This window comes from Magnetococcales bacterium (assembly GCA_015231755.1).
GTDB lineage: Bacteria > Pseudomonadota > Magnetococcia > Magnetococcales > Magnetaquicoccaceae > Magnetaquiglobus.
Window position 1 is genome coordinate 57672 of sequence record JADGAZ010000008.1, and the last position, 57671, is coordinate 115342.

Genomic DNA, 57671 nt, shown 5'->3' on the forward strand with positions numbered 1-57671 from the left:
AGTCCAAAGAGTCCAGGGAGTCCCCGTCCAAAGAGTCCAGAAGGACATCTTCCACCGGATTGGCCCCCGTGGAACCTCAGTCCGCGCCCCCGGCCAGAACCCTCATGAAAATTCCGGAAAATCCGTCGGGTCCGGCATCGGCGCCGCTTCCGGCCCGGGTTCCGCTGATCAACGATTCCACCTTCACCCTGGCCTCGCTGCACAGCGTGAACCGCATCGAAGAGAGTCTCCCCGCATCCACCCTGACCACGCCCCATCGCCCGGCGCGGTATCTGTTTCTTTCCAACCGTCCCCCGGTGGTGGGTCAGGCCCGCAAGGCCTGGAACGCCGGAGATCCGACCGCGGCCAAACGTCACTATGAAAAACTGTTGAGTCAGGATCCGGTCAACCGCATCGCCCTGGCGGGATTGGCCGCCCTGGCCATCCGGGATCAACAACCGGATCGGGCGCGGGTTTTGTATCAGGAGTTGTCCCGCATCGATCCCGGTTCGCCCCTGGCCTTGGCCGGACTGAGCGTCCTGGACCTGAACGGCACCGACACCCAGGCCCTGGAACAACACCTGAAACGGCTGCCCCCATCCTCTCCCGACATTTGGCCGCTGCATTTTGCCCTGGGCACCAGACTGGCGAACCGACAGGAGTGGCTCAAAGCCCGGGACGCCTTCCGCAACGCCCTGAAACACGACCACACCAACCCGGACATTCACCACAATCTCGCCGTCGCCCTGGAGCGCACCGGAGAGCCTCGCGCCGCTTTGGAACACTATCGGGAGGCCTTGCGCACCTTGAGCGTGCGTGGATGGGCGGGTTTCGATCCCCATGCGATTCAACGCCGCATCGCCATTCTGGCCCCCCGCCCCCCGGACGCTTGAGGGGGAATTCTCCTTCTGAACCATTGGATTCCTGGAAATTTCCTCATCCCATGACGTAAACTGGTGAAAGGCTATCCTGTGACTGCGCCGCCAACCGATTGCCGGTTGTTTCATCGCCGGGTTGACAGCGTGGCAACCCCCAACGATTCGCGGGCATGACCCTTTTGGTTGTCCGCAGTCCTTTTTCCCGCCATTGTGTCAGGAGTCGAGCATGAAAAAACAGACCATCGCCGATCTGGATGTCGCCGGCAAACGGGTCTTCATTCGGGTGGATTTCAACATTCCCTTGGCCGCCGACGGCACCATCGGATCGGATGCCCGCATCCGCAAATCCCTGCCCACCATCCAGAAAGTGATCGACGGCGGAGGACGGGCGATTCTGGCCTCCCATCTGGGCCGTCCCAAAAACGGGGTCGGCCCCTCCCTCAAACCCGTGGCCGAACGGCTCTCCGAACTGCTGGGCAAACCGGTTCCCCTGGCCCCGGACTGCATCGGACCCGAAGTGGAAGCCCTGGTGGCCAACCTGCCGCCGGGAGGGGTGATCCTGCTGGAAAACGTCCGCCTGCGCCCCGGTGAGGAGAAAAACGATCCCCAACTGGCGGATGACTTTGCCCGTCTGGCGGATCTGGTGGTCAACGACGCCTTCGGCACCGCCCATCGTGCCCACGCTTCCAACGTCGGCGTGGCCCAGAGGGTGCCCCCGGCGGTGGCGGGACTGCTGATGGCCGATGAACTGGACTTTTTCCACCGGGCCATGATCGCCCCCCAACGTCCGGTGGTGGCGCTCCTCGGTGGGTCCAAGGTTTCCACCAAGATCCAACTGATCGAATCCCTGCTCACCAAGATGGATACCATTCTGATCGGCGGGGCCATGGCCTTCACCTTTCTCGCCGCCCGGGGAGGGCAGGTGGGCGCCTCCCTGGTGGAACCCGACATGCTCGCCGTGGCCCAACAGGCGGAAGCCAAAGCCCAACAGGCGGGCGTGGAACTCCTGATGCCCGTGGACGCGGTGGTCTCCCAAAACAAAGATGGCAGCTCCGCAACCCGCGTGGTCCCGGCGGACCAGATCCCCGAGGGCTGGATGGGTCTGGATGTGGGACCGGAAACCGTGCGTCTGTTCGCCGAACGGCTCAGCCGCGCCGCCACCGTGGTGTGGAACGGCCCCGTGGGAGTGTTCGAGATTCCGGCCTTCGCCGCAGGCACCCTGGCTTTGGCCCATCACATCGCCAATGGTCAGGCCCTCTCGGTGACCGGGGGCGGGGATACCGAATCCGCCATCGCCAAGGCCGGCGTGGCGGAGCGCATCTCCCACATCTCCACCGGGGGCGGCGCCTTTCTGGAACTGCTGGAAGGCAAGGATCTCCCCGGCGTCTCCGTGCTGGCCGACGCCAAGTGACCACCGCATCCCCAGCCGAGGGACTCTCCGCGATCCTCATGGGTCGCAACGAGGAACGGTTTCTGCCGATGAGTCTGCCACCCCTCACCCGGGTGGCGGACGAAATCATCTTTGTGGATACCGGCTCGTCGGATCGCACCCTGGAGATTGTCCAGCAGTTCGGCTGTCGGGTCTGGCATCTGCCCTGGGACAACGATTTTTCCGCCCCCAAGAATCTGGCTCTCGACCATGCCCGCTTCCGGTGGATCCTCAATGTGGATTGCGACGAGGTGCTGGTGGAAGATGCCGGGTTCCGGGAGCGGATTTTAGGACTATGCCGCGCCTCCAACGCTCCGGCCTGGATCATTCGCATCGACAATCTCATGGCCGATGGCAACACTCTGCCGAGTCAGGCGTTGCGGCTGTTTCGCAACGATCCCCGCATCCGTTTTTCCAACCCGGTTCACGAAGGAATCGCGGATGCGGTCTATCGCCACTGGCCCGGAGTGCCGCCGGAAACCATCGATCTGCATCTGGTGCATCACGGCTACAGCGCCGGACTCAACCCGGAAAAAATCCGTCGCAATGTCGCCATTTTGCGTCAGTGGGTCGCCAGGGAGCCGAACACGGTCTATGGACGCTACAAGCTGGGCATGAATCTGCGTTTCCTGGGATTGGCCAGCGAAGGATTGTATCATCTGGAGTTGGCTGTTGAATTGGCCGATAAGGATGCGGACCGGGACAGTCTGACCTTTCTGGAAGAGTTGATCCCCACCGCCTATCGGGCCAGCCTGGAGGCCGGTCGGCCAGAAAAGGCCGAACACATCAAACGCATCGTCAGCGCTTGGCGCTAAAGTCGATCAGCACGAGGATTGCCATCCCATGACCAGTGGACCCCGGGAAATCATCACCCCCCGCCGCAAGATTCCTTTGAAGATTCCCGAGGGGATGTCCGCCGTGGAGTTTTTCAACAGTGCTGCCAACCTGGAACATCTGGCCAGAGAAAACGGTCTGTTGATCAACGAGGAGGGGTTTCTCCTCTATCGCAAGCTGCTGGGCCACAGCGCCGAGTTCGACACCTCCATCATGCTGGACACCTCCAAACGAATCCTCGATCCTTTGGGACGCCCGGTGCGGCGGGATCAGTTGACCCGGCCTCAAAAGAATGTCTGGAGTCGCATGACCCAGATCATCTTTGAATACATGCTGGAACACTATCCCGATCCGGACGACGCCCTGATCCTGTGCGGAGAAGCCAGCCTGGATGCCACTTGGCCCCTCAACAAGCCAGGAGTGCCGAGCATCCGCATGATCCACAACCATTTCATCGTCTTTCCAACCCACATGATCGCCCAGTCCAAATTGGCGGATCCGGCGGATCCCAATCTCACCGACAGCGGACACAACAGTCTGTTTCTGAGTCATCTGTCCGAGACCTATCGCCATTTTCTGGAGGTCCTGGATCTGCGGATCCTGCGTCCCGTGGAAACCGACTCCTCCCGGCTCGCCCTCACCGGTTATCCCCAGGGTCTGCCGAGCTGGGAAGTGGCCGGGGGATTCTCCCGGCTGGGGGATCCCCGGTTCTGGGAAGAGTATGATCTGATCTTGAAAGGTTTCCTGGATTTTTACCGCACCTTTTTCTCCCAGGTTTCCACCCGTGGGGCCGGAATTCCGGAAGGGGTCTATTTCCCGGATCAGGTCGAAAATATTCTATTGTTCAACAACCGCTTCGCCCAGGTGGCCCGGGATGTGCGCAACCGGGTCAAGGCGGATCCCCGCTTTGCCAACGACATACGCTGGCGTCCGGCCTATAAACAAATCCTCTATCGGGATGACCAGAACCGTCTGATCGTGACCATCAGCCAGAATTCCGTCGGCAACGCCATTACCGAACTGCTGGGCATCGTGGTGCGTCGGGAAGAAGACGAAGAGACCTATGACCGCATCGAACCGGCCCTGGTGGAACGGTTGCTGGCGGTACGGGAACGGTTGGTGGCCGCCGATCTGGGGGAACCGATCCATGCCCCCGGTTGGCCCAACGGACAGTATGCCCCGCCCCAACCACGAACCACCCCGTGACACCCGATTTCAGGAAATGGCAGGAGCCGATCACACCATGTCAATTCAAGTCATCATGCCGGATGGCCCGGTACGCAAAGCCTGGAACTATCTGATCCTGCTGGCCACCGTCTGGTATACCTGGAGCGTGCCGCTGTTTCTGGTCCCCAAGATCGGCATTCCGGACTGGTCGCATCTGATTGATATGATTTTGACCATTCTGTTCTTTTGTGACCTGTTGCTCAATTTTCGCACGGCCGTGATGGTGGATGGGGAACTCCTGACCCGACCCGAAGCGATCCGCAAACACTATCTCAAAGGCTATTTCACCCTGGATCTGCTGGCCTCGATCCCGTGGGATTTTCTGTGCATGGCGCTGGGATACTGGGATGCGGCCACCTGGGCGGTGATCGCCGTCAGACTGCTGCGCATCTTCCGACTGCCCCATCTGTTGCGGGTCCAGGGCATGGACATGCCGGCCACAGTCACGGAACAACTTTTCATTACCAATTTTTGGATTCTCACCATCACGTGCTGGTGTACCAGTATCTGGCTAATGATCGTCGAACAGCCGCCGAACGAAGATCTGACCACATTCATCATCAAGGGATTTTATTGGACCGTGACCACCATGGCCTCGGTGGGCTATGGGGACATCACCCCCACCACCAACGTGGGCCGCATCTTTGCCATGTTCGTGATGCTCTTGGGGGTAGCGATCTATGCGTACATCATCGGCCACATTTCCACTCTGATCGTCAATTCCAACATCCTGCGCAAACAAAACAAGGAAAAAATCGAACAATTGGCCGCCTTCATGCGCCAATATGACCTGCCTGTCGCCTTGCAGAACGATATTTTCAGCTTTTATCGTCACTATCTCATGGAACACAGCGCCGGTGGAGCCGGCATCCTGCGGGATCTGCCGGACAAGTTGAGCAAACGGATCCATCAGCATGTCAACATTCACCTGTTGCGCCGTGGTCCACTGTTCAAAAAGGCCAGCCTGGAACTGCTGGAAGCCCTGGGAGCCCGTCTCACGTCGGAAATGTTTCTCCCCGGAGAGGAGATCATCCACATCGGCGCTTCAGGACACGAAATGTATATCCTGGTCCACGGCGTGGTGGCCGTGACCAATCAGGAAGGGGAGTTGCTCGCCAAACTGCGCACCAAGGACGTGTTCGGAGAGATCGCCCTGCTCCACGATACGGTGCGCATGGCCAACATTCGGGCCATCACCGCCTGCAACACCTTGAAACTGGACAAACAGGATTTCGATCAGGTGATCGCCTCCTTCCCCGAATTCCGCAAAGAACTGCGCAAGATCCAGTTGAACCGCACCACCGGCATGGACAGCCAACCCCCTCACGTTCAAGGAGACGACGGGGGATAACCGGTCAATTCCACATAGCCGAAACCGGAAACCGGGCGTTCCCCATGACGCCCCTGAATCTCCACCGCTCCCTCCCAATAGTGGACCGCGGCTTCGGCAAGCTCCTGATTTTTGATGCGCGGGGTGAGGGTGAGTTCCAGTTGCTGTTCCGGAACCACCACCCGCCATCCGGATGGATAACGGATGCCGGTGGCGGAACTGGTCCAGGATCCGGTGTTTTCCTGTCGCCACGCCTCCCGACGCAAGGGAATGACCCGACCATCCGGAGCCACCAGGGTTCCCTGACTTTGGGGGTCATCGGCACCGTCTTTCAAACGCATGCGATAAAACATCACCTCCCATCCGTCATCCAGTTGCAACGAAAACCAGTCCCAGCCCACCTGATCCGGAGCCAGGGCCGAGGTGCTCCACTCCCGATCCATCCAACTGGCGCCCCGCACCCGCTGGATCCGTTCCCCCAGACGCAACTCTCCCCGGGTTTCCAACCGGGTCAGGGAGTAATAATAAGAAGCCGCTCCGGTTTGATCACTCTTGCGGCTCAATCCTCGCTCCCCCTGAAGCACCACCGGCTTGAGGGCATTAAGCTCCAGTTGCAATTGGATCGCATCCTGGGCCGCTGTCAATTGCAGCCTGGGCTGTGCGGGGGTTCCCCCCACCCGGGCCAGACTCCACCCTTCCAGCCACACCCGTTCGGCATCGGCTCCGGCCAGTCCCAACGCACCCCGGGAAACTTTCTGGAAATGATGAAACCGGTCCCCCGTCACATCGCTCACCGCCAGATGCCCCAAATAAAGCTGAGAAGCGCCCCAGGCGGATTCCCGTTTGGCCGGATTTGGATCCAGACCCACGCGAAACAAGGTGAGTTGATAACCGAATCGGGACTTGCCATCGTCGCTTTCCAGATTGCCGGTCACATACCACCACTCCTGACGAAACTCCGGATGGGGACCATGATCCGCCGGAAATTCAAAAACCCGGGGGATTGTGGCCTGACGGAAGCCCGTGCCGGACGGCTCACCCAGAACCGAGCGGATCTCCAGGCCACCCCCGCGGGAGTGGTGGGTCATCGGTCCCAGCCAGCGCCACATCACCCCTCCGATCAGGGCAACCGCAAGCAACACCACCAGCCCGTAAAAAGTCGCAGGTTTCATGACTCCCTCAACGCCTCCACCGGAGGCGTGCGGGCCATGCGCCGGGCAGCCGGGATTCCGGCCAGCAGAGCCGTGGGGATGGCCAGCAACAATGGTTGCGCCACCAGCCAGAGATCCAGATGGCTTTCCAGGGTCCAGCCAAAGGCCCGCTGGTTGATGACATGGATCAACATCCATCCCTGGGCCAGCCCCAAAGGCACGGCCAGGGTGCCGGCGGCCAGACCCAACAGACCGGTTTGCAGCAGCACCGATCGACGAATTTCCCCCACGGTCAAGCCGATGGCCCGCAACGCCGCCAGCTCACGCACCCGTTCGTGACCAATCGCGGCCAGGGCGGTCAACACCCCGAAAAAGGCGGTGAGCAACGCCAGCAGACGCAAGGCGCGGGTGATGGCGAAGGTGCGGTCGAAAATCTCCAAAGAGGTCTGACGCAACGCCCGGTTGGATTGCAAATGAAGGGATCGTTCCGGCCCCGCCGCCACCCGCAGCGCATTCAGCATGGCATCGGGATCGACTCCCGCTTGCAACTGAATGCCCAACACGCTCATCTGCGCATCGTGCCAGTGGCGACGCCAGGTGTTGAGGCTTAAGGTGATCATGCCGGCATCCGAACGAAAATCACGATGGACCCCTCCGATCACAAAAGCGTGGGGACCGGCGGGAGTGGGCAGGGTGATCCGATCCCCCACCCCCAGGTCGCGACGAAAGGCCAGGGATTCGGTGATCAGGATCGCCTCGTCGTCTTGAAAACGGGGCCAAAGAGCGGCATGGTTCCCCTGGTCCAACAACAGGCTGGAAAAGCGGGTCTCGTCGATATCCAACAGATGCAGCCGCAACACCCCTTCCAGAGTTTCCAGATTAACCCGTCGTCCCAGCCCCACCGAGGCGATACCCGGCAGGGAGGAGAGCCGCCGGATCAACTCCGGATCCAAAGGAATCGAGTCGGCGTTGGAAAGGGTCCCGGCTGCCGAGACATAAATATCCGAAACCGTGGTGCTTTCCAGCCACTGCACCACGGTGCCACGAAAGCCATGAATCAGCATGCCCATGCCCGAAACCATGGCGGTGGCGACCGTCAAGGCCGCAACGGCCGTTCCGGTACGGCTCAAGCCCCGCTGCACCCCTCCGGCGGCCAGGGCGCCATTCAATCCGGCGATCCGCACCAGTGGGCCCCGCACCCGATCCATCAGCCAGGAGGTGAACCAGGGGGCGATCAAGGCGGCGCTGACGGTCAAAATGCCCATGGCAGCCAGTCCCGGCTCCAGCCGGTTCGATGGCACCAACGCCACCACCAGGGCCAAAAGCATGCCCCCCACCCCGATCCACGCCCATCGGGGTGCCGCCACCCGGTGACGCTCCTCCAGATGGGAGCGGCTCATGGCGGCGATCACCGAAGCGTTGGCCGCCTCCCGAGCCGGCAGCCAGGAGGCGAGCAGCGTCGCGCCGATCCCCAACACACCCCCCTTGATCAAGGAAAACGGCTCCGGAGTAAGATCCGTGACCTGCAACCGGAAATACAAATCATCGATGGTGCGGGCCACCAGATGGAGCAGTCCCTCCCCCAGCAACACCCCCAGCGCCACCCCGATCAAGGTGCCGGGAATGCCCAGCATCAGGCCATCCAGAAGGGTCTGGCGGAAAATCTCCGCTTTCGTCACCCCCTGTGCCCGCAGCAGTCCGGTCAGGGGCCGGCGTCGCACCACGGAAAAAACCATGGCGTTGTGAATGATGAACATCCCCACCAGCAGGGCCAGCAGGCTCAAGGCGGTGAGATTGGCGCGAAACGAACGGGTCAACCCCTCCAACACCTCGATCCGGTCGTTGGCGGGCAGCAACAGCACACCGGCGGGCAGGGGCAAAGGGGGATTCTGCCCGGATTTCAGGATCACATCCATGCGGCTGATATGACCCGACAGGCCGAGAATTTCCTGAGCGGTCCCGATATCCACCAGCAAGGTGGCGTTCAGTCCCTGTTTGGCCACGGGATCCTGGGTGGCGATCACCCCCAACAAGGTGATGGTCTTTTTTTGGCCATTGGCCTCGATCTGAAAACGCGCTCCGGGTTTAAGGCCCAGTGTGTCAGCGGTCGCCTCCAGCAACAGGCCCGAGTCGGGTCGGGTCATCAAGGCGGCCAGCAACGCCTGTTGATCCTTCAGGCCCAACGCAGGCCGCAGGCCCCCTTCGGCCAGGGGGTCGACACCGAGCAGGGTCAAAGAGTGAGGATCGGGCCACTCCCCCACCCGGATGGTGCCCTCGATCACCGGGGCGGCGGGGGGAGCATTGGGCAACAGACGCCAGGCCGCGTAATACCCCTCGGGAACCCCCAGGGGATGGCCCACCAGCCGATGGGTGGCCTTGCCAGCCGCCGCTTCCACCGACAGGCGCATGGCCCGCAAGGCTCCCTGGTTGGCCAGATCCACCGCCGTGGCCGTGGCCACCCCCAGGGCCACGCCGATCATGGCCAAAAAAGCCAGACCGGGCTGAGCCAGCAAATGTCGCCACCCGGCCAGCCAGACCAGACGGCTCATGGGGAGGCCTCGACCGCGCAGCGATGAAGAAGAAACAGATTCCACGCCATAGCGTTGATGGGCACCGTCTGAACTAAAGTGAGGGTTGGACTTCCAGGGAAAGAAAGGAGATCGGGTCGGATCTGTTCAAACTTGCAGCATAGCATGGGCCGCAAGGTCAGAAAATGGTTGCTCTGCCCTGACCTGTACATGAATATTAAATAGGCAGAATGACCACGAACAACACATCATGGTTGATAATTATGCCAAATAAATAATCATCTTAAATTCCAACAGCCGAATCATGAAGCGCTCCACACCATGACGAGACCGTTTCCAGACGGTTCTGAAGATTGGTTTTCTCATGTTAATTAACAGAAAAAAACCCAAACAGAAAACCGAGACAAAGCATTCACCGACTCATCAACCGGATTGCGCGGGATCTGGCACACGCTGTGCGAAAACCATTACTGTTGCCAATCTTTTCATCATGTCACTTCTTGTTCGACCAGGAGCGTGTCCATGTTACGTCGTCATTTTCTTAAGCTGTTATCCCTCACCGCCGCATCCGTCTCTTTGGGAACTTTGGCCCTGCCGACTCCGGTCCAAGCCGCCGAAACCATCAAGGTGGGCATTCTGCATTCGCTTTCCGGCACCATGGCCATCTCCGAGACCGCCCTCAAGGAGACCGCCTTGATGACCATCGAAGAGATCAACAGCCAAGGGGGCGTGCTGGGCAAGAAACTGGAACCGGTGATCGTGGATCCCGCCTCCAACTGGCCCCTGTTCGCGGAAAAAGCCCGTCAACTGCTCAGCAAGGACAAGGTGGATGTGGTGTTCGGCTGCTGGACCTCGGTTTCCCGCAAATCGGTGCTGCCGGTGTTCAAGGAATTGAACGGACTGCTCTTCTATCCGGTGCAGTACGAAGGCGAAGAACTGGAAAAGAATGTCTTTTATACCGGTGCGGCCCCCAACCAGCAGGCGATTCCCGCGGTGGAATACCTGATGAGCGAAGATGGCGGCAGCGCCACCCGTTTCGTGTTGCTGGGCACCGATTACGTCTATCCCCGCACCACCAACAAAATCCTGCGGGCCTTTTTGACCTCCAAGGGGGTCGGCGAGGCCGATATCATGGAAGAGTATACCCCCTTCGGCCACGGGGATTACCAGACCATCATCGCCAAGATTAAAAAATTCGCCTCCGAGGGCAAAAAAACCGCGGTCATCTCCACCATCAACGGCGACTCCAACGTGCCCTTCTACAAGGAACTGGGCAACGCGGGCCTCAAGGCCACGGATGTGCCGGTGGTGGCCTTCTCGGTGGGCGAAGAGGAGTTGCGCGGGGTGGACACCAAACCCCTGGTGGGCCATCTGGCCTCCTGGAATTACTTCATGTCTCTGAAAAATCCCGTCAACGATCAGTTCACCAAGATGTACAAGGATTGGGCGGTCAAAAACAAACTGCCCGCCGCTGACAAAGTGGTGACCAACGATCCCATGGAAGCCACCTACATCGGCTTGCATCTGTGGAAACAAGCGGTGGAAAAGGCAAAGAGCACCGAAGTGGACAAAGTGATCCCGGCCATGGCGGGTCAAAGCATGAAGGCTCCCTCGGGCTTCGAGATCAAAATGGATGAAAGAAATCATCACCTGCACAAACCGGTCTTCATCGGCGAAGTGAAGGGAGATGGTCAATTCAATGTGGTGTGGAAAACCCCCGGACCGGTGCGGGCCGCTCCCTGGAGCCCCTACATTCCGGGCAACGAGAAAAAATCCGACGCCCCCAGCCAGTAACGTTTCACCCTCAAGAGGCCGTCAGGGTGCCATCCCCGGCCTCTTGAGTTCATCTCAAGAATACGGTCAACAAGGCGCTCCACGATCCGGATGATCCCTCTTTGAAATTGATCTCCAGGACAAAAACAATGCCCCGCTCGGTTTTCGCCATACGGTTCCTCGGGTTTTTCTGGTTTGGGCTGCTGCTGTGGATTCCACCGCTGCACGCGGAGTGGGATCCTCAACTGGCGCGCATGCTGGCCAGCGGCGATTTCGACTCCCGCATCGGCGCCATCCGCCAACTGGTGGCCAGCGGTGATCCCAAGGTGGAAGGGATACTCAAGGCCATGGCGGAAGACGCCCTGGCTGTGGCCAACGATCGCCTGTTGCGCCACTCCGAAGGGATCACCGTGGATCTGTCCACCGGTACCACCCTCACACCACCTTTGCCCGCCATGGAGATGGTCTCCATCAACAACCGCATTCGCCGGGAGATTCAAGCGGCGCTGGCCTTGCTGCGGCTGTTCGACGCCAAACGGGAGGTGCGCCTGACAGCCGCCGTCGCCTTGCAAAACCGCGCCACTCCCGAGATGGTGGCGGTTTTGGAACGGGCCATGGAAAAAGAACAGGATCCGGAGATTCATGACTATCTCTTCCTGGGACTGGCCCTGTCCCGGCTGAACAGTCCCGACCCCGCCCAACGCCTGACCGCCGTGCGCGCCCTGGGCGACAGCTCCAGCCCCACGGTCAAGGTGACTCTGACCAGACTGCTCCAAAACACCCAGGAACCGGATGACAACGTGCGCAAGGAGGCCAAAACCTCCCTGGATCGGGTCAGTCGACGTCTGGCCGTGGGGGAGGCGGTCGCCAGTCTGTTTTCCGGGATTTCGCTGGGATCGATCCTGCTACTCACCGCCTTGGGGCTGGCCATCACCTACGGGGTGATGGGCATTCTCAACATGGCCCATGGCGAACTGCTGATGATCGGCGCCTATACCACCTTCGCGGTGCAAACCCAGTTTCGCGCCCATCTGCCGGAACTGCTGGACGCCTACCTGCTGGCGGCCATTCCCGCCGCCTTCGTCATCACCGGACTGGTGGGGGTGGTGATGGAACGCACCGTGATCCGCTGGCTCTACGGTCGTCCTTTGGAAACGTTGCTGGCCACCTGGGGCATCTCCTTGATGTTGATCCAGGGGGTGCGGCTTTTGTTCGGCGCCCAGAACGTGGAGGTGGCCAATCCGTCGTGGATGTCCGGCGGGGTGATGCCCATGCCCGGCGTGGTGCTGCCTTGGAACCGGATCGTCATCACCGTGTTGGCCTTGCTGGTATTGGCTTTGACCTGGGGATTGCTCAACCGCACCCGCCTGGGGCTGTTCGTGCGGGCCGTCACCCAGAACCGACCCATGGCCGGCTGCGTGGGCGTACCCACCAGTCGGGTGGATACCCTGGCCTTCGGCCTGGGCGCGGGCATCGCCGGATTGGGAGGGGTGGCCATCTCCCAGATCGCCAACGTGGGACCGGATATGGGACAAGGCTATATCGTGGACTCCTTCCTGGTGGTGGTGCTGGGTGGCGTCGGACAACTGGCCGGAGCGGTGTGGGCGGCTTTGGGATTGGGGATCGCCGCCAAGGCGCTCGAAGGCTGGGTGGGCGCGGTGATCGCCAAGATTCTCATGCTGGTCTTCATCATCGTCTTCATTCAAAAACGCCCCCAGGGACTGTTTGTCCTCAAGGGTCGTCAGGCGGAGCATTAAAATCCCCATGAGCGACTCCCGGCCCGTTTCCCTGCCCATTGTCCTCCCCGATCTTCCGCCGCCGCCCCGACCCGCGTTGCTGACCCGCATGGGCTGGACCGGTCTGGCCCTGTTCGCCCTGCTGGCCGTGGTGGTGATCCCCGCCTTGCATCTGGGTACCGCTCCCTCCCACCCGCTGCATGTGTCGGGGTATGCCGTCACCTTGGGGGGGAAAATCCTGTGTTACGCCATCGTGGCCGTGGCCATGGACCTGATCTGGGGATTCGCGGGCATCCTGTCTTTGGGACATGGGCTGTTTTTCGCCCTGGGAGGGTACGCCTTCGGCATGTACCTGATGCGCGCCATTGGCACGGATGGGGTCTATCAATCCGAACTGCCGGATTTCATGGTCTTTCTCAACTGGAAGGAACTCCCCTGGTACTGGAGCGGCAGCGATCATCTGGGGGTGGCTTTGGCCCTGGTGCTGCTGGTGCCCGGCATTCTGGCTTTCGTGTTCGGTTATTTCGCCTTTCGTTCCCGCATCAAGGGGGTCTATTTCTCCATCATCACCCAGGCACTCACCTATGCCTTCATGCTGCTCTTCTTCCGCAACGAAACCGGATTCGGGGGCAACAACGGCTTTACCGATTTCAAACGCATCCTCGGATTTTCCATCACCACCCCGGAGATGCGGGCCACCCTGTTCGCCCTTTCCGCCGCCATGCTGATCGCCTGTCTGCTGCTGTGCCGCCATCTGGTGACCGGCAAATTCGGACGGGTGCTGACCGCCATCCGCGACGCCGAATCCCGGGTGATGTTCATCGGCTATCAGCCCCTGTGGTACAAACTGTTCGCCTGGACCCTTTCGGCCCTCATGACCGCCGTGGCGGGTGCCTTGTATGTGCCCCAGGTGGGCATCATCAATCCCGGCGAGATGTCCCCGGCCAACTCCATCGAAATCGCCATCTGGGTGGCCGTGGGAGGACGGGGCACCCTGATCGGACCGATCATCGGCGCTTTTGCCGTCAACCTGTCCAAAAGCTGGTTCACCGTCTCGTTTCCCGAATACTGGCTCTTTTTCCTGGGATTGCTGTTCGTGACCGTCACCTTGTGGCTGCCTGGAGGGGTCGTTTCCCTGTGGTCCCGCTTGAACGGAGACAAAACATCATGACGCCTGCCGCCATCACCCCCGCCACCCACCCCAACGACGAGGATTACGGCTCCGCCAATCTGGGTCATCTGCTGGTGCCCGACACCCTGGACATCTCCCACAAGGTGATTCTCTACCTGGAGGGGGTGACGGTCTCCTTCGACGGTTTCCGCGCCTTGAACCAGCTCACCCTCACCATCGACGCCGGGGAGTTGCGTTGCATCATCGGACCCAACGGCGCGGGCAAAACCACCATGATGGATGTGATCACCGGCAAAACCCGACCCGACTCCGGCACGGTCTTTTTCGGCCAGACCCTGGACCTGACCCGCATGAGCGAACCGGAGATCGTCCACGCCGGCATTGGCAGAAAATTCCAGAAACCCACCATTTTCGAGCGTCACACCGTATTCGAGAATCTGGAACTGGCGGTCAAAACCGACAAACGGGTACGCCACAGCCTGCGCGCCCGGCTGGACGGCCTCACCCGCGACCGGATCGACGAGGCGTTGCGCACCATCCGCCTGACCCATCTGGCCCACGTGCAGGCGGGTCTGCTCTCCCACGGACAGAAACAGTGGCTGGAAATCGGCATGCTGCTGGTCCAGGATCCCCGACTGCTGCTGCTGGACGAACCGGTGGCGGGCATGACCGACGCAGAGACCGAACACACCGCGGAACTCTTCACCTCTTTGGCGGGACGCCATTCGCTGGTGGTGGTGGAACACGACATGGCCTTTGTCGCCAAACTGGCCAGTCGGGTCACGGTGCTGCACGAAGGGTCGGTGCTGGCCGAAGGCCGCATGGAAGAGGTGCAGAATCATCCTCGGGTCATCGAAGTCTATCTGGGACGCTGATCATGCTCACCGTGGACCATCTCAACCAGTTTTACGGCGGCAGTCACATCCTGCGGGATCTGACCTTCACGGTGCCGCCGGGTCAGGTGACCGCCCTGCTGGGACGCAACGGGGTGGGCAAAAGCACCCTGATGCGCTGCCTGATGGGTCTGGTGCCGGTACGCGGGGGCACGATCCATTTTCAGGGACAAGAGATCACCATGGCCCCTTCCCATCTGCGGGTGCGGGGAGGCATGGGCTATGTGCCCCAAGGCAGGGAGATCTTTCCCCGTCTGACCGTGGAAGAAAACCTGCTCATGGGGCTGGCCAGCCGACCGGCGGGCACCCCGATTCCCCAGAAGATTTACGAAACCTTTCCGGTGCTGTGGGAGATGCGCCGACGGCGGGGGGGGGATCTTTCGGGGGGACAACAACAGCAACTGGCCATCGGTCGCGCTCTGGCGGCCAAACCACGCCTGTTGATTCTGGACGAACCCACCGAAGGGATTCAACCCTCCATCATCAAGGAGATCGAAAAGGTGATCCGCGCCTTGGCGGACGGCGGGGAGATGGCCATTTTGCTGGTGGAGCAATACTACGATTTCGCCCGTTCCTTGGCGGATCACTATCTGGTGATGGAACGGGGGGAGGTGGTCCTGCGGGGCAAAGGAGACCAGATGGATGCCGATGGCGCGCGACAACGACTCGCGGTGTGAAGATCCTCCCCCCGGCTGGTCGGCGGGTCTGACGCTGACCTTGAGCCGTCGGGACAACGGCACGGTGCTTTCCCGACGGGATCATCACGGACCGCTGCTGGTGCAAAAGGCGCTGTATCCCGAAGGCCGGGAGGTGTGTCATCTGTTGCTGCTGCATCCGCCGGGTGGATTGGTCTCTGGGGACGCCCTGACCCTGGATCTGACCCTGGAAGCCGACAGCCATCTGTTGCTCACCACCCCCGGCGCGGGCAAGTGGTATCGCTGCGAGACAGGATCCGCCTCCCAGACGCTTCGGGCGCGATTGGCCAAAGGAGCGATTCTGGAGTGGCTGCCCCAGGAGAACATCCTGTTCGACGGCTGCGATGCCCGACTGGGCATGGCGGTGACTTTGGAAAGCGGCGCGCTTTTCATGGGCCTGGAGATGCTGTGTCTGGGACGCCGGGCCGGCGGGGAACGGTTCGACCGGGGCCGGGTGACGCTGGACAGCCGCGTCCTCACCCCGGAAGGCACCCTCTGGCGGGAACAGGGGGCGATCATCGGCGGATCCCCCTGGATGATGGCCGATGCCGGTTTGGGAGGGCACGGCGTGACCGGCACCCTGATGGTGGCCGGGGTGGAGATCGACCCCGAATGGCTTGAGGTGTGTCGTCGGATCCCGGTTGCCGATGGCCTGCGCACCGGGGTGACCCGTCTACCCCGGATGCTGCTGGCCCGCGCCCTGGGTCACGACAGCGAAACCTTGCGCCACTGGTTGCGTGCGCTCTGGCAGGCTTTGCGCCCCCTGGTGGCGGGGCGAACCGGGGTTTTGCCGCGAATCTGGAATACGTAAATCGAATTAACGTAAGGAGAGACCATGGACCTGACCCCTCGCGAACGGGACAAACTGCTCATTTTCACAGCGGGTCTGCTGGCGGAACGCCGCAAGAATCGTGGCCTGAAGCTCAACCATCCGGAAGCGGTGGCCTACATCAGCGCGGCGATTCTGGAAGGGGCGCGGGATGGGCGCACCGTGGCGGATTTGATGGGCTACGGCACCACCCTGCTTTCCCGCGCCGAGGTGATGGACGGGGTGGCGGAAATGATCCCGGAAATTCAGGTGGAAGCCACCTTTCCGGATGGCACCAAGCTGGTCACGGTGCATCACCCCATCGTGTGAGTGTTCCTGACTCCACTTGCCATAATCATCTTATCAAAAAGAGGTCCGCCCCATGATTCCTGGAGAACTGGATATCCGCCCCGGCACCATCGAACTGAACACGGACCGGGAAAAACGCACCCTGGTGGTGGCCAACCGGGGGGATCGGCCCATTCAGGTGGGATCGCATTTTCATTTTTTTGAAGTCAACGCCGCATTGGATTTCAACCGGACGGCCAGTCGGGGATTCCGCCTCGACATTCCCGCCGGCACCGCCGTGCGCTTCGAGCCGGGACAGAAACGCACCGTACCTTTGGTGGCCCTGGCGGGAGAACGGCGGGTGTATGGTTTCAACGCTCAGGTGATGGGAGCCTTGTAAAATGGCCACGATTTCCCGACAGGCTTACGCGGAGATGTACGGTCCCACCACCGGCGACCGGATCCGGCTGGCGGATACGGAGCTGTGGATCGAGGTGGAGTCGGATTTCACCATTCCCGGCGAGGAGGTGAAATTCGGCGGCGGCAAGGTGATCCGGGATGGCATGGGGCAATCCCAACGGCTGTCTGACGCGGTGATGGATACGGTGATCACCAATGCCTTGATCCTGGACCACTGGGGCATCGTCAAGGCGGATATCGGCTTGCGTCAGGGGCGCATCGCCGGCATCGGCAAGGCGGGCAATCCGGACATTCAACCCGGCGTGACGGTGGTGATCGGTCCGGCCACGGAGATCATCGCCGGCGAGGGGTTGATCGTCACCGCCGGGGGCATCGACAGCCACATCCACTTCATCTGTCCCCAGCAGGTGGAAGAGGCGCTTTACAGCGGCGTCACCACCATGCTGGGAGGGGGCACCGGTCCGGCGGCGGGCACCTGCGCCACCACCTGCACGCCGGGGCCTTGGCATATCCATCGCATGCTGGAAGCCGCCGAGGCGTTCCCGATGAATCTGGGCTTTTTGGGCAAGGGCAACGCCAGTCTGCCGGAAGGTCTGCGGGAACAGGTGCGGGCCGGCGCCATGGGACTGAAATTGCACGAGGATTGGGGCACCACGCCGGCGGCCATCGACTGTTGCCTGACCGTGGCCGACGAAATGGATGTGCAGGTGGCCATCCACACCGACACCCTCAACGAATCGGGATTCGTGGAAACCACCCTGGCGGCGTTCAAGGGGCGGACCATCCATACCTTTCATACCGAAGGCGCCGGAGGTGGCCACGCGCCGGACATCCTGCGGGCCGTGGGGGAGGCCCATGTCCTGCCCTCCTCCACCAACCCCACCCGGCCTTATACCGTGAACACCGTGGATGAGCATCTGGACATGCTCATGGTGTGTCACCATCTGGATGCGGCCATCGCCGAGGATGTGGCCTTCGCCGAATCCCGCATCCGGCGGGAAACCATCGCCGCCGAAGACATTCTGCACGATCTGGGGGCCATTTCCATGCTCTCGTCCGACTCCCAGGCCATGGGTCGGGTGGGTGAGGTGATTCTGCGCACCTGGCAGACCGCCCACAAGATGAAAGTACAACGGGGCGCCCTGCCCGAGGATCGTCAGGCGGGCAACGACAATTTCCGGGCCAAGCGTTATGTGGCCAAATACACCATCAATCCGGCCCTGGCCCATGGCATCGGCCATTGGGTGGGATCGGTGAGCGTGGGCAAACTGGCGGATCTGGTATTGTGGAAACCGGCCTTCTTCGGGGTCAAACCCACCCTGATCCTCAAAGGCGGCATGATCGCCGCCGCCGTCATGGGAGATCCCAACGCCTCGATTCCCACGCCCCAGCCGGTCTATTTCCGTCCCATGTTCGGAGCGATGGGAGCGGCGGTGCGGTGCGCCGTGACGTTCGTCTCCGGTGCCGCCTTGGACAACCCGGCGCTTCAGGAACTGGGATTGAAGAAATCCCTGGTGGCGGTGCAAGGGTGCCGCAGCGTGAAAAAAACCGACATGATCCACAACGGTCTGACCCCGCGCATGGAGGTGGATCCAGAGACCTATCGGGTGCGGGCCGATGGCGAGATCCTCACCTGCGCCCCCCTGGCTCAACTACCGATGGCGCAACGTTATTTTCTGTTTTGATGCGTTTCACCCGTCACCTTAACGAAACCATGGCGGACACAACCCATGATCACGATTCGCGCCTTCGCGCCCGAAAACGCTTCCACGGATCTTGCCCTGCCTTTGACCTGGGGGCAACGGTGTCACAGCCGTCTGCACACCCATCTGCCCGACGGGGAGGTATTGGCGTTGCGACTGCCCCATGGCACCACCTTGAGCCATGGGGATCTGTTGTCGAGCGACGATGGCCGCATTCTGCGGGTGGTCGCGGCGCCAGAGCCGCTGCTGGAGGTACGGGCCGACCATGGGCTGGCCTTGACCCGGGCGGCCTATCATTTAGGCAATCGGCATGGGTCGGTGGAAATCGGTCCGGATTGTATCCGGCTGCCGGAAGACCCCATCCTGATGGGCATGCTGGAGGGGCTGGGGTGTCGGGTGAGCCGGGTGCAGGCCTCTTTCGAGCCGGAACGCGGAGCCTATGGACACGGACACAGCCATGGACATGGCCACGATTCCGGTACATCCGATCGCCATGCCCCTGGACAACACATCCACGAGTTCGCGTGAACACGCCTCTGATCCGACTGATGCAACTGGCCAGCCCCGCCTTGCCCGTGGGGGCCTACACCTACTCCCAAGGGATGGAGTGGGCCGTGGAACAGGGCTGGATCCGGGACGAGGCCACGGCGTTGGCCTGGGTGGAAGGGATCCTGCGCCACCCGATGGCCGGTTTCGAGGCGCCCATGCTGGCCACCTTGCAACGGGCGGCGAACGACTGCGACACGGACCGCTTTCGGGAGTTGAACGACTGGTTCATCGCCAGCCGGGAGACCGGAGAGCTGCGGGCCGAAACCGTGCAGATGGGATATTCGTTGTTTCGTCTGGCGTTGGCGTTGGGAGAAGCGGATTTTGTCGCGGATGAGGAGTCCCTTTCGTTCCCGGCGGTGTGGGCCTTGTTGGCGAACCGCTGGCAGATCGATGAAAGCGCGTCGGTGGGGGGCTATCTGTGGAGTTGGAGCGAAAATCAGGTGATGGCGGCCATCAAGCTGGTGCCTTTGGGTCAGACCGCCGGACAGAGGCTGTTGTGGCGTCTGGGAGGATTGATTCCTGATCTGGCCCGGGCCGCCATCATTTTGGAAGAACCCCTCTGGAACGGCTACGCCCCGGGAGTGGCGTTGGCTTCCAGCGGTCACGAAACCCAGTATTGCCGCCTGTTTCGTTCTTGAAGCCATGTCGTTCCTCAACGTTTTGTTCCTCAGAGAATTTCGTTCCTGAAATGGTCGCATGACGCGGGAGAATGGAAAAAATCATGAAAGATCCGGTATGGCGCATCGGCATCGGCGGACCCGTGGGGTCCGGCAAAACCGCGTTGACTCTGGCCTTGTGTCAACGGTTGCGGCAACGCTTGAGCCTGGGGGTGGTCACCAACGACATCTATACCGCCGAAGATGCCCAATTTCTGGTCCGGCATCAGGCCCTGCCCCCGGAACGGATTCTGGGGGTGGAGACCGGCGGCTGTCCCCATACCGCCATCCGGGAGGATGCCTCGATCAATCTGGAGGCGGTTGACCGTCTGATCCGGCGTTTTCCGGATTTGCAGGTGGTGCTGGTGGAGTCCGGAGGAGACAATCTGGCCGCCACCTTCAGTCCCGAGTTGGCGGATCTGACCTTGTATGTGATCGATGTGGCCGCCGGAGACAAAATCCCCCGCAAGGGCGGGCCGGGCATCACCCGTTCGGATCTGCTGGTGATCAACAAGATCGATCTGGCCCCCCTGGTCAACGCCTCTTTGGAGGTGATGGATCGGGATGCCCGACGCATGCGCGGAGAGCGTCCTTTTGTCTTCACCAACATGAAAACCGGAGAAGGCGTGGAACAGATCATCGCGTTTTTGGAGAGCAGAGGATTGACTTGACGTTCCAGACCGCATCAGGAATCACGCTTGATCATGGAGGGCGTTCAATATGGAGATTCTGGAACCTTTTACCGAAGATGTCATCTTTTCGGAAAAATCGGTCACGACCACCTATCTGCGCGCCCTGTTTCACGTGGGTCAGGCATTGCAGTTGTCCGCCGACCCCAGACGCACCATGCAAAGCGTGGCCGAGGCGTTGCATCGTTACGCCGACATGGAAATCGCCACCATCACCCTGGTGGAACTCTCCTCCGGCTCTTTGGTCATCAACGCCATGGCACCCATGGGCACCAAATCCATGTGCGATGTGTGTTACCGCTCCGGGGAGGGGGTTTTGGGAACGGTGCTGGCCGCCGGACGCACCATTCTGGTTCCCCGCGCCGGGGACGAACCCCGTTTCTTGAACAAATGTGGCTTGCTGGAGCGTCATCTGCCGTTCATCGGCGTTCCCATCCGCATCGGCGAGCAGGAGTTGGTCGGGGTGCTGGCGGTGCAGCCGAAGTTGATGGCTGCGGAAAAATTGATGCACCATGCCTGGTTTCTGGAGATGGTCAGCCATTTATTGGTGCAAAGCATCCTGCTGGCCCGCAAGGTGGAAGAGGAAAAACGCAATCTCGCCGAACACCGGGATCGGCTGCTCATGGAAGTGCGCAACCGTTACGGGTTCGACAACGTGATCGGACGTTCGGCCTCCATGCGTCAGGTGTTCGATCAGGTGCGCATGGTCTCCAAATGGAACACCACGGTATTGCTGCGCGGGGAGTCGGGCACCGGCAAGGAGTTGATCGCCCATGCCATTCATTTCAACTCGCCCCGGGCCAAGCTGCCCTTTATCAAGCTCAACTGCGCCGCCCTGCCGGACAACGTGTTGGAATCGGAACTGTTCGGTCACGAAAAAGGGGCTTTTACCGGCGCGGTGGGGATCCGGCGCGGTCGTTTTGAACTGGCCCACGGGGGTACTTTGTTTCTGGACGAGTTGGGAGAAATCTCCCCCACGTTTCAGGCCAAGCTGTTGCGGGTGTTGCAAGAAGGGGAGTTCGAGCGGGTGGGCGGCGAGCAGACCCTGCGGGTGGATGTGCGCATCATCGCGGCCACCAATCGCAATCTGGAAGAGGCGGTGCAGCGGGGATTGTTCCGCCAGGATCTGTATTACCGGTTGAATGTCATGACCATCACCCTGCCCTCCTTGAGTTCCCGCAAGGAGGACATCCCGGAAATCTCCCGTTTTTTATTGGCCCGCATCGCCAAACGGCAGGGACGACGCTTGGTGATCACGGACGCCACCATGCGCCTGCTGTTGCAACACGACTGGCCGGGCAATGTGCGTGAGCTGGAAAACTGCCTGGAACGGGCGGCGGTGATGAGCGAAGGCAACATTTTGCTGCCGGACAGCATCGTTTTCGCCACGGCGCTGGGAGAGATCAAACCCGCTTCGGTGATCAGCGCACCGGCGTTCCGCCTGCCGGAAACCGAAGGGGAAGAGGAGATGGGGGAAGGGGAAAAGGAACGGGTGATCCAGGCATTGCGCAAGACCGGCTGGGTCAAGGCCAAAGCCGCCCGCCTGCTGGGCCTGACCCCCCGCCAGATCGCCTATCGCATCAAGATCTTCGGCATCGAGACCGAGACCTTTTGATGCCGTGTGGCCGGAATGATTGAACTTCACTGCCGATAATCCGCCTCTCGCCCCGCATCCCGAAGGACATGGACCTGCCATCTATTTTTTATTGGCCAACCCAATACATTGGTGGTAATATGGTCAAATGCACTCCAATATCCTTATCAACACCGAAAGGGGCTATAACATGGATCCGATTTCCACTGCTATTATAACCGCAATCCCCGCCATTGCCGGAAAGGTCGGAGGACAGATGGTTTCGGATGCCTATGATGCTTTGAAAGGCAAGATCAAACAATTGTTCGGTGAGCAACACGCCGTGGTCACCGCCTTGCAAGGGGTTGAACAAAACCCTGCTTCCGATGGCCGTAAACTGACCTTGCAAGAAGAAATCGCTGCCAGCGGGCTGGATCGCGATGCCGAGATTATGAAACTGGCCTCTGCTTTGAGCGAACTGATGAAAAATCATGGCGGGACGAATGTGAAAAACGAGATTAGAAACAAAATCAGACTGAAAGAATCTAAACACAATAAAATTGTCTCAAAGAACATATCCAACTAAAGAGAGCGATATCATGACAAACAGAATAAATAATAGAATAAAAGCAACAAAATCAAAAGTTATTATTGTTAATAAGAATAAGAATTCAGAAAGTACCACACCTCCTCTGCGCCTGGAATTGCAGTTGCTGCCTCCGGGTGTGACCCAGGAAGTCTCCAAAGATATTACCCGATTCCGTTATACCTCCCAAAAGATGCAAATGATCGGTAAGGAAGTGGAACAGGCACAATTGCGTGAGTTCCTGGAAGGTCCAGAGCCATTCAAGTGGTGGCTGGTTGTGGGCGCGGGAGGCCTGGGCAAAAGCCGTCTGGCGCTCGAAACCGCTTTGGAGTGCCAAAAGCAGGGATGGGAGGCAGGTTTTCTGGGTCGCAATCGGACATGGGAGCAGAATGTTCGTTTCCTGAACGAACCACCGCAGGATTGGCCGAGCAAACCGGTCCTTCTGATTGCGGATTACGTCCTTGGCAAACCCAAAGAAATGAGCGAACTGGTGTGCAGGTTGGCCACCCGGAAGTATGCAGATAATGCCAAGGTGCGATTATTGCTGCTGGAACGCGAAGGGGAAGAGGCCGACTGGTTTAAACAATTTCTGGGAGAGGATGGCTACAGCAGAAGTGTCATTACGGGCAACAAACACCGAGAAAAAGCACTGAAGTTGGCACCACTTTCCATGGAACAACTGGTTGAAGTGGTGAACCAATGGCCGGGAAGCAAACGTCTGCCCCAACAGAAGTGGCGCGCGCTTCTGGAGAGATTGGAGATAGACGGACGTCCCCTGTATGCTCTGTTACTGGCCGATGCCTTGCAACATAACGCAACTGCGGCTTTCACCTGGAACAAAAAGGAGTTGGTCTCAGACATCCTGGAACGCGAAAAACACCGCTGGCAAGAAGGGGGCGTGCAACTGGATTCGGATTTGCCTCTGTTGATCGTGGCAACCCTGTGCGGCGGGATTGATACGCTTCGGGAGGACTTGCCGGAGACACTCCTGACCCGACTGGAACAGGCCGTGAACATCCAGAATCCGCCTTGGAGCGAACGCTCCTTGCATCTGACTGGTCACGCCATGAACGCTGAGCAGTCGCGTCTTTTTCCCCTGGAACCTGACCTGATCGGCGAACTTTTTGTTCTGCAAGAGTTGCAGCCAACCCAGGCCAATCCCCGACTGGATAAAAGAAAATGCGACCTGCGCGCCAAACTTCTCACCACTTCCTGGAAAATCAACCCAATCGAGACTTTTGAAACCCTGTCGCGCTGCGCCCAGGACTATCCGGACCACCCAGCCTTGTGGCCGCTCATGGCCTTGCCGGAGGATCATTCTATTTGGATTCGAGAGTTCTGGGCACGTACTGTGGTCAATGTCATCAACTTTGCCGGGGTTCATACCCAGAAGGCCAAGAAACTGCTGGATCGACTCGCCGCCCTGGCCACCGCGCATCCCGGCGAGGCTACTCTGCGGGAGTTGCACGCCAAGGGCGCCTTCAATTTGATTAACGATTATCTCCAAGTTGGAAATCCAACCCAAGCACGTGAGCTGTACGACTCCCTGTCCAAACTGGCCATTTTACATCCCGGCGAGGCTACGCTGCGGGAATGGCAAGCCAAGGGCGCAGTCAATTTGATTAGAGCTTATGGCAAAGCCGGAGATCTGATCCAGACGCGAGAACTATACTATGCCCTGTTCAGACTGGCCTCAGATCATCCCGGCGAGGCCATGCTGAGAAAGGAACAGGCCAAGGGCGCGGTCAATTTGATTGGCTCTTATACCCAAGCTGGAGATCTGACCCAGGCGCAGGAACTGTACGACGCCCTGTCCAAACTGGCTGTTTCACATCCCGATGAGGCTACATTGAGGGAGTCACAAGCCAATGGCGCATTCAATTTGTTTTTCGCTTATGGCAAAGCCGAAGATCTAGCCCAATCATGGAAACTGTACGACGCCCTGTCCAAACTGGCCGCCAAACATACCGACGAGGCTACTCTACGGGAATGGCAAGCCAAAGGTGCGGTCGGTTTGATTCTCGCTTATAGCCAAGCCGGAGATCTGATCCGGGCGCATGAACTGTGCGATGCTCTGTCCAAACTGGCTGCCAAACATCCCCACGAGGCCACGTTACGGGAGGAGTACGCCAAGGGCGCGACCAATTTAATTCACGCTTATTGCCAAGCCGAAAATCTGACCCAAGCGCGTGAACTGTACGACTCCCTGTCCAAACTAGCCGCCGACCATCCCGACGAGGCTACGCTACGGGAGAAACAAGCCAAAGGCGCCATCAATGTAATTTTATCTTATTGCCAAGCTGGAGATCTGACCCAAGCGCGTGAACTGTACGACTCCCTGTCCAAACTGGCCGCCGACCATCCCGATGAGGCTACCCTGCGGGAGTTGCACGCCAGTAGCGCGGTCAATTTGATTCCCGCTTATCGCCAAACAGGAGAACTGACCCGGGTGCATGAACTGTACGACACACTGTCTAAACTGGCGGCAGACCATCCCGATGAAGCCACATTGCGGGAGTTGCATGCCAAGGGCGCGGTCAATTTGATTTTCGCTTATGATCAAGCCAGAGATCTGACTCAGGCGCAGGAAATATATGACGCTCTGTCCAAATTGGCCGCCTTACATCCCGATGAAGCTACTCTGCGGGAGCAACAAGCCAAGAGCGCATTCAATTTGATTAACGCTTATTTCCAAGCTGAAGATCTAACTCAAGCACGGGAACTGTACGACGCCCTGTCCAAACTGGCCTCCTCACATCCCGGCGAGGCTACGCTGCGGGAATGGCAAGCCAAGGGCGCAGTCAATTTGATTAGAGCTTATGGCAAAGCCGGAGATCTGATCCAGACGCGAGAACTATACTATGCCCTGTTCAGACTGGCCTCAGATCATCCCGGCGAGGCCATGCTGAGAAAGGAACAGGCCAAGGGCGCGGTCAATTTGATTGGCTCTTATACCCAAGCTGGAGATCTGACCCAGGCGCAGGAACTGTACGACGCCCTGTCCAAACTGGCTGTTTCACATCCCGATGAGGCTACATTGAGGGAGTCACAAGCCAATGGCGCATTCAATTTGTTTTTCGCTTATGGCAAAGCCGAAGATCTAGCCCAATCATGGAAACTGTACGACGCCCTGTCCAAACTGGCCGCCAAACATACCGACGAGGCTACTCTACGGGAATGGCAAGCCAAAGGTGCGGTCGGTTTGATTCTCGCTTATAGCCAAGCCGGAGATCTGATCCGGGCGCATGAACTGTGCGATGCTCTGTCCAAACTGGCTGCCAAACATCCCCACGAGGCCACGTTACGGGAGGAGTACGCCAAGGGCGCGACCAATTTAATTCACGCTTATTGCCAAGCCGAAAATCTGACCCAAGCGCGTGAACTGTACGACTCCCTGTCCAAACTAGCCGCCGACCATCCCGACGAGGCTACGCTACGGGAGAAACAAGCCAAAGGCGCCATCAATGTAATTTTATCTTATTGCCAAGCTGGAGATCTGACCCAAGCGCGTGAACTGTACGACTCCCTGTCCAAACTGGCCGCCGACCATCCCGATGAGGCTACCCTGCGGGAGTTGCACGCCAGTAGCGCGGTCAATTTGATTCCCGCTTATCGCCAAACAGGAGAACTGACCCGGGTGCATGAACTGTACGACACACTGTCTAAACTGGCGGCAGACCATCCCGATGAAGCCACATTGCGGGAGTTGCATGCCAAGGGCGCGGTCAATTTGATTTTCGCTTATGATCAAGCCAGAGATCTGACTCAGGCGCAGGAAATATATGACGCTCTGTCCAAATTGGCCGCCTTACATCCCGATGAAGCTACTCTGCGGGAGCAACAAGCCAAGAGCGCATTCAATTTGATTAACGCTTATTTCCAAGCTGAAGATCTAACTCAAGCACGGGAACTGTACGACGCCCTGTCCAAACTGGCCTCCTCACATCCCGACGAGGCTACGCTACGGGAATGGCAAGCCCAAAGCATGGTCAATTTGATTCTCGCTTACGGCCAAGCCGGAGATCTAATCCAGGCGCACGAGATGTACGAGGCTCTATCTGAACTGGCCGTCGACCATCCCGACGAAGCCCCACTGAGAAAGCAGCACGCCAATGGCGCGTCTAATATGATTCTCGCTTATCTCCAAGCCGGAGACCTGACCCAAGCGAACGAGTTGTACGAGCGTGTCGCGGATCTTCTCAAAAGTGAATTTCCATCATTGTACGAGCGTTTCGCAGACCTTCTCGCAGGAATGACCGAAAATCAAATCAAGGCCGTGTGGCCGAGATTTTCAGCAGTTTACGGGCTCAATCTGTGAACGAAACCTCTGTATCCCGATTGTATTACGCTGGCGAATGCGCCTTGAGCCAGTCCCGCAAGACGCTGTTCATGCGGACCTGCCATCCCTGCCCGGATGCACGAAAGGCAGCAAGCACGTCGGAATCCAGTTGAACGATCGATGAAGGGCTGTCTGTGGGACGGCCACGGCGAACCAGATTCCCGCCTTTATAAAGGTCGGCTTGCTCGAACCACTCATCCGTCAGTTCCGGAGCATCATCAGGGTCAATCCAGATAGACTCGATATCTCGTTTGTTCGCGTTCATTGGCCTTCCTTAGTGAGATGACATGTCGGGCATGCTCCCGTGGAGTCCAAACAAGAACCACCATCCGTCCATCCAAAACGCCTATCGTAACAAAACGTTGCTCTCCGTAATCCCTGCGTTCATCAAGACGTGTATACTGCTCACCAACAAAGATTTCTGGAGCGCGAAGAAAATCCAGTCCTCGTTCAACGAGGGTCTTTTCCCGTTTTGCCGGGTCGCAGGTGATCTTCATGGCTTCCATTGTAATGAGTCTTTTGACGGGAATTCAACCATGAAACACCTCGGAGACCTCCTTTTGCCCGATTGATCGAGGCTCAACCCAGGCACGCACTCCGACACGCAACCGTATCATAGAGTTTCAACAAGTCCTCGGAACGGGGCACCCGTTTATGGCGTCGGGCGAAGTGACGCAGTTGCAATTGGAGGGTATCCACCTCCTGCGCCGTGATGTCGATGCCCAGGCTGGCGTAGACCCAGCGAATGCCGTGTCGTCCCGAATGTTTGCCCAGTACCAGACGATGTTCCCGACCCACCGCGTGGGGGTCGATGCCCTGATAGTTGAGGGGATCCTTGAGCAGTCCATCCACGTGAATGCCCGCCTCGTGGGAAAAAACCCGCTCGCCCACCACACTTTTCTGAGGCGAAAGGGTCATGCCCGACGCCTGCTCCACCAACTTGGAAACCTTGGGAAATTGCGTCAGATCTATGCCGGTCCGCTGGCCGGAAAAACGGGTCAGGGCCGCGACCACCTCTTCCAAAGGGGCGTTGCCGGCCCGCTCTCCCAGACCGTTGACCGTGGTGTTGACATGGGTGACTCCGGCCCGGATCGCGGCCAGGGTGTTGGCGGTGGCCAGACCCAGATCGTTGTGGGCGTGCATCTCCAGATCCAGATCCGAGGCGCGACGCAACCGCGACATCCGCTCATACAGGCCGAACGGCTCCAAGATGCCCAACGTGTCGGCAAACCGGAACCGCTCCGCCCCGGCCTGTTGAGCCACCTCCATCACCTGAAGCAAAAAATCCGGATCCCCCCGGGAAGCGTCCTCTCCCCCCACGCACACCGCCAAGCCATCTGCCACCGCCTCGGTCACGCACCGTCGCACCTGGGACAACACCCAGGCCCGGTCTTTTTTCAGCTTGTGTTGGATCTGCTGGTCGGATACCGGAATGGAAAGATCCACCAACCCCACCCCCAAATGGCGGCAGGCCCGAATCTCTTCGCTGCGCATCCGGCACCAGACCAGCAGACGCGCCCGCAAACCCAGTTGCGCCACGGCGCGGATCTCCTCCTGCTCTTCGCGCCCCATGGCGGGGATGCCGATTTCCAGCTCCGGCACCCCCATGGCATCCAGACAGGTGGCAATGGCCAACCGCTCTTCCAGGGTAAAGGAGACGCCGGCGCTCTGCTCGCCATCCCGCAGGGTGGTATCGTCGATGATCACCGATGGCAGTCGTTGATGCGGCATGGCGGACTCCTGCGGAAAGGATCACCCGTTCCTGGACAAAGGGGCATGGGTATGACACCGCTTGGGACACACCTTGGAACAGGCGGCGCAGCCAATGCAATCGTCGGCGTTGTGGATGATCATCACCATGTGGGGATCATCGTCGAAACCGTCATCCTGCCAATCCTCCTCTTCTTCCGACCCGCTCAGACCGGCCACCGAATCCCGGTCCACTAGGTCGAACACCTCACGGGGACACACCTTGAAACATCGGCCACAACCGATACAGCGTTTTCCATCCAGCAGGGTAATGAAGGTGGGCATCCAGGGGGTGCCGCCACGGGTCAAACTGGTGACAAACGTTCCGGTCATCCTCGTCTCCTTGGGCTGCGGGCGCGCGACGCTCGCCATGGGTGTTCATCCGCACACTTCCGGTCGCGATGCGGTCAGGATAGGGTCATCACGCTCACAATCCAGCCACGACCCCATGTTCCCCGATCCGCTGCAACGCCACGGCCAGCAACTTGTCCGCCTCGTGTTTCATGCGGGACAGGTCGGCGAAACCGAAACGATGCACATCCCGCAACACCCGATCCACAGCCACCAGTTTTCCCACCACGATCAGCAAAGTGCCGAATCCTTCCGGGTTCATCTCCAACAAAGGCCGGGCCATGAGACCGCACTCTTTTTCGATGAGGACCGCGATGGCGTTGTAAAAACAGCGCAACCGGCCCAACGTGGCAGGCGAGGGATCCCCGACGATGGGAATCGATTGGCGCATTTCCGGAGTCACCAGAAAAGGTTCCAGCATCTTGTGCATCGAGATGCCCTCGCGAACACCACCATGGGAGAGCAATTGACGCCGCATCTCCTGGAAAAAATCGGTGGACAACAACGCTTCATCCTGCCACTGGGTGGTCTCTTGCTCTTGCATGATCCGGCTCCGTTCTGGTTTGTTTAAGGTTATTCATCCCAACCATTGGCCAGCATGGCCAAAAATTTATCCTCCGCCTCCTGGGAAGAGAGCGGTTTCTTGAAAGGGGTCAGACTCTCCCCATGGGAGGCCGAATGCGCTTGCAGTCTGTCCAGCAGCGTGGCAATCGATTCCCCCGACTCCACCACCATGGCGGTGATGCCCGCCGTGGCCAACTGCTGTTTGGCGGCCTCGCCGATCGCCACGCAAAACAACAGACGACACCCTGCCAGCAAGCGAACGCGCTCCCCGATCCGACCGCTGTGGCTGTCCGATGCCACGGATTGCAGCACCTCCACCAGTCGATATCCGTCCGACGCCACTTCGTGGATCACAAAACCCGTGGCCATGCCGAAATGCTCATCGACCCGCTGCCGATCGCTGCTGGCAAAGGCCACCTTTCCGGCGGGTTCACCCATGACCGGGGCTTCCAGGCCATGATGAACCCGCAACCGACGCCAGACGTTGCTCATCGTTCACCGCTCCAAGAGACGCAGGAATGGAACGCAACCCGCTGAAGTAAGGAGAAATCCCGTGCGCGGCACCCTCCAGCAGCCGGTTGGCCGCCTCGAACAGGGCATTGCGACTGCCCCGATAACCAATGCGCGCCTCGCGGAATCCGCCCAAACGGTCGAAGATGGGAAATCCGGCCCGCATCAGCGGCAGATGCAACCGGGCGGCGGTCTCCGCCAGTTGGGAGTTGCCCACCAGCAGTTCGGCTTTCTCCGCCACGGCCACTCTTTCCAGATCATCCAGATCCCCCACCACGGTCAACTCCGGCCCGACGTTGCGGCCCGATGACCGATGCGGGACCACGGCGGCCACGGTGTGGCTTCCCATTTCGGCGAACAGTTGATGAAATCCCGCCACCAGATCCGGCTCCCCGGCCATGGCCACCCGTTTTTGCCCCAACAGAAAATGGGTATCCAGCATGGCGTCCAGCATTTGCCGCCGCCAGCGCTCCACACGGGATGGCACCTTGCCCCCGGTCAAATTGGCCAACGCGGAAACCAGCCGGTCGGTGGCATCCAGCCCCATCAGATGCTCGAACCGCAACACCGGCATGGGGCAAAGCTGTTGCAGACGTTCCGCCGCCGGAAACAAGGAGCGGCCAATCACCAAGGTGGCCTGGGATTGATGGAATTCTTTAAAAAAATCAAGCGTGGTACCCCCCGTGGTAACCGGGAGATAATCCCCTTCCGCCAGATGCCCATCCAGGGCGTCGGACAGATCGGGCAGAAACACCGCCTCCCGATCAAACGCGGCCAACAGATCCCGCACCTCCTCCAGATCCCCCGGAGTCAGGCTGGAGGCGGCCAACACGTTGACGCGGGGAAGCGTGGCGTCGGCCCTCCAGGGACGCGGGGTGATCAGATGTTCCACCATGGCCAGAACCGCCAATCCGTAACCGCTCTCCTGGCATCCGGTGAAATCCGGCGCCTCCACCGGCACGATGGGCAACTCCCGCCATTGGGGATACTCCTGCCGAAAATGCCGGATCACCCGTGGCAGATCACATCCCTGGGTGGACACCAGTCCGGTGGCCACCACCCCGATCAAGACGGCCCCGCTCTTGGCGGCCAGAGTGGCCATCGCCTCGATCAGGTTGCCGTCCGCCCCCATGATGGTGCTGGTCTGATCCAAAGCCGTGGTCTGAATCGGAATCGGCTCCCGGAAGTGGCGTACAAAAAAGACCTTGGTGAACGCGCTGCACCCCTGGGAGCCATGCAACAACGGAATGGCGTTGGCCATGCCCTGAAAGGCCAATACCGCGCCGACGGTCTGACTGGTTTTCAAGGGGCGCACGGTCAGGGCTTTGCGTTTGAGGACAGGGGTGGTCATGGGGTCTCTCCCGTGGCGACAGGCACGGTCGCGGTCGCCCAGGGGGCCGGTCGACGCACCCGCTCCCAGATCGGACTGTGCATGGTGATGTCCAGTTGTCGGGCCAGCTCCGGCAGGCCCGCGTAACCGGCGTAGGCGTGCTCCCGCTCCTGGTTGATATCCAGAAAAGGCAGACAGGCCTTCAACGCGGTAAACATGTTGCGCCCACCGGCGATGAACACATCCGCCCGCTGCCGACGAAACAGATCCAACATCAGGCGCGGATTGCCCTCCTCGATCAGCACCGCCTCCTCCCCCATCAACTCCTGAATGCGCTCCCGGTCCTGCTGGGTGGACTTCTTCACGCCGGTCGCCACCACCGTCATGCCCAGATCCTGCAACGCGGAAACCACGGACCAGGACTTGACCCCGCCGGTGTACAGCAGCGCCCGCTTGCCCTGCAATCGTTGACGCCAGGGGAGCAGTTCCTGAGTCAGGCGTGCCTCTTCCCGCTGGATCACGGTTTCGGTGCGCTGTTGCAAGTCGGCATCACCGGTCAGCCGGGCCATGCGCCGCAAGGCGTCCGAGGTGTCGCGCATGCCGTAAAAACTCCCCTCGAACCAGGGAATGCCGTATTGCTCTTCGAGCTTGCGCGCCACGTTGATCAGCGCCTTGGAACAGACCAGCATGGTGACTTCGGCCCGGTGCATGGTCTGCACCTCGTGATAGCGGGTATCCCCGGCCAGGGTACACAACACCCGAATGCCCAGTTCGTCCAGCAACGGGGCTACATGCCAGAACTCCCCGGCAATATTGAACTCCCCGACCAGATTGATGGCGTGGATGCGCATCTCCGACCTGGGCGGCACCGGGTCCGGCTCCCGGGTGCCCACCACATATTTCAAGATGGTCTCTCCGGCGATCCGGTTGCCCAGATTCTTGGTGCCATAAAAACCGGCAGCGTCCACCGGAATCACCGGCAAACCAAAGGCATTGCCCGCCGCGCGACACACCGCCTCCAGATCATCGCCGATCAGGGCGGGAATGCAGGTCTGATAGACGAATACCGCAGGCGGATGCCACCGTTCCACCGTGGTCTTGATGGCGAACAACAGCTTCTTTTCGCCCCGCCCCATGATGATCTCCTGTTCGGACAGATCGGTGGTCAACCCCAAGCGATGCAACTCCGGACCGCTGGACAACGATCCCCGCCCATTCCAGGAACTCCCCGCGCAGGCGATGGAACCGTGAACGATATGGGCCGCATCGCTGATGGGAAACAGGGTGATCTGCGCGCCGTCGAAACTGCATCCTCCGGCTGTGGCACCGGGCTTGAGCTTGCCACAGGTAGTCTTGTCCGGGGTGTGATGCTGGCAGGCGGGTTCTTCCAGCAGTCTGGCGATCTCGGCGTTTTTCATGGGCCTCTCCTGAAATGGGGTTCCACCAGAAAATCGCAATGGTTATGCCAGAGACAATTAGTTGATTTATTTTGATATTTTGCCGTGATCGATTGTCCGGAATCCGACCACATCCCCCCCTTGGTCCGGTTTCGGACAATTGTTCGCCCATTGTCGCACAAAGCCGGCGCATCGTAATAAATAGATCATTATATATCAATTAATTAAGCTAGGCACAGCTCTTGCTGACCTGATATGTGTGGCACGATCACAAAAACCCTATCAAGGAGTCACGGCATGAGCATGGTCCAAGAGTCTGGATGCCGCCCGATCCAGCCAAACAATGCGCGGATCGAGGAGCATCCCTGTTATTCGGAAGGGGCCTCTCATCGCTACGCCCGCATGCATCTGCCGGTGGCCCCGGCGTGCAACATGCAGTGTCGTTATTGCAACCGGAAATTCGACTGTTCCAACGAATCCAGACCCGGGGTGGTTTCCGGGGTGCTAAACCCCGATCAGGCGGTGAAACGGGCCTGGGAGGCCAGACAGCGTTTGCCCCATCTGCGGGTGATCGGTTTTGCCGGACCCGGCGATCCCCTGGCCAACCGGGAACGGGTGTTCGCCACCTGCAAACCGTTGCGCTCCTCGTTTCCCGATTGGCATTTGTGCCTGTCCACCAATGGGCTATGTCTGCCCGAATCGGTGAACGCGATCCTGGATCACGGCATTCAGCACGTCACCATCACCCTCAACGCCCTGGATCCCGAGGTGGGAGCGGCCATCTATTCGTGGATTTTCTGGAACAAAAAACGACGACGCGGGGTGGAAGCCGCCCACATTCTGTTGGAGCAGCAACTGGCGGGGCTGTCCGCCCTGATCGCCCGGGGGGTGTTGGTGAAAATCAACTCGGTGTTGATTCCCGGAGTCAACGATCGACAGATCCCGGAAATCAACCGTCTGGTGAGCGAGGCCGGGGTGTTCAGTCACAACATCATGCCCCTGATCAGCGCCCCGGAGCATGGCACCTATTACGGTGTCATGGGGATTCCCGGACCAAACGAGGCCCAATTGCAGCAGGTGCGGAGTCAATGTGGCGGAGCGGCCAAACTGATGACCCATTGCCGTCAGTGTCGGGCCGACGCGGTGGGATTGCTGGAGCAGGATCGTCAGGCGGAGTTGAACCGCTCCCCGGTGGAAGACAGTCGGGTCATTCCCATTCACCGCCCCACCCGACGCGATCCGGTGGCCAACCCCCCATCACCGGTGGTGCTGGCCGTGGCCAGTCAATCCGGCGAGCGGGTGGATACCCATTTCGGGCACGCGGCATTTTTCCGGATCTACCGGGTAACGGGAGCGCAGATCGAACACCTGGGCGAACGTTTCGTGCCCCGTTATTGCCAGGGTGATGATCAATGCGAGGACAAGGACCACACTCTGAAAGCCGTTTTGAATCTTCTGAACGACTGTCAGGGTGTGATCTGTGCCCGCATCGGCTTTGTCCCCTGGCAGGAGTTGCTGGAACGGGGCATCGAACCGGTGAACAGCCATGCGGATCGGCCTGTGCTGGAAGCGTTGTCGCACACCGCGCGCCTGTTGCAGGACAAACACGCCATCCCCACCCCCAAGGTGGCCGCAGCCGGCATGAAAGGACGCGGCTGAAAACCAACACCCAATCGAGGAGCCTGAAAACCATGATCGCCTTAATCATCACCGCCGAATGCATCGCCTGCTGGGCCTGTGAGCCCATTTGTCCCAACGCGGCCATCCGGGTCAAGAATGAGGTGTTCCGCATCGACAAAAAATCCTGCACCCGCTGCGAAGGATACGGCGACCTGCCGCAATGTGTGGAAATCTGTCCGGTGGAAGGGGCCATCATCGACGATGAAGGAACCGCCATGAATCCTCCGGGCAGCCTGACCGGCATTCCCCCCAGGGAGCCACTGCCAGCCTGAAATCACGCCAGCCTATGGAGCAAAGACCATGGAACTGTCCACCGTGTGGCGTTCAACCCGTCCACCCTTTCATCACCGCAGGCTTGGCATCCATCCAACGCTGCTGGACGCGGCCCGACACAACCCGCTTGGGGTGTGGCTGGCCCGCATCATCAGTTCCTGGTTGAATGGAGATACGGCGTTGCCGGGTCATCTCGGTCTGGGAAGTCAGGCGTTCGCGGCGTTGATGCGCTACCATTTTCCCGGGATCACCCTGCCCAATCCGCTCCTGGATGGGCGGACGACTCCGGACCCGCAACGCGCGCCGGAACGGGAGGCGCTGATCGAATTGTTGCGCGCACACTGCGTGCTGGGTTATCCGGATGCCGACTGGATGGCGCGGATCGTGGCGGAAGGGTGTCTGGGAGAGGATCATCTGTGGCAGGATCTGGGGTTGTGGGCGCGGGAGGATCTCTCCTCCCTGCTCCAGCATGCGTTCACCCCCCTGGCGAGCCGCAATGTGAACGACATGAAATGGAAAAAATTCTTCTACAAGCAACTGTGCGAGGCGGCGGAGATTTCCCTGTGCCGGGCGCCGTCGTGCGACGCCTGTCGGGACTATGACCGGTGTTTCGGGCCGGAGAGATGATATCCCCCCGCTGGAGCCCGTTACAGAAACGGGCGGTGGGGGCTTATCTGGGGTTGGCGGTGGGAGACGCCCTGGGGGCCACGGTGGAATTCATGACCCCACGGGAAATCAAGGCCAACCATGGTCGGCACCGGGAGATCATCGGCGGGGGCTGGCTGGGACTCAAACCCGGTCACGTCACCGACGACACCACCATGAGTCTGGCACTGGGGGAGGCGATTCTGCGCAACCGCCGCATCGATCCGGTGGACGCGGCCCAGGCGTTCGACGCCTGGATGCGGGCCAAACCGGTGGATATCGGCAACACGGTGCGCCGGGGCATTCTGCATTTTCGCCGCACCGGGGCACCCCGCTCGCCACCGGGGGAGCAGGACGCGGGCAACGGTTCGTGCATGCGGGTATTGCCGGTAATTCTGGCCTGTCATGGGGGGACAGAGGAAAATCTCGACTTGGCCTGCCTGCATCAAGGCCGGGTGACCCATCACAATCCCCTGGCCGAGGCGGGAACCGAGTGCATGGCCCATCTGGTGCGCATGGCCCTGACCGGCATCCAGGTCTCCGACATGCTGTCTGGACCGGTACAACAATTGGTGTCGGCCTGGCCGGTTTTCCGTTTCCGGGTGCGACCGGAGATGAGCCATCCCTCTGGTTTTATCGCCGACACGCTGCGGGCAGTATTCCAAGGGTTTTTCGACTCCGACAGCTTCGAAGAGTGTGTCACCGACGTGGTCAATCTGGGTGGCGACGCCGACACCACCGGGGCCATTGCCGGCATGTTGGCCGGCGCCCATCACGGGGTGGAAGCGATCCCGAAACGATGGCTCAACGCCCTGCAACCCCAGGTGGTCGAGGGTTGTATACGTCAGGCTTTGGCTTTGATCCAATCCGCGCCCCTGCCCGTCATGCCCGAGGCGGGATGGTCAAATCCGGATGTGCGCATCACCGGGACAAGGTGACTTCGTACAACCCTCCGATCACCAGATACTCCTCTTCCCCTTTGAGCACGCCGGGCAACAGGGCGTTGAAAAACATGATTTTAGGTATTGGAACATCCGTTTCCAAAATTTGATCCCCAAATTCATCTGCCCGTTCCCGATTGATGGTGAATGAACTAAGATTGTTGAGCAACACCACGCACAGCCGTCGTCCCAGTCTGGCGACCAGATCGTGTTCCGCCAGCCGGTTCACCCCGCGAAACAAGGTGACGTGTTGCTGCCGGGGCTGTTGCCGGACCAACTCATATTGACAATAGGTATACAGCAGATCCAATTGCCCTTCCAGATTATTGGTGTTGTAGACCCCCGCGCTTTGTTGCCTTAAGAATCTTTGGTAATCGTCACTTTCCGGCAGGATGCGACCGCCGAAATAACGGGGTAGCAACCCGAAGCGCGACGCCACCCAGCCTTTCAACACCGCCCCTTCCCGACCATCCGGATCGAACAGCCAGCCGCGCAACACACTCAAATAATCCGCCTTGTTGCGGCGGATGCGGGATTGGGCGTTGAAGCCCGCGCTCTCCGGCGAGGCCAGGGAAAAATAAACCGCCAAGTAATCCATAAACTGCACAGCCCGATCCTTCGGGTCGGAGAGACGCTCCAGACGCCAAAACAAATCCTTGTGGATGATGGCCACCCCATCCAGTTCCACCCGTTCGGGCCGCAACTGAAAATCCAAACTGGCCAACACCGACGAGGGGACGTTGCACCGGTTGAACCGGGTCCACGACTCTCTGGGAGGCGGCCAGGACTCCCCCACATCCACACGCTGCGGCATACTCGCTCCCTTGCGGGCCAAAGGCACCCAAAACGATTGGTTTTTTCGATCCCGAAGTCTATCGACAATTCCTTCCAAAGCTCAATCCCTCTTGTGATTTTGTAGACAAACGGACATTCAGACGCTTCATGTCGTATTCCAGACCTGATTTCAGGCGTGGCGAAAGTCAATTTAATGATTTATTATCATATGGTTATGCTATAATAACAGATTTGGCGCGGGAAATGCCCTTATGGAAATCGAGGCAGTCACACCGTTTCTTTTCCCATTCCAGACCAAGGAGTATCCCAACATGGCAATACGGCAATGCGCCATTTACGGCAAGGGCGGCATCGGCAAATCCACCACCACCCAGAATCTGGTCGCCGCACTGGCCGAAGCGCAACAAAAGGTGATGATCGTCGGTTGTGACCCCAAGGCCGACTCCACCCGCCTGATTCTCCATGCCAAGGCCCAGAACACCATCATGCAGTTGGCTTCGGAAGCCGGCAGCGTGGAGGATCTGGAGCTGTCCGACGTGCTCAAAGCCGGATATGGCGGCATTCGCTGCGTGGAATCCGGTGGACCGGAACCGGGTGTGGGATGCGCGGGTCGGGGTGTGATCACGGCCATCAATTTCCTGGAAGAAGAAGGGGCCTACGAAGAGGATCTGGATTTTGTGTTCTACGACGTACTCGGGGATGTGGTGTGCGGCGGTTTCGCCATGCCGATCCGGGAAAACAAGGCCCAGGAGATCTACATCGTGGTTTCCGGCGAGATGATGGCCATGTACGCGGCCAACAACATCGCCAAGGGGATCGTCAAGTATGCCAATTCCGGCAAGGTGCGTCTGGCGGGTCTGATCTGCAACTCCCGCAACACCGACCGGGAAGCGGATCTCATCGAGGCCCTGGCGGAACGTCTCGGCACCCAGATGATCCATTTCGTTCCCCGGCACAATGTGGTGCAACGGGCGGAAATCCGCCGCATGACGGTGATCGAATACGATCCCACCAGCCCCCAGGCCGATGAATACCGCCAGTTGGCCAGCAAGATCGTCAACAACAAGAAAATGGTGATCCCCACCCCCCTCACCATGGATGAACTGGAAGCGCTGCTCATGGAGTTCGGCATTCTGGATGAGGAGGACACCTCCATCATCGGACGCACGGCGGCGGAAGAAAAAACCATTCCCATCGTTCAGGCTGTGGCGTAAGGAGACGGGCCATGTTGACACGTGACGAAGCGGAAAAATTGATTCAGGAGGTGCTGGCGGCCTATCCCCCGGAGGCCGCCGAAGACCGGGCCAAACATCTGGCGGTGCTGGACGGAGAAGCCCTGGAAGGCGGTTGCGGCATCACAGCCAACCGCAAATCCCTGCCCGGCGTGATGACCATTCGCGGTTGCGCCTACGCCGGTTCCAAGGGGGTGGTCTGGGGACCGATCAAGGACATGATCCACATCTCCCATGGTCCGGTGGGATGTGGTCAATACTCCCGGGCGGGACGACGCAACTATTATGTGGGGACGACCGGGATCAACGCGTTCGGCACCATGAATTTCACCTCGGATTTCCAGGAGAAGGATATCGTCTTCGGCGGCGACAAGAAGCTCGCCAAACTGCTGGAAGAGGCCAACGCCTTGTTTCCCCTCAACAAGGGAATTTCCGTGCAATCCGAATGCCCGGTGGGTCTGATCGGCGACGACATCGAAGCCGTGGCCAAGAAAAAAAGCGTGGACCTGAACAAACCCATCGTGCCGGTGCGCTGCGAAGGCTTTCGCGGGGTCTCCCAGTCCTTGGGCCACCACATCGCCAACGACACCATCCGGGATTATATTCTCGACCGTCCCAAGGCCGATGACGGCATTCAAGCCGGTCCTTACGACGTGGCCATCATCGGGGATTACAACATCGGCGGGGATGCCTGGTCTTCCCGCATTCTGCTGGAGGAAATGGGATTGCAGGTGGTCGCCCAGTGGTCCGGGGATGGCACCCTCGCCGAACTGGAACGGACTCCCAAGGTGCGGCTGAATCTGGTGCATTGTTACCGCTCCATGAACTACATCAGCCGTCACATGGAGACCAAATACGGCATTCCCTGGCTGGAATACAACTTTTTCGGGCCTTCCAGGATCGCCGACTCGTTGCGCCGCATCGCCGCCCGCTTCGATGACCGCATCAAGGCCGGCGCGGAAGCGGTGATCGCCAAATATCAACCCATGGCCGATGCCATCACCAACCGTTTCCGGCCCCGTCTGGAGGGCAAACGGGTGATGCTGTATGTCGGCGGATTGCGTCCCCGGCATGTGATCGGCGCCTATGAGGATCTGGGCATGGAGGTGGTGGGCACCGGTTATGAATTCGGCCACAACGACGACTACGACCGCACCCAGGTGGATTTGAAAAACACCACGCTGATCTATGACGACGCCTCCGGCTACGAGTTGGAGCGTTTTGTGGAACGGGTGCGTCCGGATCTGATCGGATCGGGCATCAAGGAGAAATATGTCTTCCAGAAGATGGGCATTCCCTTCCGGCAGATGCACTCCTGGGACTATTCCGGCCCTTATCACGGTTACGACGGTTACGCCATTTTCGCACGGGACATGGATATGACCATCAACAACCCCTGCTGGAAAATGATGACGCCTCCCTGGCGTCAGCCCAACGCCGCGTGAACCCAAAAAGAAAAAATCTCAATGTTCCACTGTCTTTCGTGTCTGCGGATGAGCAGCACGGGAGGGGAGACCCACCATGAATCAAACCGCGGAAAAGATCATTCCCTGTTATCCCCTTTTCCAACAACCGGAATACCGTGACACCCTGAGAAAAAAGGGGGAAGAGTACGAAAACCGGGAACCGAAAGCCAAAATCGACGAAACCTTCGCCTGGAGTACCTCGCCGGAATATCAGGCGCTGAATTTCCAGCGGGAGGCGTTGACCGTCAATCCCGCCAAGGCCTGTCAGCCTCTGGGGGCGGTACTGTGCGCGTTAGGCTTTCACGCCACCTTGCCTTACGTGCATGGCAGTCAGGGCTGCACCGCCTATTTTCGCACCTATTTCAATCGCCATTTCAAAGAGCCGGTGGCTTGCGTCTCCGACTCCATGACCGAAGACGCGGCGGTGTTCGGCGGTCAGAAGAACATGTTCGCCGGTCTGCAAAACGCCAAGGCGCTGTACGAACCGGAGATGATCGCCGTTTCGTCCACCTGCATGGCGGAGGTGATCGGGGATGACCTGAACGCTTTCATCACCAACACCAAAAAAGATGGCCGCATCCCCACCGACTTCCCCACCCCCTACGCCCACACCCCGAGTTTCATCGGCAGCCATTTGACCGGGTGGGACAACATGCTGGAGGGGATTTTGCGCTATTTCACCCTCAACGCCATGGCCGACAAGGTGCCGGGCAAGAGTGGCAAGATCAATCTGGTGGCGGGATTCGAGGGGTATCTGGGCAATTTCCGGGTGTTGAAACGCATGATGCAGGAGATGGGGGTTTCGGCCACCTTACTGTCCGACCCGGAGGCGGTACTGGATACGCCGGCGGATGGCAAATACCGCATGTATGCCGGAGGCACCACCCAGGACGAGATCAGACAGGCTCCCAACGCCATCGACACCTTGTTTCTGCAACCGTGGGGAGCCGACAAAAGCAAGAAATTCGTCAAGGAGACCTGGAACCATCCGGTGACCAGCGTGGATGCGCCCTATGGTCTGGCGGCCACGGATCGCTTCCTGATGACCATCTCCCAACTGACCGGTCAGCCCATCCCCGCCTCCCTGGAACTGGAGCGTGGCCGACTGCTGGACATGATGGCCGACTCCCACGCCTGGTTGCATGGTCGCAAGTTTTCGGTATACGGCGACCCGGATTTTGTCATGGGCATGGCCCGTTTTCTCATGGAACTGGGCGCCGAGCCTGTGCATCTGTTGAGCCACAACGCCAACAAACGCTGGGGCAAGGCCATGGAACAATTGCTGGCCTCTTCCCCCTACGGCAAAGGGGCGGAGGTGCATTTCGGTCGGGATTTGTGGCATCTGCGCTCCCTGCTGTTTGAAAAGAAGCCCGATTTCCTGATTGGCAACTCCTACGGCAAGTTCATTCAACGCGACACCCTGCACAAGGGCAAGGAGTTTGAAGTGCCGTTGATCCGCATCGGATTTCCCATTTTCGACCGGCACCATCTTCATCGTCACACCACTCTGGGTTACGAAGGGGCCATGTACCTGCTGACCACCCTGGTCAACGCGGTGCTGGAACGGCTCGACGAGGATACCCGGGGCATGGCGGAGACCGACTACAACTATGATTTGATTCGATAGGGGGTGTGCGTGCCAGAGATCATGTTGAGACACAATGAACGGGGGGAACTGCTGTGCTATGTGCCCAAAAAGGATCTCGAAGCGGTCGTGCGAACCGTGGAGTTCGATCAGGACGACCGGTGGGGAGGCACCCTGAGTCTCGCCAATGGGGAAAAGCTCTATCTGGAACCTTTGACCCAACGACCGCTGATCCCTGTCACCTTTCGTGTACGCAAATTGTGAACCAGGAGTAAAACCATGACCGTTTCAGTCCAGGAGTTGACCGAAGAGCTGGCCTTGCGCATCGGTTTGGCCAGTCGGGAATTGTCGCTGCCTTCGCCCCGCGTCCTGATCACGCGGTTGCAGGAGCTGTTTGGAGGTCAACTCCCGGACCAGGAACGGTTGAAAACCCTGACCCCCTGTCAGTTGCGCCCTTTGTTGCAACAGGATCTGCCCGATCTCACGGGCAAGACCCTCAAATCCGCCCTGCACTGGTTGACCAGTTGGGAACCGGAGGTCGCCAACCCGGTTAAGGATTCCGCCGCGCCTGTGGCGGATCATCCCCCGGATGGGGTGGTACGGGTGGCCATGGCCAGCATGGGTCATGGTCGGCTGGATGGCCATTTCGCCTCATGCAGCCACTTCATGATTCATGATGTCACCTCCGACGGGATACGCCGGGTGACGGAGCGCGCCCTTCCCCTGACGGACGAAAAGCGGGACAAGGTGGAAAGCCGTCTGGCCCTGATCCGGGACTGTCGGATTCTGGTGGCGACCAGCATCGGCGGACCGGCAGCCGCCAGAGTGACCCGCGCAGGTCTGTTGCCTCTCAAGGTGACAGACGGCATGACCGCCACGGCATGGCTGGAGGATCTGCGACAGGTCCTGGCCACCACCCCACCGCCCTGGCTGAAACGGATCATGCATGGGGATTGACGCAGAAGGTGATGCCCGTTTTGCACCATGCGGCCATTCCGGGCATCAAGAAGCCGTCGGGCTTGCGGGGACGGGTGAGCGTTTGTGGTGGGGTGTGGAGGTATTGAAACGCCATGGACAGGATGGCGGGAACGATCAGGGGAAATTTTCTGATACGCTGAAGGCAAGGATCTGGTATCATGGTTCCGTCATTCACATTGATTCTCGAAGACTCCGACCATGAGCGCCTCCATTGCCACGTTTGACACCTTGAAATTTGTCCACCGTTTGCGTGATGCCGGGGTGGATGTGACCAACCCCGAAGCGCGCCCATTCACCGGGGGGATATCCTGGATCCGGTCGAGGGTCATCCCGCAGGGGACTTTTTTCGATGTGGGAATGATGGGGGATCTGGTATGATGAGGCCTCATCCACACATAAATCCGGAGCAATCACCATGGCCACCGTCACTTTCGATACCCTGGAACTGGTTGAATCTCTTGAGGCTGCCGGATTCACCAAAGAGCAATCCAAGGGTGTCGTCAACGCCTTCAAAAAGGCTCAAGACGTTTCCTTCAAAGAACTCGCCACCAGGGGAGACATCAAGGAGCTGGAAATGCGAATGGATGCCAAGTTCGAAAAAGAACTCGCCCCAATTCGTACCGATCTCCTGCTGATCAAATGGATGCTGGCCCTGGTGATCACAGCCACAGTGCTTCCCGCCTTGAGAACACTCTTTGGATGACGCGCCTGAATGAACTGGTCCCGCGCAAAAGCCCCCAACGAACTTGAGTTGGCCACCAAGAAAAATCTGCAAGTCGAACTCGCCCCACTCAAATGGGGCATGGCTGGATGCGTTGCCGGAATCGTCACGCTCATCCTCCAATCGTTCTTCCTGCACTGACCAACCCCGAAGCGCGCCCATCTACCGGGGGGATATCATGGATCCGGTCGAGGGTCATCCCGCACCCGCGAGGCATTTTCCGTTTTTTCAATAATGGGACGTGGCCATCACGGATGGTGACTACTTTTTGAATGCTGGGAGTGGCAAACTGTCCACCTTGACCATGGAACCCGATGCCATGCTTGACGAGGATTTTCAGTAGCCTGACTCATTAATTTGGTCAAGAAATAGCGTTCACTACTCATCACATTTATTGCGTGACAGATCAACGACAATCATGCCGTCAACTTCTGGAAGTTGGCTTCTAAAATCTCGTTCCCAACCATCAGAACCTTCTTCCCCTTTCATGAATGAACGCACATAATCCGGAATTTCATTAAAATAGCCTGGGGAATTTGTGTTGCTGTTGTTATATTCTGTTATGGTTTTTGAAAAGCAATCACCAAAGAACATTTGCAGTCCTTTGATTCCATTGCTGTGCGCCATAGGGCAACAAAACAAACAAGATGCGGGCATGGCATCGTTTAAAAGAACACTCCACCCTATAACTTGTTTTACTCCTTTAATGTATTGATTAGAAATAGGTATTGCCTCACTTAAGAAAACACCCTCATCAATCCCTTTCGAGGGCATCCCGCCACATTTTGTCTTGAACGGTTGACTGCCAAAGTGCAAAGCACTATAGAGTGCATAAAACGGCAAGAGATTCTTAGCATGTGCATCTTTAATAAGTGTATCAATCTGAAGCCCATATTTGTTGGCATAGGCTAAGGAAGGGTAATTGTCATTTTTGTCAAGGCGTTTAGCTTGCACGCGCAGACCAATTCCTGCACATCCATCTATGAACCACCACTCCCAGTCTGCCCCTGTTGTTTTTCCCTCTTCCCGTCGCGTAAATTTATGATAACGGACATAAGGAATATGTTTGGTAAGGGAATACAGAAACCAGTCCGTTATGGATTCTTCGCCAACGTTTGACTGTGAAGACATCCAATCGTAAACTTCTTGACAGACTTTGGTGGCTTGGTCGCACGAAGACATATTGATTTGCCTATATAACTGTGTGCTGGATTACATCAACTGCCCCTATTCAGCAGTCAACTGAAAATTTTAGACTCCCACCCCATTTTTGGGACAGTTTTTGCGATTGCAGTATGGCTTGACCCATGGAGTTCCGCATACTACCCCTTGAATCTCTTTGGGACTTAAATACAATCCCAAAAACGGCCTTCCCAGTATTCCCGGAAAGGCCGTTTAGCGATTCAAAATATGGTGGGCGGCACAGGGATTGAACCTGTGACCCCTGCCGTGTGAAGGCAGTGCTCTCCCGCTGAGCTAGCCGCCCGCTTGCGGGGAAAGATCGTGGAGCTTTTCTCGATCTTTCTTGCGGTACAACGTTGAAAAGGATACACCACTCTTCCTCCAAGAGTCAATGAAAATCGTCAGCCTCGCCCATCTCTTCTTGCGGGACCCCCAAAAGCCAGGGCAGGCGGATTCGGGATCGGTTCAGGTGGCGGGTTGCGCAGACAGATGGTGATCCAGACGTCGGATCAGGGTCTGCAAGGTCGCGCCAGCCTCCACGAAGGCAAAACGATCCAGATTGGTTTCCATTTCCTCCACCAAAACCCGCAGATCCTCCGGGGCATGGGCCATCATGGGTTTCAGAGCCTCGAACATATCCAATCCCTCCCCCGAGGAGACATGGAGAAAGTCGGCCAATCGATGCAACACAGGTCGGATGACCGCCAGATCCAGCGGTTGCGCTTTTTCGTCCCCCCACGACTGCTGTTCGTGGCACGCCAACAGTCCGATGGATGCCATGACCCGCTTCAACGCTTGGTCGAATTGTGCCAACACCAGGGGCCACCGTTCCCGGAGATTCTCCTTGATGGCGATTTCCAGTTCCGAGGCCACCACGGACAGCTCCGTGGCGGAAAGATTGCCCGCCAGTCCCTTGATGGAATGGACCAGACGCTTGACCGGCTCCAGTCCATGTCCTTCGGCCTGCTCCAGGTGGTGACGAATGGTTTCCGTGGCCTGGGCGTGTTCGCGACCAAACGAAAGCAACAACGCACGCAACAGCTTGTGATTGCCGTTGACCCGATCCAATGCCCGTGGCACATCAATTCCGGGCAGGATGTCGGGCAAACACGCCGCTCCGGAATCCCCGACCTCGGGAACGAGAATGGAAATTTCTTCAGGCACCACCCGCGCCATGGGCTTGATCCAGTGCAGCAGCGCTTCGTAAAGCCGACATTTATCAATGGGCTTGGAGAGATGATCGTTCATCCCCGCCGCCAGACACCGTTCCCGTTCTCCGGCCATGGCGTGGGCGGTCATGGCGACGATGGGCAGATCCCGGGGCAAAGACGAGGCGCGCATCTGACGGGTGGCCTCATAGCCATCCATGATGGGCATCTGGATGTCCATCAGGACCAGATCATAAGGGGATGCCAAAGCCTTTTCGACCCCCTGTTGACCATTTTCCGCCGCTTCCACCAGCAGACCGACACCACGCAACAGCTCCTCGGCCACCAGACGGTTGATGGCATGATCTTCCACCAGCAGCACTTTGGCGCCGCCAATCCGGGCGCGCAATCCTGCCAGATCCATGGGCGTGCCCATACCCCGGTGGGTTTTGGGACACAACGGGGCCGGTGGCAGGGTGGCGGGATCCTGACTGGGCAAAAGCACCGTGAAAAAAAACAGACTGCCCTCCTGGGGTATGCTTTCCACCCGCATCTCCCCCCCCATCATGGCCACCAACCGTTTGCAGATGGTCAAACCCAGACCGGTTCCGCCGTAACGGCGTGTGGTGGAGCCATCCGCCTGCACAAACGGATGAAAAAGTCTGCCGACTTCTTCCGCAGTCATGCCGATTCCCGTATCCCGCACCGAAAATTCCAATTGTTCCGGGGTGAGATCATCCCGGGCACGCAGCAGACGGGCTGTGACCACGATTTCGCCACGCGGGGTGAACTTCAAGGCGTTGGCGACCAGATTGATCAGGATCTGTTCCAACCGGTAGGGATCCCCGATCACCCGGGGGGGAGAGTCGCCGATCCAGTGCAGGGTCAGCCGCAACCCCTTCTCCTCCGCCTGCCCCCGGAACAGATCCGACAGCCGATCCAGCAACTCCCGTGGCGAAAAGAGAACCGTTTCCACTTCCAGTTTGCCGGCCTCGATCTTGGAGAAGTCGAGGATGTCATTGATGATCCGCAGCAACAAATGCGAAGAGTCGGCGATCTGCCGCAGGTAGAAATGCGAACGGGGATCCGTGGGATGCTGCAATCCCAGATCGGTCAAACCGATGATGGCATTCATCGGAGTACGGATTTCATGGCTCATGTTGGCCAGGAATTCACTTTTGGTGCGGCTGGCGGCTTCGGCCTGCTCCTTGGCCTGTTCCAGAGTGGTCATGTTCTCCTTGAGGGCCAAATCCTTGAGGTGCAGACTGGAAGCCATATGATTGAAAGCATGACCCAGTTCGGCGAACACGTCTCCGGATTCCAGATGGATGCGATGTTCCAGACGTCCCTGAGCAAACTGTTCGGCGCCAATACGCAACTGCTGGGTTCGTTCTTTGATGATTTTCTTCAGAAACAGGACAATCAGGACAAACAGAACCAGACCCTCCACGGAAAGCAGCATGAACAGCTTCTGATTCCAACTCCCGACAGCCATCACATTCTCTTCGACGCGCCCCAAATAGTCGCCCATTTCCTGCTTCATGGCGTCGATGGTGATTTCAAGATCCTGCCAGGAACGCAAGGCACCCTTTTTCGCCCGTTCCGCCGGATCGGCCCGATAGTTCCCGAGTTGCACCTCCTCGTGATAACGCAGCAATCCGGCATGAAACCGTCTCAGATCCTTCTCAAGACCATTCAGCCAATCCGGATCGGTCCACTCCTTGGATTGGGCGATCTGCTGGAACTCCTGAAACTGGGCGAAAGCCAGTTCCATCTCCCGGATCCCCTCTTCCAGATCCACCTCCGGTCGATTCAGATAACGCTTGAGCGCCTGTTCCAGATCCAAAAAAACAGAACGGCTGGCATGACTGCGTAACCGCACCGGTTCCGGCACCTCCTGAAGACGATTATCCGGGATGATCCCGAACAGGCTCTCCCGAAAGGCCGACAGTTTCTGTTCGATCTGGGAGACCTGAGCCATATGGATTGCGCTGGTCAACTCCCGGCGCATATCCACCTGTTTGTCCTGATACTGCACCAACGCGACCCGCAAAACCGACAACGCCTCGCTGGGAATGACGGGGGGAAACAGCAGACCCGCGGTGTGCAGATCCTGTTCGAGTTGCCGGACCTGTTGCTCAAAACCATCCAGGGAGTCCAGAATCGACTTGAAAAACGGGGGTTCCGTCTGACTGGTCATCAGAAAGGCGGCATGGGCTCCGCGGAGATGATCGTGGACTTGTTGCAGGCGTTTGAGTTGGGGGGCGTGAAAATTGATCAGGGTGTGGAGCGCCGCGTTGCTCTGACTGCTGTTGCGGTAGGCGATCACCACCACCGAAACCAGAATCACAAACAACAACGCAAAACCGATATTCTGGGCCGTACCGTATGGAAGACGCCACAAACGGACAATCATGCTCAATCCGGGATCCCGGCGAGAAGACGAGTCATGGCGATACGCGACCGGTTTCACAACTTCGACTGAATGATCTGGCAAATGTCATAAAAGGAGGTCATGGATTCCATTTCATCCACCTCCAGGGTCACGCCGAACTCCTGTTCCAACGCCAGGCACAAATTGAGATGGTTGAACGAATCCCAGCCATCCACCTCTTCCATAGCGGTGGAGTCGTCAATCCGGGCGGGATTCAGATTCAGCAGATCGGCCATCAGTTGTTTGATCTGTTCTTCCATGGTCGGCTCCAATCCGGGTGATCCACGGCGGTGTGGCGACATCGCCGCAGGTAAGGTCCAATTCCCAAAGAGTTTCGCCTTGATTGGCGTTTTCAGGGGCCACGGACGAACGAATGAATCCATGGTCCGGATAAAGGTTTTCTGCCGGGACATTCCTGGCCGTGGGAATGAAACAGCCCCGGATGCGCCGACGGTTCAGGCGACGCGCTCCTTTGCACAATTCGGCCAGCATGGCGGTTTCGATGGTGCGTCCGATGACCCGGCAACTCAGCAAAAAGGTCTCCACCTCCAGGGTCTCCTGGTCGTCCAGACCTCTGGCCATCATCAAACCCACCACCCCGTTGTCGCCGAAACGATCCGTCACCCGCACGCCGTACACCAGCCAATCCGGATCGTTTAGGCGTCTGGCCACCTCTTCTTCGGAATGGCGCCGGGTGGTGAGGTTGAATTGATTGGTTTTCTGGGTCAACTGGGCCGCACGGGCCACGGTGGTGGCGGTCACCGGAACGATCTCCACCCCCATCTCCAGACTGATATAATATTCCTGCAACGAACCACTCGCCATTTTCAACGCCTCGGCCTGATCCCGTTGTGCGTAAAGGGCGCTGCGGTTACGATCCTCCGCCGATACGGTCAAGGCATCGAACCAGCCGGGTTCAAGAATGGCCTCCACCGCCTCTTCGGGCCGGGCCGGAAATACGATCACGGTCACCATGGGCAAGGCGGCCCGCACTTCGGCGCACTCCACCGGGTTGTCGTCCACGAAAACCAGATGTTCCAGACCGATGTTAAGCCCCTGGGCAATAGCCCGCAAGGATTGGGACTTGGGTTGCCAATGAATCTCCTGCCGGGCGAAATGGTGAGGCTTGAGCAGCATGGCCGGATGATCCCGGAACACCTCCGCCACATCCTGGGGATTGTTTTTACTGGCAATGGCCAACAAAATCCCTCGGCTGTGAAGTTGCAACAAAACCCGCTGATAGGCCAGATGGGCGCTGCCCGGATAGTCCGGGCCCAGCTTGAGGCCATGGAGACCATCCTCCCCCACGATTCCCCCCCACAAGGTGTTGTCCAAGTCGGTGACCAGACATTTCCGGGTCAGACCCGCCGCGGCCCGCAAATATTTCAGATACTCCCCGGCCAAGCGGGGCAACATCGGGGCGGCGATGGGGGCTTTGGCCAGATGGGCCATGCGCCGGTCGAACCACCGTTCCGTCCCGCAGCGGGCCACCAGACCGGAGTAGTCCACCACATGCAGACCCCGTGCGGCCCGAGCCCGCTCCAGCAAGGCGGCGCGCACTCCCTGGATCACCTCGGCGGCACCCGGCCCGTTCATCCCCTCCAGAATTCCCCAGGCCCGCTCCCTCGGCCCCACCAGATCGTGAATCAGCAACAGCGCCTCGCAACGACTCCGAAAGGCAGTGATCAACGGATCGATCACCCCCATGGCCGCCGCGACCCCGTTCTCCACCGCAGAAGCCGGCAGAATCCCCCCGTCTTCATACAGATGGGGCAACAACCGTTCCCCCTCGATGGCGAGGATCACCACATCCGGCTTGAAGGCGTAAAGTCCGCTGTCGGGATTTAAAATCTCCTGGTGGTACTGGGCAAAGCCCGACACATGCCACACCACCCGCACCCCATGGGCCAACCCCAGGGCCAACAGGGCATCTTGCATGAAATCAATCGAAAAAGAGGCCAGAACCGCAACCCGCAGCGTCTTGAGTCCCAACGCCCCTTCCGGCAATTCACGGGCGACCCGGGCCACCACGCGCCAACGTCCCGCCTCTTCTCCCCGGGTCAGATAGTCCAAGGCGGCATTGCGGGTTTCAAAGATACGGTTCTGCTCCAGAGCGGTCAGAAACGCCTTGCGTGCTTCACGGATCATAACCATAGCGTCCTTGCGCCGCCATTTCGCTGAAAGTGGCCAGCACGTCGCGGGCATCCAGGCACAACAGCTCCGCCCCCCCCAGGCGGGCATGACGCCACCCCCCGCGCCGTTTGAGATCCGGCACCAAGCGTGAAATGCGCCGTTTTCGGGAGATCTCCGGGTCGAAAAGTCGGGTAACCGTCACCACCGTCCCGGATGGGGTGCGGGATGACAATCGAAACGATTCACGGGTGAAGGGCGAGAAGGGCAGATGTTCTTCCAGGAGCGCCTCGGCGGCGTGGAAAAAGGTCATGGATTCGATGGACGCCCCCAGAAACAGAATCTTGCCGTTTTCCGCCAGCAATCCGGCATACGGGGAACCGGCTCCGCAGGGGGTGGAACAGTTGGGGTGATCGCGACAAAAGGCGTCCGCCCGCTCCCCCCAGGCCGCCACCGAATGGGTGGGATGAATGCTGCGCACCACCCCCGGAGAGCGACGGAACAGCTCGGTAAGCAGTCCGGAGCGGGAAGGCGTGGCCCGCAGGTCAAACACACTCCCGGCCCGGGCCCACTCCACCGCCGTGCCGGTAAAGGGCAAAGTGGGCATGAACAGCAATCCGGACGGTCCCACCACCTCTTGCAACACCTGGAGAATGTCACTGCTTTTCCCGGTGAAGGCCTCCAGACGATCCAGGGAAGAGTGAACCAGCAGGCAATCCCCGGTGTGAATTCCCAGACCCGTCAGGGTCTGTTTCAGGGCTTCCGGACCGAATCCCTGCCAGCGCCGGAGCCAGGCCAGACGGTGTTTTTTCCAGGCTCCCTTGACGAACCGTTTGCAACGGGCCGCAAAAGGACGAATCATGCCCGCCCCTCGATGATCCGGTCTTGCAACAGCAGGGCATCCAGGAGGTACTTGGTGGCCCAGTTGGGAAAGCCGGCGGGTTGGTACTCCCCCAGAAACATGGGAAACGATCCGGCCAAAGCCCCGCGCATGGGGGAGGACGGAACACCGATCACCTGCAATCCCTTGAGAAAATCCAACAAACGATGACCCGCCTCCAGAAAAATGCCGTCCCCCAGAATTTGGAACAGTCGGAAACAGACCACCGCCAGTTGGGCATTGCCCGTGAGGCAGGAACTGAAAGAGGCGGGGCTCCAGTCCGCGTGAAACCGGCCCGGCAAAAAACCATCCGGAGAGAGGACATCGATGATCGGCAGCATGCCCCGACGGGCAGACTCGATCAGGGCGGTATCTCCGGCGGCGATGCCGGTTTCCAGCAGTCCCTGGAGGGTATAGCCGATGGTATGGGTCAAGGGGGCCTCGTCCCGTTCGAGGCAGTTGTGGGGAAACCAGCCATTGGACCGTTGCAGACGCATGGAGGCCCGGGCGATGCGCACCGCGGCTTGCTGACAGTTCGGATCCTGGACCAGGGTGCCGAACTGGTGCAATCCCCAGGCGCACAGACAGTTGTAGGTCTTGATGGGCCGATCGACGACAAACTGGCCATGGGTGCGCAAGTGGCCATCCCGATCCATGTCGGCGAGGAGGAAATCGGCGGCGCGTCGGGCGGCCTGTTCGATACGGGGATCGGGTTCGTGTTTCAGAAGGGCGGCAAAACCCTGGAGCACCATGCCGGTATTGAACACCGCCGGCCGTTGACGGGCCGGCGTGGTGATGGCACCGCTCTGCACCGCCCCGGAGGCCATTTGCACCTCTGCCTCCCAGTGAGCCATGGCCAAAGCCCGCTCCCGCATCAGGGCATCGGAAAACCGAATGGCGTAATCGAGCAACGAGACGATGATATAACCCGTGGTCTCCGGATAGGATGGCCGCCAGCCATTGCCCAAAGGGGAGCGTTCCAACGGGTCGCAGGGGTAATAGCCCATGGAGACCCCATCATCCGGGGTGCTTTCCCAGGCGCGGATCAGCCATTCGGCGGCGGCATGGGCCCTCTGGCGACAGGCTCCGTCCACGGGTTGCACCCCGTTGGTCATGAAACGGATCTGATCGTTCCAGGCCAGCCACGCAAATTCGGCCTGACCCGGAAGTCGGCCCAGACGGGCGAGGTGTTCACAAAAGGCCCAATAGTGCTCCTTGAACGGGCGGGCCCGGAGACGACTGGATACAATACGTGGTATGGCGAGCGGATGCATGGGCGAGCCGATGGTAAACGGTATTTTTCAGGGCATGACTTGTCCGCCGGTCAGGGGCAGATCCACCCCTGTGAGGAAGGCGGCCCCTTCTCCGAGGAGAAATGCCACGGTACGGGCCACGTCTTCCGGGGTTCCCAGACGACGCAACGGAGTGCGACCGATTTCGCTTTTGAAGATACGTTCGTTCAAATGTTCGGTCATGTCGGTACGGAGCAATCCGGGGGAGACGGTATTGACCCGGATTCCCTCTTCGGCCCACTCCACGGCCAGTGCCTTGGAGAATCCCTTGAGGGCATATTTGGCCGCGACATAATCGGCCATCTGGGCGGGCGGGGCATCCCAGACCACCTGGGACAGAATATTGACCACGGATCCGCCACTGTTTTTGAGATGCGGAAAAGCCTGACGACACACCTGATGGACCGCCTTGAGTTGAAAATCCAGGTGGTGCATGAACTGGGACCATTCCAGATCCCGCATCGGACGATGAAAAATCTCCCCGGAGGCGGCATTGACCACGGCGTCGAGGCGGGCGAACCGTTTGAGGGCAAGCTGGAACAACCGTTCCACGGCGTTGCCTTCCCGCAGGTCGGCCTGGATGGCGAAAGCCTCGCCACCGGCCTCACCGATTTTTTGGACCATTCGTGCGGCCTTTTCCTCGTTTTGGAAGTAGTGGATCCCCACCGCCCAGCCGGAAGCGGCCAGCAAGGTGGCGATGGCCGATCCCACTCCCCCCGTGGCGCCGGTGATCAACACGCACTTTTGGCCGACGGGAAGCGGGTCGCACTGTTCCGGGGTCGGATTGGGGGATTCCGGAAGGGCTTCGTGATCGCGAATCTTGACCCGGGCCATGCCCCCCACCGCCACCTGATCCTCGGCGTTGCGAATCTCCGTGGAAAGCAAAATGGTCTGGGTGGTGGGATTCTTGCCGATGACCCGGGCCAGGGCGGTGACGCACTCCCCCACCCGCACCGGTCGCCGGAAGGCCAGATCCTGGGCCAGATACAAGGCGTTGCGGCCTGGAATCCGCATGCCGACCAACTGGGAAAAAAGCGCGGCCAACAGCATGCCGTGGACCACCCGGCCCTCGAAGCCGGAAGCGACGGCATAGTCTTGATCCATGTGCAACGGACTGAAGTCACCACTGACTTGCGCGAAATGGTCCACATCGGCGGCGGCAAAGGTCTTTTCCAAACGGAACGTGTCGCCCACTTGAATCTGATGGAAGGTCAATTCATCGCAAAGGTGCATGGCGTTCACGGGGTAGACCAATAATTTAGAGTAATTTCTGAGTTTTATATATTACCCCTTTCCGATCTCGCCACCAAGGCTTTTTTTTGTCCGTGCAGACAAGGGATTGACGATTTTATGATGGCATTATTCTTGCTTTGAACCTTCCGCAATTCCACTTTTTATCAAGAGATTGGCCTGTCAGTCAACCAACGATCCAAGGAGATCACCCATGTTTGAAAGTGCGGATCTGATGCGCATCAAGCTGGACCTGCTCAAAGGGGTGCCGGCGGCTTACAGCTCACTCATGAGCCGTCTGTATCGGGAAGGACTGGCGGAAATGGACGGAGTGGACGAGGCCCGTCAATCCCGGCTGTGCGGCATTCTGGATGACTATTACGATCAATACATTCTGCGGGCCTGAAAACACACGGGCAGCGTCGCAGGCCGATTCCCAAGGATTCACAACAGGCCCACGATCAACAGATAGCGTCCCGCCTTGCCCGGAATGACCCAAAAGGAAAAACGCCAGAAGGGCACCCCGAACGCTCCGGCCACAAAGGTGAGCGGATCACCGACCACCGGCAGCCACGAAAAGAACAGACTCCACTCGCCCCGCGCGCGAAACCGCTCACCGGCCTTGTGCAGCGTCTCCGGGGCGATGGGAAACCAGCGTCGATCCTGAAACCGCAGACAGTAACGCCCCACCCCCCAATTGATCTGCGCGCCGATCACATTGCCGAGGGTCGCGGCCCACCACAATGACCAGGGATCGAATCTCCCCGACAGCAGCATGGCCGCCAGAATCGCCTCCGACGAAAAAGGCACGATCGTGGCCGCCAGCAACGCCGCCAAAAAAAGGGAGATCACTCCGGGTTCCACAACCCCTCCTTTTCCCGGATCAAGGCGATGAAACGCCGGACCAAATTCGGATCCCACTGGCCCGCGTCCTGTTCCCGCTCTAAAATTCCCAACGCCTTTTCGGGGGGCATTCCCTTGCGATAGACCCGATCCCCGGTCATGGCGTCCCAGGTGTCGGCGATGGAGACGATGCGGGCCAACAATGGAATTTTCTCTCCCGCCAAACCATCCGGATAACCGCTGCCGTCCCAGTGTTCGTGATGCCATGCGGCGATTTCGAGAAATTCGTGGAAACGGTGCAACGGACGCATGATGGTCGCGGTATAGCGGGCATGGGTGCGCATGATCACGAACTCTTCGTCGGTCAACGGGGCGGGCTTGTTGAGAATGGCATCCGGAACCCCGATCTTGCCCAGATCGTGCATCAAGGCACCCTTGTTGAGCACCTTGAGGGTCGCCTCCGGCAATCCCAAATGCTTGCCCAACATGACCGCATACTTGGAAACCCGGGCCGAATGGCTTTGGGTATAGGAATCCTTGGCCTCCAACGCCTTACTGAGGGATTGGAGGGTTTGCAGATACCCCTCCTCCTGCTCCCGCATCAACTGGCAAAGGTTGTCCGCCATGCCATTGATCGAACGACCCAACTCCCCGATCTCATCCTGGGGCAAAGGCAACGGGATGCGCGCATCCAGAGTGCCGGAACCGAATGCCGACATGGTACGGGCAAATTGGGTCACATGGCGGATGGCCAACCGGTGCAACATCCACCAGACAAACAAAAACAACAACAAGCCGGAAGCCAGGGTCAACAGGATGATGCGTCTTTCATAGGCGTCGTCGTTGATCTTGATCTGACGCATCAAGGCGGTCATGTCCAATTCCGCCTCCAGACCGGCATTGACTTGCTGGCTGCCACCCAACCGGACCGGAATGATCACGTCGATGGTGGGATGGGTGTTGAAAACCCGACTCTCGATGACCGTGGGCAGGTCGGATGAGATGATCGACTTGCCTTCCCGAATCACCTGACCATACACCCCGTCCAAAGGCTTGTCCGGATGATCCCCCGGTTCGGTGTGGGCCAGGATTCTACCGTCGGCCGCATACAGATAGATTTCGTTCGGCGTGAACTGAAAATAGGGATGCTCCTCACCGGACAGACCATTCAGCAACACCCGTCGATACTGCTCCATGCTGGTGTTGACCGGCATGGATTCCATATGTTGGGAGAGACCAAACAGATAACTCTGCGCCTGTTTGTAGACCTGATCAAGCATGGCGCGTTCCAGCTGAGTCTCGGAGACCGCCACCAGAAGATAAATCGTGATCGCAAACCCCAGAAAGGACCAAAACACCACCTTCTGGGTCAAGGAGAATCGGGACAAACGTGTCATGATCTTGCTTCCATTAAGCCAACAGGTCGATATCCGATCGGTCGAGCATAATCCCATTTCCACACGTTTTCCACCGTTGATCACGGTTCCCCGTTGCATTGGTGAGAGCTTTACCGGAAAATCTCTCTATATATATAACCTCGAACCCCACCATGCTCCGAATCATGCACGCAAAGGATACACACCCTTGAGTTCGTCTCCGGATTGGGATGTCATCATCCTGGGAGCAGGCGCATCCGGCCTGATGTGCGCCGCGACCGCCGGTCGGCGCGGACGACGGGTCATGGTGGTGGATCATGCCCGACGTGCGGGAGAAAAAATCCGTGTTTCCGGCGGAGGACGGTGCAATTTCACCCATCTCAAGGCCAGTGCGCACCATTATCTCAGCGATCCAGCCAGCGATCCGAATTTTCCCCAAGCCGCCCTGAAAGCCTTCACGCCGAAAGCGTTTCTGGATCTGTTGGGACGTCACGGCATTTCTCATCACGAAAAAACACCGGGACAACTCTTTTGCGACCACTCCGCCGAACAGGTGGTCGCCATGCTGCTGGCCGAATGCCAACGCAGCAAAGTCAAGGTGCTGCTGGAACAGACCATCCAGCAAGTCACGGCCCTGCCCTCCGGATTCCGGGTACAAACCGCTCAGGGAACCTGGACCACCCGTGCCCTGGTGGTGGCGTTGGGGGGACGCTCCATGCCCAAACTCGGCGCCACACCTCTGGGATACGAAATCGCCCGTCAGTTCGGTCTCCGGATCGTGCCCACCAGACCGGGTTTGACCCCGTTGAGCTTTGGCGGCGACATCCGGGAGTCCTGCCGGGATTTGACGGGTCTTTCGGTGCAGGCCACGGTGACCTGTCAGTCCGCCCGATTCACGGATGATCTGCTGTTCACCCATCGGGGCCTGAGCGGACCGGTGATTCTGCAAATCTCCTCCCACTGGCGCGGCGGAGAAGCCATCACCGTTGACCTGACCCCCGGAGTCGCAATTTATCCCCTGCTCAAACAGGCCCGGGAGCGGGAACCCGGCTTGAATCTGCGCACCATCGTCTCCCGGTTTCTGCCGAAGCGGTTGGCCCTGCAACGAATCGCCCTGGCGGGAGGGGATGGACGCATGGCGGAAATCGCCGACAAACGTTTGCAACTGGCCGCCGAACTGGTGAACCAGTGGCGCGTCACCCCGAACGGCACCGGGGGATTCGACCGGGCCGAAGTGACCGTGGGAGGGGTGGACACCCGTGCCCTGGATCCCCACACCCTGGCCTGTCCCTCGGTTCCCGGTCTGTATTGCATCGGAGAGGTGGTGGATGTGACCGGATGGCTGGGAGGTTTCAATCTTCAATGGGCGTGGTCTTCGGGCCATGCCGCTGGATCGGCTGTATGAAAAGTGTCATGAATCCGCACCCACACGCCCCGATCCCCACCGCATTCCGACCGCATCGGCTTGCGACCCTGTTCATGATACTGGAGTTGACCATTCCGGCCACGCTTTGGGCCGATGCTCCGGCTCCGGAAACCTTTGCGGCGCTGTTGCTCGGTCGATGCCTGCCGCTGGGTGTGGCCACGTTGCTGATGGTTTTGATGGTGATAGTCTGGAATCGCCGTCTGCAACGGGAGGTGAAACACCGCGAGGAGGTGGAAGAGAGCCTCAACGTGGCCCTGGCCGGTGGCGAACTGGGATTCTGGGACGCGGATCCGGGCGCCGGAACCATTCGGGCCAAC

At 59.2% G+C, this 57671-nt stretch carries 55 protein-coding genes and 1 tRNA gene (2 of these 56 cut by a window edge); 35 read left to right on the forward strand and 21 right to left on the reverse strand.

The window, feature by feature from the left end; all coding sequences use genetic code 11:
* The 5 genes from HQL98_07025 to HQL98_07045 all read left to right on the forward strand — a co-directional run.
* Nucleotides 1-872 carry the 3' portion of a tetratricopeptide repeat protein gene (locus HQL98_07025; GenBank protein MBF0271796.1) on the forward strand. Its footprint begins 418 nt before the window's first position, so 872 of the gene's 1290 nt are visible here — the last part of the coding sequence; the start codon falls outside the window, past its left edge; the stop codon is at nucleotides 870-872.
* A 211-nt stretch (nucleotides 873-1083) separates the two neighbouring features.
* On the forward strand, nucleotides 1084-2268 hold the full coding sequence (locus HQL98_07030; GenBank protein MBF0271797.1) for a phosphoglycerate kinase: 1185 nt from the start codon (nucleotides 1084-1086) through the stop codon (nucleotides 2266-2268).
* Nucleotides 2265-3101 carry a glycosyltransferase family 2 protein gene (locus HQL98_07035; protein MBF0271798.1) on the forward strand — a complete coding sequence of 279 codons (837 nt, stop codon included), beginning with the start codon at nucleotides 2265-2267 and terminating at the stop codon, nucleotides 3099-3101. Before HQL98_07030 ends, HQL98_07035 begins: the two co-directional genes overlap by 4 nt.
* Nucleotides 3102-3129: 28 nt before the next feature.
* Complete coding sequence (locus tag HQL98_07040; GenBank protein ID MBF0271799.1) at nucleotides 3130-4326, forward strand: hypothetical protein; 1197 nt, start codon at nucleotides 3130-3132, stop codon at nucleotides 4324-4326.
* Between the two features lie 37 nt (nucleotides 4327-4363).
* Nucleotides 4364-5698: an ion transporter gene (locus HQL98_07045; protein ID MBF0271800.1), complete on the forward strand. Its 1335-nt coding sequence runs from the start codon at nucleotides 4364-4366 to the stop codon at nucleotides 5696-5698.
* Here the strand turns inward: HQL98_07045 and HQL98_07050 are convergent.
* Together HQL98_07050 and HQL98_07055 are read right to left on the reverse strand one after the other, a co-directional pair.
* A complete protein-coding gene (locus tag HQL98_07050) occupies nucleotides 5677-6849 on the reverse strand; it encodes a carotenoid 1,2-hydratase (GenBank protein ID MBF0271801.1) in 1173 nt (390 codons plus the stop codon). The two genes, HQL98_07045 and HQL98_07050, sit on opposite strands and share 22 nt — an antisense overlap.
* Nucleotides 6846-9377, reverse strand: a complete 2532-nt coding sequence (locus HQL98_07055; protein ID MBF0271802.1) for an FtsX-like permease family protein — start codon at nucleotides 9375-9377, stop codon at nucleotides 6846-6848. Before HQL98_07055 ends, HQL98_07050 begins: the two co-directional genes overlap by 4 nt.
* A gap of 501 nt (nucleotides 9378-9878) precedes the next feature.
* On the opposite strand from HQL98_07055, the gene urtA reads away from it, so the two are divergent.
* The 15 genes from urtA to HQL98_07130 all read left to right on the forward strand — a co-directional run bounded on the left by urtA (nucleotide 9879) and on the right by HQL98_07130 (nucleotide 27175).
* Nucleotides 9879-11150, forward strand: a complete 1272-nt coding sequence (gene urtA / locus HQL98_07060; protein ID MBF0271803.1) for an urea ABC transporter substrate-binding protein — start codon at nucleotides 9879-9881, stop codon at nucleotides 11148-11150.
* Between the two features lie 128 nt (nucleotides 11151-11278).
* Nucleotides 11279-12886 (forward strand): urea ABC transporter permease subunit UrtB, encoded by a 1608-nt coding sequence (gene urtB, locus HQL98_07065; protein ID MBF0271804.1) that lies wholly within the window; start codon nucleotides 11279-11281, stop codon nucleotides 12884-12886.
* Nucleotides 12887-12893: 7 nt separating this feature from the next.
* Nucleotides 12894-14036 (forward strand): urea ABC transporter permease subunit UrtC, encoded by a 1143-nt coding sequence (gene urtC / locus HQL98_07070; GenBank protein ID MBF0271805.1) that lies wholly within the window; start codon nucleotides 12894-12896, stop codon nucleotides 14034-14036.
* Nucleotides 14033-14872 (forward strand): urea ABC transporter ATP-binding protein UrtD, encoded by an 840-nt coding sequence (gene urtD / locus HQL98_07075; GenBank protein MBF0271806.1) that lies wholly within the window; start codon nucleotides 14033-14035, stop codon nucleotides 14870-14872. The genes urtC and urtD overlap by 4 nt, the downstream gene beginning before the upstream one ends.
* 2 nt (nucleotides 14873-14874) lie before the next feature.
* Nucleotides 14875-15567, forward strand: a complete 693-nt coding sequence (gene urtE, locus HQL98_07080) for an urea ABC transporter ATP-binding subunit UrtE (protein MBF0271807.1) — start codon at nucleotides 14875-14877, stop codon at nucleotides 15565-15567.
* Nucleotides 15533-16396: an urease accessory protein UreD gene (locus tag HQL98_07085; GenBank protein ID MBF0271808.1), complete on the forward strand. Its 864-nt coding sequence runs from the start codon at nucleotides 15533-15535 to the stop codon at nucleotides 16394-16396. The genes urtE and HQL98_07085 overlap by 35 nt, the downstream gene beginning before the upstream one ends.
* 24 nt (nucleotides 16397-16420) lie before the next feature.
* Nucleotides 16421-16723, forward strand: a complete 303-nt coding sequence (gene ureA, locus HQL98_07090; GenBank protein MBF0271809.1) for an urease subunit gamma — start codon at nucleotides 16421-16423, stop codon at nucleotides 16721-16723.
* Nucleotides 16724-16775: 52 nt separating this feature from the next.
* The gene (locus HQL98_07095) at nucleotides 16776-17081 is read left to right on the forward strand and encodes an urease subunit beta (GenBank protein ID MBF0271810.1); all 306 of its coding nucleotides are present in this window, start codon (nucleotides 16776-16778) and stop codon (nucleotides 17079-17081) included.
* A 1-nt stretch (nucleotide 17082) separates the two neighbouring features.
* Entirely contained in the window at nucleotides 17083-18786 is a 1704-nt protein-coding gene (gene ureC / locus HQL98_07100) for an urease subunit alpha (GenBank protein ID MBF0271811.1), read from the forward strand.
* 45 nt (nucleotides 18787-18831) lie between these two features.
* Nucleotides 18832-19332, forward strand: coding sequence for an urease accessory protein UreE (gene ureE, locus HQL98_07105; GenBank protein ID MBF0271812.1), 501 nt, complete (start codon nucleotides 18832-18834; stop codon nucleotides 19330-19332).
* A 20-nt stretch (nucleotides 19333-19352) separates the two neighbouring features.
* Nucleotides 19353-19991 (forward strand): urease accessory protein UreF, encoded by a 639-nt coding sequence (locus tag HQL98_07110; GenBank protein ID MBF0271813.1) that lies wholly within the window; start codon nucleotides 19353-19355, stop codon nucleotides 19989-19991.
* An 83-nt stretch (nucleotides 19992-20074) separates the two neighbouring features.
* The gene (gene ureG / locus HQL98_07115; GenBank protein ID MBF0271814.1) at nucleotides 20075-20680 is read left to right on the forward strand and encodes an urease accessory protein UreG; all 606 of its coding nucleotides are present in this window, start codon (nucleotides 20075-20077) and stop codon (nucleotides 20678-20680) included.
* 49 nt (nucleotides 20681-20729) lie between these two features.
* Nucleotides 20730-22313, forward strand: a complete 1584-nt coding sequence (gene nifA / locus HQL98_07120; protein ID MBF0271815.1) for a nif-specific transcriptional activator NifA — start codon at nucleotides 20730-20732, stop codon at nucleotides 22311-22313.
* A 169-nt stretch (nucleotides 22314-22482) separates the two neighbouring features.
* Nucleotides 22483-22857 (forward strand): hypothetical protein, encoded by a 375-nt coding sequence (locus HQL98_07125; GenBank protein MBF0271816.1) that lies wholly within the window; start codon nucleotides 22483-22485, stop codon nucleotides 22855-22857.
* Nucleotides 22858-22870: 13 nt separating this feature from the next.
* Complete coding sequence (locus HQL98_07130) at nucleotides 22871-27175, forward strand: tetratricopeptide repeat protein (GenBank protein ID MBF0271817.1); 4305 nt, start codon at nucleotides 22871-22873, stop codon at nucleotides 27173-27175.
* Nucleotides 27176-27200: 25 nt separating this feature from the next.
* On the opposite strand, the gene HQL98_07135 is transcribed toward HQL98_07130, so the two are convergent.
* From HQL98_07135 to nifE, 8 genes are all read right to left on the reverse strand, one after another.
* Nucleotides 27201-27461 (reverse strand): BrnA antitoxin family protein, encoded by a 261-nt coding sequence (locus tag HQL98_07135; GenBank protein MBF0271818.1) that lies wholly within the window; start codon nucleotides 27459-27461, stop codon nucleotides 27201-27203.
* Nucleotides 27421-27693 (reverse strand): BrnT family toxin, encoded by a 273-nt coding sequence (locus HQL98_07140; protein MBF0271819.1) that lies wholly within the window; start codon nucleotides 27691-27693, stop codon nucleotides 27421-27423. The genes HQL98_07135 and HQL98_07140 overlap by 41 nt, the downstream gene beginning before the upstream one ends.
* A gap of 82 nt (nucleotides 27694-27775) precedes the next feature.
* The gene (gene nifV / locus HQL98_07145; protein MBF0271820.1) at nucleotides 27776-28927 is read right to left on the reverse strand and encodes a homocitrate synthase; all 1152 of its coding nucleotides are present in this window, start codon (nucleotides 28925-28927) and stop codon (nucleotides 27776-27778) included.
* Between the two features lie 21 nt (nucleotides 28928-28948).
* Nucleotides 28949-29278: a ferredoxin III, nif-specific gene (gene fdxB / locus HQL98_07150; GenBank protein ID MBF0271821.1), complete on the reverse strand. Its 330-nt coding sequence runs from the start codon at nucleotides 29276-29278 to the stop codon at nucleotides 28949-28951.
* A gap of 94 nt (nucleotides 29279-29372) precedes the next feature.
* Entirely contained in the window at nucleotides 29373-29840 is a 468-nt protein-coding gene (locus HQL98_07155; GenBank protein MBF0271822.1) for a NifX-associated nitrogen fixation protein, read from the reverse strand.
* Between the two features lie 29 nt (nucleotides 29841-29869).
* Entirely contained in the window at nucleotides 29870-30352 is a 483-nt protein-coding gene (locus HQL98_07160) for a hypothetical protein (GenBank protein ID MBF0271823.1), read from the reverse strand.
* Nucleotides 30291-31721: a nitrogenase iron-molybdenum cofactor biosynthesis protein NifN gene (nifN, locus tag HQL98_07165; GenBank protein MBF0271824.1), complete on the reverse strand. Its 1431-nt coding sequence runs from the start codon at nucleotides 31719-31721 to the stop codon at nucleotides 30291-30293. Before nifN ends, HQL98_07160 begins: the two co-directional genes overlap by 62 nt.
* Entirely contained in the window at nucleotides 31718-33118 is a 1401-nt protein-coding gene (gene nifE / locus HQL98_07170; GenBank protein ID MBF0271825.1) for a nitrogenase iron-molybdenum cofactor biosynthesis protein NifE, read from the reverse strand. Before nifE ends, nifN begins: the two co-directional genes overlap by 4 nt.
* A 276-nt stretch (nucleotides 33119-33394) precedes the next feature.
* Between nifE and nifB the strand changes: the two genes are divergently transcribed.
* Genes nifB through draG form a run of 4 tightly spaced genes read left to right on the forward strand, consistent with a single transcriptional unit; the run spans nucleotide 33395 to nucleotide 36633 of the window.
* A complete protein-coding gene (nifB, locus tag HQL98_07175; GenBank protein ID MBF0271826.1) occupies nucleotides 33395-34756 on the forward strand; it encodes a nitrogenase cofactor biosynthesis protein NifB in 1362 nt (453 codons plus the stop codon).
* 35 nt (nucleotides 34757-34791) lie between these two features.
* The gene (locus HQL98_07180; GenBank protein ID MBF0271827.1) at nucleotides 34792-35049 is read left to right on the forward strand and encodes a 4Fe-4S binding protein; all 258 of its coding nucleotides are present in this window, start codon (nucleotides 34792-34794) and stop codon (nucleotides 35047-35049) included.
* Between the two features lie 28 nt (nucleotides 35050-35077).
* Nucleotides 35078-35677, forward strand: coding sequence for a nitrogen fixation protein NifQ (locus tag HQL98_07185; protein ID MBF0271828.1), 600 nt, complete (start codon nucleotides 35078-35080; stop codon nucleotides 35675-35677).
* On the forward strand, nucleotides 35674-36633 hold the full coding sequence (draG, locus tag HQL98_07190) for an ADP-ribosyl-[dinitrogen reductase] hydrolase (GenBank protein MBF0271829.1): 960 nt from the start codon (nucleotides 35674-35676) through the stop codon (nucleotides 36631-36633). Before HQL98_07185 ends, draG begins: the two co-directional genes overlap by 4 nt.
* Here the strand turns inward: draG and HQL98_07195 are convergent.
* Nucleotides 36617-37450, reverse strand: a complete 834-nt coding sequence (locus HQL98_07195) for an NAD(+)--dinitrogen-reductase ADP-D-ribosyltransferase (protein MBF0271830.1) — start codon at nucleotides 37448-37450, stop codon at nucleotides 36617-36619. The genes draG and HQL98_07195 overlap by 17 nt on opposite strands.
* 292 nt (nucleotides 37451-37742) lie before the next feature.
* On the opposite strand from HQL98_07195, the gene nifH reads away from it, so the two are divergent.
* The 8 genes from nifH (at nucleotide 37743) to HQL98_07235 (ending at nucleotide 43554) form a co-directional block, all read left to right on the forward strand.
* Nucleotides 37743-38645, forward strand: a complete 903-nt coding sequence (gene nifH / locus HQL98_07200) for a nitrogenase iron protein (protein MBF0271831.1) — start codon at nucleotides 37743-37745, stop codon at nucleotides 38643-38645.
* Between the two features lie 11 nt (nucleotides 38646-38656).
* Nucleotides 38657-40108, forward strand: a complete 1452-nt coding sequence (gene nifD / locus HQL98_07205; GenBank protein MBF0271832.1) for a nitrogenase molybdenum-iron protein alpha chain — start codon at nucleotides 38657-38659, stop codon at nucleotides 40106-40108.
* Between the two features lie 76 nt (nucleotides 40109-40184).
* Nucleotides 40185-41756 (forward strand): nitrogenase molybdenum-iron protein subunit beta, encoded by a 1572-nt coding sequence (gene nifK / locus HQL98_07210; GenBank protein MBF0271833.1) that lies wholly within the window; start codon nucleotides 40185-40187, stop codon nucleotides 41754-41756.
* Between the two features lie 9 nt (nucleotides 41757-41765).
* A complete protein-coding gene (nifT, locus tag HQL98_07215) occupies nucleotides 41766-41978 on the forward strand; it encodes a putative nitrogen fixation protein NifT (protein MBF0271834.1) in 213 nt (70 codons plus the stop codon).
* A 15-nt stretch (nucleotides 41979-41993) separates the two neighbouring features.
* The gene (locus HQL98_07220) at nucleotides 41994-42671 is read left to right on the forward strand and encodes a dinitrogenase iron-molybdenum cofactor biosynthesis protein (GenBank protein ID MBF0271835.1); all 678 of its coding nucleotides are present in this window, start codon (nucleotides 41994-41996) and stop codon (nucleotides 42669-42671) included.
* Nucleotides 42672-42890: 219 nt separating this feature from the next.
* Nucleotides 42891-43070 (forward strand): hypothetical protein, encoded by a 180-nt coding sequence (locus HQL98_07225; protein MBF0271836.1) that lies wholly within the window; start codon nucleotides 42891-42893, stop codon nucleotides 43068-43070.
* A 37-nt stretch (nucleotides 43071-43107) separates the two neighbouring features.
* A complete protein-coding gene (locus HQL98_07230; protein ID MBF0271837.1) occupies nucleotides 43108-43395 on the forward strand; it encodes a DUF1640 domain-containing protein in 288 nt (95 codons plus the stop codon).
* 9 nt (nucleotides 43396-43404) lie between these two features.
* Nucleotides 43405-43554 carry a hypothetical protein gene (locus HQL98_07235; protein ID MBF0271838.1) on the forward strand — a complete coding sequence of 50 codons (150 nt, stop codon included), beginning with the start codon at nucleotides 43405-43407 and terminating at the stop codon, nucleotides 43552-43554.
* A gap of 237 nt (nucleotides 43555-43791) precedes the next feature.
* Here the strand turns inward: HQL98_07235 and HQL98_07240 are convergent, their stop codons facing one another.
* From HQL98_07240 to HQL98_07275, 8 genes are all read right to left on the reverse strand, one after another.
* Nucleotides 43792-44544 (reverse strand): hypothetical protein, encoded by a 753-nt coding sequence (locus HQL98_07240; GenBank protein MBF0271839.1) that lies wholly within the window; start codon nucleotides 44542-44544, stop codon nucleotides 43792-43794.
* A 280-nt stretch (nucleotides 44545-44824) separates the two neighbouring features.
* Nucleotides 44825-44899: transfer RNA gene (locus HQL98_07245), tRNA-Val, on the reverse strand.
* Nucleotides 44900-45060: 161 nt separating this feature from the next.
* On the reverse strand, nucleotides 45061-48165 hold the full coding sequence (locus HQL98_07250) for a response regulator (GenBank protein MBF0271840.1): 3105 nt from the start codon (nucleotides 48163-48165) through the stop codon (nucleotides 45061-45063).
* Nucleotides 48166-48212: 47 nt separating this feature from the next.
* A complete protein-coding gene (locus HQL98_07255) occupies nucleotides 48213-48437 on the reverse strand; it encodes an acyl carrier protein (protein ID MBF0271841.1) in 225 nt (74 codons plus the stop codon).
* Nucleotides 48376-50325 carry an HAD family hydrolase gene (locus tag HQL98_07260; protein MBF0271842.1) on the reverse strand — a complete coding sequence of 650 codons (1950 nt, stop codon included), beginning with the start codon at nucleotides 50323-50325 and terminating at the stop codon, nucleotides 48376-48378. Before HQL98_07260 ends, HQL98_07255 begins: the two co-directional genes overlap by 62 nt.
* Nucleotides 50315-51169, reverse strand: coding sequence for an AAC(3) family N-acetyltransferase (locus HQL98_07265; protein ID MBF0271843.1), 855 nt, complete (start codon nucleotides 51167-51169; stop codon nucleotides 50315-50317). The genes HQL98_07260 and HQL98_07265 overlap by 11 nt, the downstream gene beginning before the upstream one ends.
* Nucleotides 51166-52461: a hypothetical protein gene (locus HQL98_07270; GenBank protein ID MBF0271844.1), complete on the reverse strand. Its 1296-nt coding sequence runs from the start codon at nucleotides 52459-52461 to the stop codon at nucleotides 51166-51168. The genes HQL98_07265 and HQL98_07270 overlap by 4 nt, the downstream gene beginning before the upstream one ends.
* 27 nt (nucleotides 52462-52488) lie before the next feature.
* Nucleotides 52489-53721 (reverse strand): SDR family oxidoreductase, encoded by a 1233-nt coding sequence (locus tag HQL98_07275; GenBank protein MBF0271845.1) that lies wholly within the window; start codon nucleotides 53719-53721, stop codon nucleotides 52489-52491.
* A gap of 202 nt (nucleotides 53722-53923) precedes the next feature.
* Here HQL98_07275 and HQL98_07280 point away from each other — a divergent pair, with 202 nt between their 5' ends.
* Complete coding sequence (locus tag HQL98_07280) at nucleotides 53924-54115, forward strand: hypothetical protein (GenBank protein MBF0271846.1); 192 nt, start codon at nucleotides 53924-53926, stop codon at nucleotides 54113-54115.
* A 38-nt stretch (nucleotides 54116-54153) separates the two neighbouring features.
* Here the strand turns inward: HQL98_07280 and HQL98_07285 are convergent, their stop codons facing one another.
* Entirely contained in the window at nucleotides 54154-54486 is a 333-nt protein-coding gene (locus HQL98_07285; protein MBF0271847.1) for a DedA family protein, read from the reverse strand.
* Nucleotides 54487-54557: 71 nt separating this feature from the next.
* On the reverse strand, nucleotides 54558-55949 hold the full coding sequence (locus HQL98_07290) for an HD domain-containing protein (protein ID MBF0271848.1): 1392 nt from the start codon (nucleotides 55947-55949) through the stop codon (nucleotides 54558-54560).
* Between HQL98_07290 and HQL98_07295 the strand changes: the two genes are divergently transcribed.
* Complete coding sequence (locus tag HQL98_07295) at nucleotides 55948-57333, forward strand: NAD(P)/FAD-dependent oxidoreductase (GenBank protein ID MBF0271849.1); 1386 nt, start codon at nucleotides 55948-55950, stop codon at nucleotides 57331-57333. The two genes, HQL98_07290 and HQL98_07295, sit on opposite strands and share 2 nt — an antisense overlap.
* 8 nt (nucleotides 57334-57341) lie before the next feature.
* Nucleotides 57342-57671 carry the 5' end (the start) of a PAS domain S-box protein gene (locus HQL98_07300; protein MBF0271850.1) on the forward strand. 2883 nt of this gene lie beyond the right edge of the window, so only the first 330 of its 3213 coding nucleotides appear in the window; the start codon lies at nucleotides 57342-57344; its stop codon lies off the right edge, out of view.

Excerpts from the sequence above, each read along its gene's own strand:
- HQL98_07030 (MBF0271797.1), top strand. The coding sequence starts at position 1,084 with ATGAAAAAACAGACCATCGCCGATCTGGATGTCGCCGGCAAACGGGTC.
- HQL98_07040 (MBF0271799.1), top strand. The coding sequence starts at position 3,130 with ATGACCAGTGGACCCCGGGAAATCATCACCCCCCGCCGCAAGATTCCT.
- HQL98_07045 (MBF0271800.1), top strand. The coding sequence starts at position 4,364 with ATGTCAATTCAAGTCATCATGCCGGATGGCCCGGTACGCAAAGCCTGG.
- HQL98_07050 (MBF0271801.1), bottom strand. The coding sequence starts at position 6,849 with ATGAAACCTGCGACTTTTTACGGGCTGGTGGTGTTGCTTGCGGTTGCC.
- HQL98_07055 (MBF0271802.1), bottom strand. The coding sequence starts at position 9,377 with ATGAGCCGTCTGGTCTGGCTGGCCGGGTGGCGACATTTGCTGGCTCAG.
- urtA (MBF0271803.1), top strand. The coding sequence starts at position 9,879 with ATGTTACGTCGTCATTTTCTTAAGCTGTTATCCCTCACCGCCGCATCC.
- urtB (MBF0271804.1), top strand. The coding sequence starts at position 11,279 with ATGCCCCGCTCGGTTTTCGCCATACGGTTCCTCGGGTTTTTCTGGTTT.
- urtC (MBF0271805.1), top strand. The coding sequence starts at position 12,894 with ATGAGCGACTCCCGGCCCGTTTCCCTGCCCATTGTCCTCCCCGATCTT.
- urtD (MBF0271806.1), top strand. The coding sequence starts at position 14,033 with ATGACGCCTGCCGCCATCACCCCCGCCACCCACCCCAACGACGAGGAT.
- urtE (MBF0271807.1), top strand. The coding sequence starts at position 14,875 with ATGCTCACCGTGGACCATCTCAACCAGTTTTACGGCGGCAGTCACATC.
- HQL98_07085 (MBF0271808.1), top strand. The coding sequence starts at position 15,533 with ATGCCGATGGCGCGCGACAACGACTCGCGGTGTGAAGATCCTCCCCCC.
- ureA (MBF0271809.1), top strand. The coding sequence starts at position 16,421 with ATGGACCTGACCCCTCGCGAACGGGACAAACTGCTCATTTTCACAGCG.
- HQL98_07095 (MBF0271810.1), top strand. The coding sequence starts at position 16,776 with ATGATTCCTGGAGAACTGGATATCCGCCCCGGCACCATCGAACTGAAC.
- ureC (MBF0271811.1), top strand. The coding sequence starts at position 17,083 with ATGGCCACGATTTCCCGACAGGCTTACGCGGAGATGTACGGTCCCACC.
- ureE (MBF0271812.1), top strand. The coding sequence starts at position 18,832 with ATGATCACGATTCGCGCCTTCGCGCCCGAAAACGCTTCCACGGATCTT.
- HQL98_07110 (MBF0271813.1), top strand. The coding sequence starts at position 19,353 with ATGCAACTGGCCAGCCCCGCCTTGCCCGTGGGGGCCTACACCTACTCC.
- ureG (MBF0271814.1), top strand. The coding sequence starts at position 20,075 with ATGAAAGATCCGGTATGGCGCATCGGCATCGGCGGACCCGTGGGGTCC.
- nifA (MBF0271815.1), top strand. The coding sequence starts at position 20,730 with ATGGAGATTCTGGAACCTTTTACCGAAGATGTCATCTTTTCGGAAAAA.
- HQL98_07125 (MBF0271816.1), top strand. The coding sequence starts at position 22,483 with ATGGATCCGATTTCCACTGCTATTATAACCGCAATCCCCGCCATTGCC.
- HQL98_07130 (MBF0271817.1), top strand. The coding sequence starts at position 22,871 with ATGACAAACAGAATAAATAATAGAATAAAAGCAACAAAATCAAAAGTT.
- HQL98_07135 (MBF0271818.1), bottom strand. The coding sequence starts at position 27,461 with ATGAACGCGAACAAACGAGATATCGAGTCTATCTGGATTGACCCTGAT.
- HQL98_07140 (MBF0271819.1), bottom strand. The coding sequence starts at position 27,693 with ATGAAGATCACCTGCGACCCGGCAAAACGGGAAAAGACCCTCGTTGAA.
- nifV (MBF0271820.1), bottom strand. The coding sequence starts at position 28,927 with ATGCCGCATCAACGACTGCCATCGGTGATCATCGACGATACCACCCTG.
- fdxB (MBF0271821.1), bottom strand. The coding sequence starts at position 29,278 with ATGACCGGAACGTTTGTCACCAGTTTGACCCGTGGCGGCACCCCCTGG.
- HQL98_07155 (MBF0271822.1), bottom strand. The coding sequence starts at position 29,840 with ATGCAAGAGCAAGAGACCACCCAGTGGCAGGATGAAGCGTTGTTGTCC.
- HQL98_07160 (MBF0271823.1), bottom strand. The coding sequence starts at position 30,352 with ATGAGCAACGTCTGGCGTCGGTTGCGGGTTCATCATGGCCTGGAAGCC.
- nifN (MBF0271824.1), bottom strand. The coding sequence starts at position 31,721 with ATGACCACCCCTGTCCTCAAACGCAAAGCCCTGACCGTGCGCCCCTTG.
- nifE (MBF0271825.1), bottom strand. The coding sequence starts at position 33,118 with ATGAAAAACGCCGAGATCGCCAGACTGCTGGAAGAACCCGCCTGCCAG.
- nifB (MBF0271826.1), top strand. The coding sequence starts at position 33,395 with ATGAGCATGGTCCAAGAGTCTGGATGCCGCCCGATCCAGCCAAACAAT.
- HQL98_07185 (MBF0271828.1), top strand. The coding sequence starts at position 35,078 with ATGGAACTGTCCACCGTGTGGCGTTCAACCCGTCCACCCTTTCATCAC.
- draG (MBF0271829.1), top strand. The coding sequence starts at position 35,674 with ATGATATCCCCCCGCTGGAGCCCGTTACAGAAACGGGCGGTGGGGGCT.
- HQL98_07195 (MBF0271830.1), bottom strand. The coding sequence starts at position 37,450 with ATGCCGCAGCGTGTGGATGTGGGGGAGTCCTGGCCGCCTCCCAGAGAG.
- nifH (MBF0271831.1), top strand. The coding sequence starts at position 37,743 with ATGGCAATACGGCAATGCGCCATTTACGGCAAGGGCGGCATCGGCAAA.
- nifD (MBF0271832.1), top strand. The coding sequence starts at position 38,657 with ATGTTGACACGTGACGAAGCGGAAAAATTGATTCAGGAGGTGCTGGCG.
- nifK (MBF0271833.1), top strand. The coding sequence starts at position 40,185 with ATGAATCAAACCGCGGAAAAGATCATTCCCTGTTATCCCCTTTTCCAA.
- HQL98_07220 (MBF0271835.1), top strand. The coding sequence starts at position 41,994 with ATGACCGTTTCAGTCCAGGAGTTGACCGAAGAGCTGGCCTTGCGCATC.
- HQL98_07225 (MBF0271836.1), top strand. The coding sequence starts at position 42,891 with ATGAGCGCCTCCATTGCCACGTTTGACACCTTGAAATTTGTCCACCGT.
- HQL98_07230 (MBF0271837.1), top strand. The coding sequence starts at position 43,108 with ATGGCCACCGTCACTTTCGATACCCTGGAACTGGTTGAATCTCTTGAG.
- HQL98_07235 (MBF0271838.1), top strand. The coding sequence starts at position 43,405 with ATGAACTGGTCCCGCGCAAAAGCCCCCAACGAACTTGAGTTGGCCACC.
- HQL98_07240 (MBF0271839.1), bottom strand. The coding sequence starts at position 44,544 with ATGTCTTCACAGTCAAACGTTGGCGAAGAATCCATAACGGACTGGTTT.
- HQL98_07255 (MBF0271841.1), bottom strand. The coding sequence starts at position 48,437 with ATGGAAGAACAGATCAAACAACTGATGGCCGATCTGCTGAATCTGAAT.
- HQL98_07260 (MBF0271842.1), bottom strand. The coding sequence starts at position 50,325 with ATGATCCGTGAAGCACGCAAGGCGTTTCTGACCGCTCTGGAGCAGAAC.
- HQL98_07265 (MBF0271843.1), bottom strand. The coding sequence starts at position 51,169 with ATGATTCGTCCTTTTGCGGCCCGTTGCAAACGGTTCGTCAAGGGAGCC.
- HQL98_07270 (MBF0271844.1), bottom strand. The coding sequence starts at position 52,461 with ATGCATCCGCTCGCCATACCACGTATTGTATCCAGTCGTCTCCGGGCC.
- HQL98_07280 (MBF0271846.1), top strand. The coding sequence starts at position 53,924 with ATGTTTGAAAGTGCGGATCTGATGCGCATCAAGCTGGACCTGCTCAAA.
- HQL98_07285 (MBF0271847.1), bottom strand. The coding sequence starts at position 54,486 with ATGCTGCTGTCGGGGAGATTCGATCCCTGGTCATTGTGGTGGGCCGCG.
- HQL98_07295 (MBF0271849.1), top strand. The coding sequence starts at position 55,948 with ATGATCTTGCTTCCATTAAGCCAACAGGTCGATATCCGATCGGTCGAG.
- HQL98_07290 (MBF0271848.1), bottom strand. The coding sequence starts at position 55,949 with ATGACACGTTTGTCCCGATTCTCCTTGACCCAGAAGGTGGTGTTTTGG.